The organism is Pseudomonas sp. Fl5BN2 (assembly GCF_009908205.1).
Classification (GTDB): domain Bacteria; phylum Pseudomonadota; class Gammaproteobacteria; order Pseudomonadales; family Pseudomonadaceae; genus Aquipseudomonas.
The window spans coordinates 1-57,671 of sequence record NZ_JAAARL010000003.1 but is presented as its reverse complement, the minus strand read 5'-3'; the positions used below and the strand labels follow the sequence as shown (position 1 = coordinate 57,671).

The following is a 57,671-nucleotide window of genomic DNA, read 5'->3' as shown; positions in this document are numbered from 1 at the left end:
ATGGGCCTGTCGGTATGGATCGGTCAGGCGCTGGCGGCACACAGCACCGGGCTCTGGCTGAGCAGCGGCCTGGGCCTGTTCGTGATCGGTTGGGTGATCCAGTTCATCGGCCATTACTACGAGGGTCGCAAGCCGGCCTTCGTCGACGACCTGTCGGGCTTGATCATCGGCCCGTTGTTCGTGGTAGCCGAGCTGGCGTTCCTGCTGGGGCTGCGCCAGGACTTGAAACAGGCCATCGAGCAGCGCTCCGACCCCGTCGCCCTGCGCCACAAGAAAGCCCTGGTCTGAAACTCCGCCCGGGAGCGCCAGGTACGCTCCCGGGCGGATCATTCACAAGGTGCCGAACTCCACTCGCACTGTCAGCGCACCCTGGTTGTCCTGCAGGCCGACACCGTAACGGCCCTCAAGATCGTCGTTGATGCACAGTTGCAGCTCGCCTTTGCGGCCAGCCGGGATCGCAGCCAGATCGCCGATCAGGAAGGGGTCCCCGTCCACCCCGACCCGCCCGATCAACGCCCCTTCATTGGCTCCCGGCAAGGTGTAGCCAGGCTTGGCGACAAAGGCCGGATTGCCCAGGCCATCGACCATGCCCCCCGCCGGGCTGGCCGACCAGCGCCCACTGACACAGCGCACCAGGCGCGGGCTGATGCCATTGAACTGCACTCCGGTGCCCTGCCACGGTTGGTTGGCCTGGACCGTCGCCGTGCTGGCCCGGAGTTCATTGGCCAGCACATCTGCGGCCTGGAACGACAAGGCGGCGATGGTCAGGCTCGGGTTGGCAGTGCCATTGGAGGGGAACACCCCATCCCCCACCAGGAACAGGTTGTGGTGGTCCCAACTGCGCTGGTGCTTGTCGACCACCGAAGTGTTGCGATTGTCGCCCATGCGGTAGGTGCCCATCAGGTGCCCCGCGCCCTGGAAGCTGTAGGGTTCGCCGTCGTAGACGAAGTACCCCGGATTGAATGCCGGATCCGGCTTGAGGTCGGTGAGCTCGGTGGCCCCCAGCAGCTCGGTGATGATGTAGGTGGCCGCCTGCCGGGCCTGCTTGAAGCCCTCCTTGGTGTAGTTCGACAGGTTGTAATGAATCTCCGGCCGAGGGATGCCCAGGCGGTCCGTGTATTCGCTGGAGGGCACGATGTAGCAATCGGCCTGGTCCGGATTGTCCTCCACCTGCTCCACCAGGAAACCGATACGGAACTGGCGGATCAGGCGGTCGTTGAGGGCCTGGATCAAATCGCGTCCGTAGAGTGCGCTGGGCGGCTGCTGGACTCCAGGCAAGGGATTGGTCCGACTGATGTTCTCGCCATCGATCAGGTCGCACACCGTGGTGTAGGGATCGCCAATGGGCCAGTTCAGGCCCTCGTTGCCAATCTCGATGCGCCAGGCCGCACGCTGGCTGCGGAAGGCCCCGTCGCGCAGGCTTTCAATTCCCGCGGTGGACACCGGCCCGCGGTATGGAAACACCGACTGACCTTCCGGCATCAGGCCCCAGGCCAGGTAGATCGGGTGGTCCGAGAGGCTGCGGCCGACCTGGCCACTGCTGTTGGCGACGCCCTGGGGCGCCTCGGGGCAGGCCGAGTTGAGCAGCAGTTTTGGAGTCTCGATGGCGTGGGCGGCAATCACATAGTGCTTGCCCTGGGCCACGCCATTGGCGGTGGGCGGACCGTCACCCAGTTGGTATTGGATGAACTCGATGCCGATGATGCTGGAATCCGTGGCAACCCGGACCTTGCTCGCCACGGTCTTGTACAGCACCCGTACATTGCCGGTTTCCAGGGCCTTGTTCAGGGTCACCGTGGCGTCGTACTTGGCCTGGATCGGGCAGATCGGCGTGCAGTTGGTATTGCCCGCACAGACCCGGCGCCCGGCATATGGCTCGGAGTTGCGCCCGGCCGGAGTCGGGCTCACCAGCAGCGGCATGCCGGCGAACGAGCGGCCTTTCACCGCCTTGACGAAACTGTCGTCCACCAGGGACAGCGGAATGCTGTGCATGGGGAATTGATAGTCCTCGGGAAAGGTCATGCCCAGGTAGCCCTGGTCGGCGACATCCGCCGCCACGCCAATCTCCACCTCGGCGCGGCAATAGGCGCTTTGCAAGTCCTCGTAACCGATGGGCCAGTCGACCCCGACGCCATACTGCGATTTGAGGCGAAAATCATTCGGCAGCATGCGCAGGCAGGTGGCAACCCAGTGCCAGGTGGTGCCACCACCGACGCGCTCATAGGTGCTGGTGAAGGCCAGCGGGCCTTTCTGCACCAGGTAGCTGGTCTGCGGGTTCTGCCAGCCATTGATCAGGTCGGCAATGGTGGGCCGCGGCGCGTTCTGCTGGGCCGGCTGCAGTTCCGGGTACAGCTGCGGCTGCAGAGTGCTGGCCGGCGGGTACGGCGACTCCGGTGTTTTCAGGGTAGCGTTGTAGAAACGCTCCATGTATTGAGTGCGATTGGCCGGAATGCTCGGCCCGGATTCCAGCACCAGGACACTGACCCCGGCCAGGCCCAGCTGATAGGCAATAATGCTGCCCGCCAAACCGGCACCGACGATCACCACATCCGCTTGTTCCACGCTCATGACGAAGCTCCTTGCTGAACCTTGGAAGGCACGCCGGTAAAGGCTTCCAGGCTGGGCGGCGTCTCGCCCCAGTAGCCGAAATGAAACTGGCTATAGCCCATGGGATGGGCCTGCGCGGCCCTCCAGGCCCAACTCTGCTGATAGGCCAGGTCGGACACTACCGACTGCTGCTTTTCCTGGTAGCGGCCGGCTTCATAAGGCTGGTACCAGACCCCCAGCAGCCACAGTTTCATGATCGAGCGGCAGGCCTGGGTTGCCTGATGTTTGGGATCTGCGAGCAGCACTTTGGCGATTTCGTCCGATGGCAGATGATCGGCGGCCAGAGTCGCGTACTGGCTCAGCAAGGCATCGAGCACTGCATCGGTGAGTCGTGGACGGATGTAGGCCAGGAACTTCGTGGGCAGGTCGATGGGGTCTATCAGCGGCGCCAGAAAATCAATACCGATCCCCAGCAGTGCCGAGGACAGGCCGACAAAGTTCGCACGATCAGTACTCATGGTTTACTCCCTGCGGCGCCAGTGGATTGGGCACGCTCCAGCAGATAGGTGAAGTCGGCAAAGGTGGTGCGCGGGTTCTGGGTGACCCGGGTGGTGGCGTTGTTGTGGCAGTCCATGCAGCTGGAAGAGGCCTGGGGCACCGTGCCCTGGATAAAGGTTTCCAAGGTCGCGTTGGCGAGGAAGGTCGGTGCCGGGCTGCCCAGGGGATTGGTCGGCGAGGGGGCGCCACAGTCTTTGGCCCGATCGGCGGGCCACTGGGTGTTGATCAGTTGATAGTTGGCCCACACGCTCTGGGGGTTGGCCGTGCGCAGCAACGCCTGAAAGGTGCCGTTCAGCGCCTTGGTCTCGGCGGTCAGGGGGATTTCGCGCACGATCTGCGACGGCGTGGCCTTCACCGACGGGTTCCAGGGCCGCGGTGGCGGCTGGTTGATCTCGGCCTGGCTGGCGGCGTTGTAGAACAGGTACGGCCCTTTGCGCTGGTCCGGCGGGGTGGTTTTTTCCGGCACGTTGTCCACATGTTCGAAGGTCGACCACACCCACTGCGGCGCCTCCTTGGTCTTGTGCACGATGTGCAGGCCCACCAGGCCCACCGGTTCGGCCTTGCACGACTCTTCGACGATCGGGCCATGAGCCGGATCGATATTGCCGGGGGTGTAGACCAGGGCGTCGACCGTATGGAAACGGCTGCGCTGGTCATTGCCGTCGAGCACCTTCCATGACGCCTTGACCATGATCGCGCCGACCTGCTTGTCCTCGGTGGAGCCACAACTGAAGGCCACGAGGTTTTTGTCGCTGGCGGCAAAATACGCTTTCTGCCCCTCGATGCTGTACAGCCCCTTGTTGAGGATGTCGTCGAACATCGGCCGGTTGACCACGATTTCGTTGCGGGTGTAGGTGCCGCTCTGGTCCACCAGCGGGCCGCTCTGGAACGGCTGGATGAACTCGTCCAGGACACCTGCGACCTTGCCCATCTGCTGCAGCAGGCGCCCGGGCTTGAGCCCTTCACAGACCTTGGGAATGCTCGCGGGGGCATCCCAGGGCGCAGGCTTCTCGCCCTTGGGCCGGAAGATCTGGTAGCTCTCTTTCCAGCTCTCCCAGACGGTGGGGCCATCTTCCTGGCCGATCAGTCCGGGGGCCGGGCTGCCGTCGTCCTGGGCCGGCCAGTTGAGGGCAATGAAGGTTTGCCAGGACAGCACGTCGAAATCGCGCTGCAGGCTTTCCAAGGTCGGAGGTAGGGTGACCTTGACGTCGAAAGGGATCTGCGGGGACAGGGTGGGGGGTGTAACGGCGAGGGCTAGCGGGCTGAGCAGTGCACCCAATAGCGCACAACCGAACCTCGGACAGGGCCGATGGACTTCCTTTTTCATGCTTGTCTCCTTGGCATCAGGCTGGCCAGGAGACAAAGCGCCGGTCCGTCATGGACTCTTCAATCGCGCCCTCCTGGCACAATTTCCAGCGTAGATAAGGAATGTTGCGGCCAGTACACCGGCCATAGATCGAATCGAGCTAGCGGTAATAGCCAGAAGCCATCGCCCACCACACCATCCCCGTAGGAGCCGGCTTGCCGGCGAAAGGGCCCCCGAGCCGTGTGCAAACCTGGAGGACGCTTTCGCTGGCAAGCCAGCTCCTACGGAGGGGCCAGTTGGAGTCAGAGGCTGGCGAGTTTCTGCCAGACCTTGGGCTTGAAGAACAGGGTCTCGCCCTTGGCCAGGCCGATCAGGCTGTCGTGATCCTTCACCACTTCGGCTTCGATCAGCTCGCTCTGCCCTTCGACCTTGAGGGTCACCCGGGTGGTGGCGCCCAGCGGACGGATGTCGCGCACTTCGGCGGCGTGGTGGTCTTCCAGTTCCGAGCGCGACAGCGACACTTCGTGGGGACGGAACAGCACGTGCTGGTCCTCACCCAGGTGCAAGCGGTTGGAGTCGCCGAGGAAGTGGTAGACGAAGTCGCTGGCCGGGTTCTCGTAGACCTCGCCCGGGGAGCCGATCTGCTCGATCACGCCCTTGTTCATCACCACGATGCGGTCGGCCACTTCCATCGCCTCTTCCTGGTCGTGGGTGACGAACACCGAGGTCAGGTTGATGTCTTCGTGCAACCGCGCCAGCCAGCGCCGCAGTTCCTTGCGGACCTTGGCGTCAAGGGCACCGAAGGGCTCGTCCAGCAACAGCACCTTGGGTTCTACCGCCAAGGCACGGGCCAGGGCGATACGCTGGCGCTGGCCGCCGGACAGCTGCTCCGGGTAACGGTCGGAGAGCCAGTCCAGTTGCACCATGTTCAGCAGCTCGTGGACCTTCTCGGCGATCTTGCTCTCGCTGGGACGCTGGTTCTTCGGCTTCATGCGCAGGCCGAAGGCAACGTTGTCGAACACGCTCATGTGACGGAACAGGGCGTAGTGCTGGAACACGAAACCGACGTTGCGATCACGCACGTCGTGGCCGGAGACGTCCTCGCCATGGAACACGATGCTGCCGTCGTCGGGGGTTTCCAGGCCGGCGATGATCCGCAGCAGGGTGGTCTTGCCGCAGCCGGACGGACCCAGCAGGGCCACCAGCTCGCCGCTGTGGATATCCAGGTTGATGCTGTTCAGAGCCTTGAAGGCGTTGAAGTTCTTGCTGACGTTACGGACTTCGATCGACATGTCTTATTCCTCCGCGGCGCTAGCGCGCAGGCGGTTGATTCGGGATTCGCTCCACTGCTTGAGCAGCAGGATGAACAACGCAAGGATCAGCAACAGGCTGGCCACGGCAAAGGCGGCAACGTGGTTGTACTCGTTGTAGAGGATCTCCACGTGCAGCGGCAGGGTGTTGGTCACCCCGCGGATGTGCCCGGAAACCACCGACACCGCGCCGAACTCGCCCATGGCCCGGGCGGTACAGAGCACCACGCCATAGATCAGGCCCCATTTGATGTTCGGCACCGTGACGTGCCAGAACATCTGCCAGCCATTGGCCCCCAGCAGCCTCGCAGCTTCCTCTTCCTGGGTGCCCTGCTCCTGCATCAGCGGGATCAGTTCACGGGCGACGAAGGGCACGGTGACGAAGATGGTGGCCAGGACAATGCCCGGCAGGGCGAAGACGATCTGGATGTCGTGATCCTGCAGCCACGGGCCGAACAGGCCCTGGGCACCGAACATCAGCACATAGACCAGGCCCGCGATCACCGGGGAAACCGAGAACGGCAAGTCGATCAGGGTCACCAGGATGCTCTTGCCACGAAACGAGTACTTGCTCACGCACCAGGCGGCGCACACCCCGAAGACCAGGTTCAGCGGCACCGAGATCAGCACCGCGAACACCGTGAGCTTCAGTGCCGACAGCGCGTCGGGTTCGAAGATCGCCTCGAAGAACGCCCCCAGCCCGAGCTTCAGGCCCTGGGACACGACGATGAACAAGGGCAGCAGCAGGAACAGTGCGAAGACCAGCCAGCCAAGACCGATCAGGATACGCCGCGAGCCTGCACTGCCGCGCCTTGCGGCGTTGGCCGAAGAGGCTGCGGAAATAGACGATTGGGACATGTTCGCGCCTCCTTAAGGTCGTTCGATGCGCCGCTGCAACAGGTTGATCAGCAGCAACAGGACAAAGGAAACCACCAGCATCAGCACGCCGATGGCGGTAGCGCCGGTGTAATCGTACTGGTCGAGCTTGACCATGATCAGCAGCGGCAGGATCTCGGTTTTCATCGGCATGTTGCCGGCGATAAAGATCACCGAGCCGTACTCACCAACGCCCCGGGCAAAGGCCAGGGCAAAACCGGTGAGCCAGGCTGGCAGCAACGCCGGCACCAGGATGTAACGGAACACCTGCAACGGTTTGGCGCCGAGGCAGGCGGCGGCTTCTTCCACTTCACGGGGAATGTCCGCCAGCACCGGCTGCACCGTGCGCACCACGAACGGCAGGGTGACGAAGGTCAGGGCCAGGGTGATGCCCAGGGGCGTGTAGGCGATCTTGAACCCCAGGTCGGTGGCGAACTGGCCCACCAGCCCGGTGGGCGCATACAACGCGGTCAGGGCGATGCCGGCCACCGCAGTGGGCAGGGCAAACGGCAGGTCGATCATCGCGTCGATGATCTTGCGTCCGGGGAAGGTATAACGCACCAGGACCCAGGCCAGCAGCGTGCCGATAATGCCATTGATGATCGCCGCGCACAGCGCGGTGCCGAAACTCAGCTTGAGGGCGGCGAGCACCCGTGGCGCCGAGACGATGGCCCAGAACTGGTCCCAAGTGAGTTGCGCGGCATGCACGAACATCGCCGCCAGGGGGATGAGCACAATCAGGCTGAGGTACACCAAGGTGTAGCCCAGCGTCAGCCCGAAGCCGGGTATGACGGGGGAGATACGACGCGACATAAAAGTCCTTGGTTAACGAAACGGATACGCAAAACCCGCAACTCAATGCGGGCTCTACCTGGTAGGAGTCGGCTTGCCGGCGAAAGGGCCCGCAAGTCGTGCATTGCCCTCAGGGGCGCCTTCGCTGGCAAGCCAGCTCCTACGGGGTTACTGCGCCGTGTAGATCTGGTCGAACACACCACCGTCATTGAAGAATTTCGGTTGCGCAGTTTTCCAGCCGCCGAAGTCCTTGTCGATAGTCACCAGGTCCAGTTTGGGGAACTGTTGGGCATATTTGGCGGCTACGTCCTTGTCCCGCGGGCGGTAGAAGTTCTTCGCGGCGATTTCCTGGCCAGCCGGGCTGTACAAGTGTTTGAGGTAGGCCTCGGCAATCTCGGTGTTGCCCTTTTTCTCGGCGTTCTTGTCCACCACCGCCACGGGCGGCTCGGCGAGGATCGACAGTGAAGGCACGACGATGTCGAATTTGTCGGCGCCGCCATCTTCCTTGAGGGCCAGGAAGGCTTCGTTTTCCCAGGCCAGCAGCACGTCGCCCTGCCCGTTGTTGACGAAGGTGATGGTCGAGCCGCGCGCACCGGTGTCGAGGATCGGTACGTGCTTGAACAGCTCCTTCACGTATTCCTGAGCCTTGGCTTCGCTACCGCCGGCTTTCAGGCCGTAGGCCCAGGCGGCCAGGAAGTTCCAGCGCGCACCGCCGGAGGTTTTCGGGTTCGGGGTGATCACCGAGACGTCTTTCTTGATCAGGTCGCCCCAGTCCTTGATGCCCTTGGGGTTGCCCTTGCGCACCAGGAACACGATGGTCGAGGTGTAGGGGGTGCTGGCGTCCGGCAGGCGCTTCTGCCAGTCCGCCGGCAGGGTCTTGCCGAGCTTGGCGATTTCGTCGATGTCGCCGGCCAGGGCCAGGGTCACCACATCAGCGCGCAAGCCATCGATCACTGCCCGGCCTTGCTTGCCGGAACCGCCGTGGGATTGCTGGATCTTCACGTTATCGCCGGGATGCGACTGCTTCCAGAAGCTTGTGAACTCGGCGTTGTAGTCCTGGTACAGCTCGCGGGTCGGGTCGTAGGAGACGTTGAGCAGCTCGTAATCCTTGGCAACGGCGGAACCGGCAAAAACGGCGCTGGCGAGTGCGGCCAGGGCATAACGGCGAATCGATGACATGGTGAAGCTCCTGAAATTTTTTAAGGTGCTGGCTTTTTCTTATGGCGATTCAGGCCCGCATTCGTGGGTGAACGCTGGGGTTCATGCTGGGGGTCATGGATCACGCCCTCCGGTTGACCAGTCGGGCCTCTCGGTCGAGAGGGTGACGCGGGATTCGGCTAGACGACGATTAACTGGGTTTGTTGCCGGGCTGTTGCAGGCGGAATTTTTCCTTGCGTTCGATCTGCACCACCTGGGCGTTGTGCACGGTGATTTCCACCGCGCCGAAACGCAGGTCGCGCAGCGCGCTCTGGATTTCACGCAAGATGGTTGCTTCGTCCTGGCCGTCAACGCTGCGTAGAGATGCGCTCATGGTGCTGCTCCTTGGGTGAGAGGTGCCTGGCAGTGGCGGCACTGCGTGTGGCGTGGGAGCAATAGTAGATAGGCGCGGATATTCTTAAAAATACTATTTAAGAATGTTTATATAACCAGAAAAATTATCTGTCGGGACGGGGGCTTAGCGGTTTCCTGTGGCCGCCGCCACAGCTTGCAATGAGGCTGGAAGGGCCTTGATAGGCCCTCAAGAGCAATATCCGCGGAGTAATGGGGGCGCACCCCTGCAGTAGCGGCTACAGGGGCATGCATCCATTCCGGCGATCAGCAGATCGGCGGCGCGTTGCTCCAGTCCAGTTGCTGCGCCGGCACCGGCCGGCCGAACCAGTAGCCCTGGCCCAGGTCGCAGCCATGCTCGAGAAGAAACCGCGCCTGCTCCACCTGCTCGATGCCTTCGGCGTGAACCTGCATGCCCATGCTCTGGGCCAGGGCGATGATGACCCGGGAAATCGCCGCGTCGTCTTCGTCCCCCGGCAGGCCGGCGACAAATCCCTGGTCGATCTTGAGTTTTTGTACCGGAAGGCGCTTGAGCCGCAACAACGATGAGTAGCCGGTGCCGAAGTCGTCGATGGCCAAGCGAATGCCCAACTCGCGCAAGCGGTGCATCTGCTCCAGGGCCACCTCAGGATCATCCATCACCGCGCTTTCAGTCACTTCAAGTTCCAGGTAGGCCGGGTCCAGCCCGGTGTCGTGCAGCACCTGGGCCACCTGTTGATACAACTCGCTGCGGGCGAATAGCCGGGTCGAGACGTTCACCGCGATAAACGACAGCACCACGCCTTCGGCCTGCCATTGGCACATCTGCCGGCAAGCCTGCTGCATGACCCAGGCATCGATCTCGGCAATCATCCCGGTGCGTTCGGCAATCGGAATGAACTCCGCCGGCGACACCAGGCCACGCAGGGGGTGCTCCCAGCGCACCAGGGCCTCGACGCCGATCAACCGGCTGTTCTTGAGGTCGTGCACCGGCTGGTAGTAGACCCGCAGTTCTTGCTGGTCCAGGGCCCGGCGCAGTTCGAAAGCGGTCTCCACCCGCTGCTGGGCATGGGCGGTGAGCTCTTCGGTATACAAGGCATAACCATTGCGCCCGGTGCTCTTGGCCTTGAACAGCGCCGCATCGGCATTGCGCAGCAGTTGGCTGGCGCTCAGGGCATCGCTGGGAAACAGACTGATACCAATGCTGACATTGGTCACCAGTTGCTGTTCGCCCAACTGGAAGGGCTCCTTGAGGCCATCAATGATGCGCTGGGCCAGCGCTGCCGCCTGCACCAGTTGCGGGCAACTCTCGGCCAGCACGGCGAACTCGTCACCCCCCAGGCGCGCCAGGGTGATGCCCGGACCGAACATGCTCGCCAAGCGCTCGGCCACGGCCTTGAGCAGTTGGTCGCCAACGTTGTGGCCGAAGCTGTCGTTGATCATCTTGAAGTGATCCAGGTCGATCATCAGCATGGCGCAGCCGCGCTTGTGGATCTGCGCCGAAGCCAGGGCCTGCTCGGCACGATCGGTGAACAGCAGGCGATTGGGCAGGTCGGTCAGCGGGTCGTGGTGGGCCAGGTGAGCCAGTTCGTGCTCGGAATCCTTGATCGCGCTGATGTCGGAGAACACCGCGACGTAATGGGAAAGTTCACCCTGGTCATCGTGGATCGCGCGAATGGTTTGCCACTGCGGGTAGATTTCACCGCTCTTGCGGCGATTCCAGATTTCGCCGCTCCACTCGCCGGTTTGCTGCAAGGTATCGAACATCGCCTTGTAGAAGTCCACCGAATGATGCCCGGACTTGAACATGCTCGGCTGATGACCCAGCACTTCTTCGCGCTGGTAGCCGGTGATCTCGATGAAGGCGCGGTTGACGTGGACGATCTGTCCCCGGGTGTCGCTCACCAGCACCCCTTCGCGGGTACAGTCGAACACCGCCGCAGCCTGGCGCAGACGCTCGCGATCCTTTTGCTGATGACGCAACCAGCGATCGGCCCCCATCAGCCGCAACAGCCGGGCACGGGCAAAGAAGATCAGCACCGCGCTGAACACCGCCCAGATATAGGCACCCACCGACTGCCAGTGAGCCCGATCGGCTAACTCATCGAAGAAACTGCTTAATAAATAACCACTGAACTGCAGCCAGACCAGCGATAGCAGCAGATAGAGCAGCGCGGCACGCAAACCATTGCGATAAGAAACCGACATAAGTCCGTCTATTTCCACACGAAAAGTTTGGGATTATAGAGGAAGAAACATTCCGCCACTCTTATCTGAAAGCGCGACTGGTTTTCTGAGTGCGCTTGGTGATAATGCCTGAGCTATTTTTTTCTTTTTCGAGGGCCTTATCGCCTATGTGGTATGAAGGTTTACTTGGCTTGTCCGCCTGGCAACTGGTGGCAGTCACCCTGTTGATGACCCACGTGACCATTGTCGCGGTCACGGTCTATCTGCATCGCTATTCCGCCCACCGCGCCCTGGAACTCAACGCCGGGCTGAAGCATTTCTTCCGTTTCTGGTTGTGGTTGACCACGGCGCAGAACACCCGCGAGTGGACCGCCATCCACCGCAAGCACCACGCCAAGTGCGAGACCGTCGACGATCCCCACAGCCCGGTGATCAAGGGCTTGTCCACCGTGCTGCGCAAGGGCGCCGAACTGTACCGCGAAGAGGCGCAGAACCCGGAAACCCTGCGCATCTACGGCAAGAACTGCCCGGAAGACTGGATCGAGCGCAACCTCTACAGCCGCTACAAGATGGGCGGCATCGCGCTGATGGCGGTCATCGACCTGCTGCTGTTCGGCACCATCGGCATCACCATCTGGGCCATCCAGATGATGTGGATTCCGTTCTGGGCCGCGGGCGTCATCAACGGCCTGGGCCACGCCGTCGGCTACCGCAACTTCGAATGCCGCGACGCCGCCACCAACCTGGTGCCCTGGGGCATCATCGTCGGCGGCGAAGAACTGCATAACAACCACCATACCTACCCCAACTCGGCCAAGCTCTCGGTGAAGAAGTGGGAGTTCGACATGGGCTGGGCCTGGATCAAGCTCTTCAGCTTCCTGCGCCTGGCCAAGGTCCAGCGGGTGGCGCCGATCGCCCACCGGGTCGAAGGCAAGGGGCACCTGGACATGGACACCGCCATGGCCATCCTCAACAACCGGTTCCAGATCATGGCCCAGTACCGCAAGCTGGTGATCGGCCCGCTGGTCAAGCAGGAACTGGCCAAGGTCGATCATTCGGTGCGTCATCAGTTCCACCGGGCCAAGCGCCTGCTGTCCCGGGAAACCAGCCTGCTGGAAGACCGTCACCACCTGCGTATCCAGAACATCCTGGAGCACAGCCAGGCGTTGAAAGTGATCTACGAGAAGCGCCTGGCCCTGCAACAGATCTGGGTCAAGACCAGCTCCAACGGCCACGACATGCTGGCGGCGATCAAGGATTGGGTACATGAAGCCGAAGCCAGCGGCATCCAGTCCCTGCGGGACTTCGCCCATCAGTTGAAGACCTACTCCCTGCGTCCCACGCTCTGAGTCCAGCCCCTCACCACCCTGTGGTGAGGGCGCTTGGCGGCGATCCGGCACCGACAAAAAGGCGCCCTCCGGACTCGATCGACCGTCTGGCGGGCGCTTCTGGTATCGCGAGCACAGCCGGGAACTTAGCGCCCGATCCCCTATCTCAAACAACACTTCGCCACCCAGGCGGGCTTGGTTGTAGCCGCCGTCGAACTTCGCGCGGCACGCCCTTTGAGATCTGTGCCGATGGTCAACAAGAACCTACACACTCCATCTTCGCTGCCCCTGTGGCCCGAGGCCGCACAAACCCTGATGGCCCTGATGCACGCCCAGGGCGAGGTCGCTCGCCTGACCGAGCGCGAGCAGTTGTTCAGTTCCTTGCTGGTCAGCGTCAACGCGGTGCTCTGGGCCTTCGACTGGGAGAAACGCCAGGTGCTGTACGTCAGCCCGGCCTACGAACGGATTTTCGGCCGCGCTGCCGGGCTGTTGCTGGCGGACTGCAACCAGTGGCGCGACAGCATTTACCCTGATGACCTGGAATATGCCGAGCGCAGCCTGGCCCAGGTCCTGGATAAAGGCGCGGTGGAAGATCGCGAGTACCGCATCATCGACGCCGAGGGCCAGGTACGCTGGCTCAGCGACAAGTGTTTCATCAATCGCAACCCCGAGCCCGGGCAGCCGGTCATCGTGGTCGGTATCGCCGAAGACATCACCGAGAAGAAACACCTGGAAGCCGAGCTGCATCGCCTGGCGACCACCGATGTGCTGACCCAGAGCAGCAACCGCCGACACTTCTTCGAATGCGCCAATCGCGAGTTCGAACACTCTCGCCTGCACGGTTTGCCCCTGGCCTTCCTGCTGCTGGACATCGACGACTTCAAGGTGGTCAACGACACCTACGGCCATCCCGAAGGTGACATCGTGCTGCAACGCATTGCTGAAAGCGGGCGCGCGGCACTGCGCCGCGGCGACCTGTTCGGGCGCATAGGCGGCGAGGAGTTCGCCGCGGTGTTTCCCGGTTGCACTGCGGAAATGGCACAGCAGGTCGCCGAGCGCCTGCAGCGGGAGATCCAGCGCCAGAACTTCAGCCACCTCGGCCAGGCCTTCAACATCACCATCAGCCAGGGCCTGACCGGCCTGCTAGCGGAAGATGAAAACCTCGACAGCCTGTTCGCCCGCGCCGACGCCGCCATGTACGAGGCCAAGCGCCAGGGCAAGAACCGTATCGTCACGGGGTAAATTGAGGACTGGCCAGCGCTAGACTGCGGCGTTTCGCCGGCAGGCCGGCTCCTGCCATCAGCCTTTGCGCAGGCGGGTCAGCTCCGGCAAGCCAATCTTCAGCAGGCGCGCAGTCTTGCTACGGGCTACCGCTTCCACGCCCTCGGTGGGTGTCAGCCGCGCCAATTGCGCCGCCAGGTTCATCACCAGGGCTTCGCGGGAGTAGACACCACCACCCAATTGGTAGATCGAGGCGATCAGTTCACGCAGCTCCAGAGGCATGCGCCAGCGGGTGCGCAGGGCTGAGCCGTAGGCGGCGCCAAAGCGCTCCAGGGCGTCACCGATCTCTTCCTGGTCGTCCAGCTCGCCCCCGGCTTGCTTCCACTCTTGCAGGCAACGCAGCAAGGCCAGGTCACCGAGTCGGTGCAAGAGGCCGGCGCAGTAACAGCGTTCCTGGTCCAGATCCAGCAGGCGGGCCAGGGTCCGGCCGTATTCAGCGGTGTGCAGTGACAAGCCCCAGTAACGTTCGGCGTAGTCGGCCAAGGCTGGATCGCTGAGACGGGCGCTGCGCTTGAGGACCAGGCCGAGAATCAGGTTCATGCTCTGCCCGGTGCCCAACTGATGCAGGGCCTGGGACAAGGTTTGCACGCCATCGCCATTGTGTTGCGCGGCGCTGTTGGCAGCAGCAATCAGCACTGCGGTGACCTGGGGGTCGGTGTGCAGTTCGTCTTGCAGCAGCTTGAGGTCCAGGTCATTGGGACTGAGGCTGCGCTTGACCGCCAGTTGCACGTCGGTCAGCAGCGGGGCACCGTCGGCGGTCTCACGCCGGCGTTCGAGAAAATCCCACAAGGTCATGCCCGGAGCCAGCGCCGGCACCTCGCAGGAAACCTCTTGGCCGTCGGCCAGCAACAGCCCCTGCAGGCGCTGGGTCAGGCCTTCCAAGTTCAAGGGTTTGGTCAGGTAGGCAGTGGGCGCCAAAGGCAGCGCCTCGCGCACACTGGCGCTGTCGTTGCGCGCACTGAGCAGAATGAACGGCTGCAACGGATTGCGCTTGCGCTGGCGCACCGCGCGCAGTACCGAGAGGCCATCAACGCCCGGCAGCTCCCAGTCGGCAATGATCAGGTCGTAGGGTATGGCGCTCAGCAGGTCCATGGCCTCCTGACCGTCGGCACACAGGTCCAGGCGTGCGTCACAGCGCACGTTCAACAGAACTTGCTTGAGCAGATCACGGGACCAGGGGTCGGCCTCGGCAATCAGCACGCGAGGTACAGCAGGTAAATCAACAGCGGTCATGCAGCACGCTCCGGTAACTATGGGTGCACCTTAGTCAAAGCAGCAGGATTCATACAGGCCAAAACGCCGATGGCTCCGCAAAAATTCAACAAACTCCGTTGAAAAAAATCCTCCAGGCGCCGAGCGACCCACCGACAAGGGACAGCATAGTGCAGCGTTGCGCCAAAAAACAAAACGTTATAATGTATCCATTGATAACGGTTCTCATGCTGAGAGCTGACGCCAGCAGTGCCTTCGGCCTCAGTACCAGAGCCATGCTCATCGGCTAGCCACAGCGGTTGCAGGTTGGAACAGCGGCGCAATTGCACACTCCGTTGAGTTAAGGGACTACAGATGAACGAGTTGTACGGATCACCGGCACGCTGTGCCTTCACGGTTTTTGCCAGCGTTGTTTCAGCTTTCTCCGGCCTGCCTGCCGCCCAAGCACAAGAGACCGAAGACGAGCGCAAGGCGCCGGTCCTGGGCCTCGATGCAACCCGGGTCATTGCCCCACCGCTGAACGATGCCTTTGAAGTCAATGCCGGGGCATTCGGTGCCAAGAACACCCTGGAAATACCCTTGGTGATCCAGAGCTACGGAGCCAAGACCATCGCCGATTCGTCTGCGCGAACCGCAGTCGATGTACTGAGCCTGGACCCGTCGATCCTCAGTGCATCGGCCGGCAGTGGCTTCGACAACTTCCGCTTGCGCGGCTTCGCCATGGACAACTTCAACACCCTGCGCCGCGACGGCCTGACGCTGGCACCGCACCATGACGTGCCACTGGAAAACGTCGAGCGCATAGACGTACTCAAGGGCCCCTCGGGCTTTCTGTACGGCGTCAACTCACCCGGCGGCACGATCAACTACATCCTCAAGCGCCCGACCCGCGACCCGCTGCTCAATCTCACCCTGCAAGGTTCGTCGCTGACCGGCCGCTACGTGGCCATCGACAACAGCAACTCGATCGACGACGGCACGTTCGGCTACCGCTTGAATGCCGGCTACGAGAAAAACGGCGACTACGATCACGCCCGGGACCTGGAGCGCAAATTCATCGGCCTGGCCACCGACTTTCGCCTGAGCGACCGGGCGCTGCTGCAGCTCAATACCGACTGGTCGTGGAAATCCACGGTGGCCGACCCCTTGCTGCGAGCCGACCAGAGCCACCGCGCCAACCCGCTGGATGCTTCGAGCTATGTACGGCCACCCAGGGTCAACCGCCGCGACCTGCTCACCGGCTCCTGGTTCCGGCACCAGACCGAAGGCAAGAATATTGATGCCAAGTTCGAGTACAGCCTCGACGACAACTGGACCTCGATCACCCAGGCCAACTACTCGCGGGTCGAGCGCCACGGAGGCTACAACGACCTGTTCGACATCCAGCCCAACGGCGATATCGGCCGGGCCGACTTCTACGTCTCGCGCGGCGAGGTGTTCAGCACCTGGTCGTTGCAGTCCTACCTGGCCGGCAAATTCAACACCGGCACGCTCTACCACGATGTGTTCCTGGGTACCGGCTACAAGCAGTTCAAGGACCGCAGCCCGGCCTGGGACGACATCAACAGCGCTACACCGGGGATCAGCGTCGGTGATGTTTCAGTGGGCAATATCCTGCATCCGGTGCAACCGCCCAAACATCATTTCGGCCCGGAAAACGACATCGAATTCGTCTCCCGAATCAAGGAAAGCTCGGTATTCGCCAGCGACCTGATCTCCCTCAACGAGCAGTTCCAAGTGCTGCTCGGCGGTCGCTACATCTGGTACCGCGCCGATCATCTGTCGGCCAATGCCCAGCCCCAGAGCCACGACGTGTTTATCCCCAGCGGGGCACTGATCTATCGCCCGCTGGAAAACTTGATGACCTACGTGAGCTATTCCCGCGGCCTGGAAAAAGGCGACTACGCGCCCTGGAACGCCACCAACAAGAACCAGCCCACCGACGCCATCGAGTCCGAGCAATACGAGATCGGCCTCAAGGCCGAGATCGACTCGCGCATCAACCTGGGCCTGGCACTGTTCGAGATCCGCCGTAACGCCAGCTACCTGGATACCAGCAACACCTTCGTCAGCAAGGGCGAATATCGCCATCGCGGTATCGAACTCACGCTCAACGACCGCCTCACCGACTCACTGACCCTCAACGCCAACCTCGCCTACCTGGCGACCCGCCTCGAAGCCGTGGACGACATCAGCGTGGCCGGCAAGCGCACCGAGGGCGTGCCGAAATGGAAAGGCGCCCTGGGGGCCGAGTACCAGGTGCAAAGCCTGCCCGGCCTGTCTGTGGACAGCAGCCTGAGTATGGTCGGCAGCCGCCCGGTGGATCCGCAGAACAGCGGCTACATCCCCGGCTACGCCTTGCTCGACGCCGGTGCCAGCTACAAGACCCGCCTGGGCGGGACGCCGGTGACCTATCGGGTGCACGGCAAGAACCTGACCAACACCTATTACTACGCCAGCACCTACTACCAGGGCGGGCTGGAGGTGGGCCGCGAGCGTGAGGTGTTCTTCTCGGCCCGCTTCGAATTCTGACCTGAGCACCAGGCACGGCCCCAGACTCAACCAAGGATGAACATGTCAGTCATGCAGCAGCCCTCCTGCGATCACCCCATCGCCGCCGACCCTGGCAGCGTCTCACTGAGCAGCCTGCGGCACCCGCTGGTGGAACGACTTTTGCGCCACTACCCGGAAGAACTGCAGCGCCTGGTGGCAGGCCTGGGGTCGCCCCTGCACGTGATGTTGCCCCAGGTGTTCACGGAAAACCTTCGACGCTTCCAGCAGGCCTTCGCACAGAGCCCGGCCAGCGGCTCGCTGCTGTTCGCGAAGAAAGCCAATAAGGCCGACTGCCTGGTACAGGCCTGCGCAGCGCAACGAATCGGCGTCGACGTGGCCAGTGTCGGTGAGCTGGAAAAGGCCCTGGCCGGAGGGGTTGCGGGGCAACACATCGGGGTCTCAGGGCCGGAGAAAAGCGACCGTCTGTTGGCCCTGTGCATCAGTCATCAGTGCTTGCTGGCCATCGACTCCCTGGCAGAGTTGCAGCGCGTGCAACAGATGGCCCAACAACGCCAGCAGCCCGTCAACATCCTCTTGCGCTGGCAGCCCGACAGCCAGCCCGACAGCCGCTTCGGCCTCCAGGAACAAGAGTGCCAGGCGGCTATCGCCTACTGCTACGCGCAGCGTCAATGGCTGAAGCTGTTGGGGTTTTCCTTCCACCTCGGCGGTTACTCCGTGGCAGAGCGCGCCAGCACCGCCAACCAATTGCTCGAGCAATGCATCGCCGCCCGCAAAGCCGGCCTGGAACACTGCAGCAAGGTCAACCTGGGCGGTGGCCTGGCCGTGCGCTATGTCGACCCGCAGGCCTGGAAAGCCTTCTGCGAAAACAATCGCCCGGCCCATTACCACGCGGCTCGGGCCTTCGCCGGGTTCTATCCCTACGGCTCGCCCCGGGCCGGTGCCGAGGCCTTGGCGGACCTCCTCGCCAGCGCCGTTGGCGACGGCCTGAACCTGGGACAGAAGGCCGCCCGGCAGGCGATCGAACTGCTCATCGAGCCAGGGCGCGCGCTGCTGGACCAAGCCGGCCTCAGCGCGTTCCGGGTCCAGGCGGTCAAGGACCGCAGCACCAGCCACGGCTACGCCATGGTCACGGTCGAGGGCAGCAGCTTCAGCCTCTCGGAACAGTGGTTCAACAGCGAGTACCTGCCAGAGCCTGTGCTGCTCACCGCCAGCCCCCGCGAACCCGCGCCCTTTGTTGCCTGCATCGGCGGTTCGAGCTGCCTGGAGGCCGACATGCTGACCTGGCGCAAGATCCGCTTCGAGCACCCGGTGCGCCCCGGCGACCTGCTGCTCTACCTGAATACCGCCGGCTACCAGATGGACTCCAACGAGTCGCCCTTTCATGAGGCCCGGCTGCCCCACAAGGTGGTCGTCGAGCTCGACGGTCACGCCCTGCGCTGGAAGCTCGACGGGCTGGCGTGAGTTTTTGTTTGCCAAGAGGAATCAGGATGAACCGCTCAACGCAATACGCTGCCTCCGGCGAGCTCTGGGTGCTGCCGCAAACCGCCCTGGAAGACCTGGGTATACGTTATGTCGATGTGCTCAAAGTGGTGGAGCAGGCCTATATCGCCCTGCGCCAAGGCGATTCGCAAAACCCACTGAAGACCATCGTCGAACCTGCCGACCAGCGCTCCATCAGCTACTCCATGGTCGGCCGCGACGGCGCCAGCCAGACCTTGGGGTTCAAGGTGGTGTACGAACACGACCCGCAACGCCAGCGCGACGCCTACGGTTTTCACTCCTTCATCTTTCTCTGCGATGACCACAGCGGCCAACCCATCGCCTTGATGGACGTGGCCCAGCTGGGGCCGATGCGCACCTCCGCCACCTCGGCGCTGATGGCCCGGGCCGCCTGCCCCGAAGCGCGTACCGCGCTGGTGGTGGGCACGGGCGTGCAAGGACAGATGGCCTTGCCGATGCTGGTCGCCGCCCTGCCCGGCCTGGAGCGACTGCAGGTCTACGGCCATTACGCCGAAGGCCTCAAAGCCGTGCGCGAGCAACTGCAACGGCACTGCCCGGGGCGCGACGTCGAGGTGGTCAGCAACCTGCCTGAAGCCGCGGCGAACGCCGATATCATTCTTGGGGTCGCCGGCCTGACTGCCCGCCAGCAGGTCCGCCGTGCCTGGCTCAAGCCCGGTGCCGTGGCGGTGCTGGTGGGCTACGGGATCGATGCCGATGTGCTGCATGGCGCCGACTACCGCATTGCTACCGACAGCGCCCAGATGCGCGTCACCAGCGCCGACCTCGCCGCCGCCGACGGCAGCCTGCCGGCGGTGGATGCCGAGCTGCCGGACATCCTCCTTGGCCACGCACCGGCACGACGCCACGAGCAGGATGTGGTCTTCGCCTACAACAGCGGCATGGTGGTCACCGACGTCGCCCTGGGACGCTACCTGGCCGATCTGGCCCTGGCCGCCAACCGTGGACAGAGGGTCAAGCTATGGTGAACGCAAACCTGCGCGGCTGGCCGCTGTGGAAACTTGAATTCCTGCCCCTGCTGCTGCTCGCCGGGCCCTTGATCCTGACCAACCTGGCCCACGTCGCGCTGACCACCATCGATATCCTGGTGTTAGGCACCCTCGGCACCCGGGAGATCGCGGCCGGCGGTCTGGCTATCGCCCTGTTCAATCAACTGCGTACCACTGGCACCGGCCTGGTCACTGGCGTCAGCAATCTGGTGGCCCAGGCCAATGCGCGCCAGGACCCGCAGCAGATCAGCCACCTGCTGGTAGCCGGGCTGTTCTGGGCCACCCTCAGCGGCCTGCTGTTCATTGGCGTGCTGCTGCTTCTGGAGCGACCGCTGATCTGGCTCGGCCAGGACCCGCTGGTGGCCGCCGACACTGTGCGCTTCCTGAGCATCCTCGCCCCGGGCCTGCTGCCGTGCTTGTGGTTCCAGACCCTGCGGCACTTCACCGTCGGCCTCAAGCAACCCGGCCCCTTGCTGGCCATCACCCTGGTTTCCATCGGGCTCACCGTGGCCCTCAACTATGGGCTGGTGTACGGCAAGCTCGGCTTGCCGGCCCTGGGTTTCGAGGGCGTGGCCCTGACCAGCAGCCTGGTGTTCCTGCTGTCATGCCTGATGTTCCTCGCGGTGGTACTGAGCAACCGCACGCTGGCGCAGTACCTCGCCCCCAGGCAACTGCGCTGCTCCTGGGCGACCCTGCACGCGGTGTGGAAACTCGGCCTGCCCATCGCCGGGACCTACGCTTCGGAAGCGGGCTTCTTCAGCGTGCTGACCCTGCTGATCGGCACCTTGGGCATGGAGGCACTGGCCGCACAGACCGTGCTCAACCAGATCATCTACATCGTCTTCATGTTCTCTGCGGGGATTTCCCACGCGGCCTCGATCCACATCAGCGAAGCCTATGCCGCAGGCCACTATCCACGCGCCCGGCAACTGGGGCACATGGGGCTGGCGGCGGGCGGCCTGCTGATGCTGCTGTTCGCGGTGCTCTACCTGTTGTTTGCGCAGCAGATCGTCGGGCTGTTCATTTCCGCCGAGCAGGCCACCAACCAGGAGGTGCTGGCCCTGGCCGCCACTGGCCTGCTGATTGCCGCAGTGCTGCAATTCTTCGATGCCAGCCAGAACATCGGCAACGGCATCCTGCGGGGCATCGGCGACACCGCCGGGCCTTTTCGCATTTCCCTGTGCGGCTATTGGCTGGTAGGCCTGCCCGCCGCCTATGTGCTGGGGATACTCAATCCCAATGGCATCTATGGCATCTGGATCGGCCTGGCCATCGGCCTCGCGGTCACCGCCAGCCTGCTGCTGATCTCATTCGAGAAGCAGCTCAAGGCCCTGCTCGCCCAACCTCGACCGACCCCTCTCACAGCCGCTGGCGCCCAGACCACCAAGGAGCCGTCATGACCCCCTCGCCCTCGACAGCGGTGCTCAATCTGTTGCGCAGCAGCGTCAAGGCGCTGCCGGTGTATGACCCGGGGGCCGATCCGCAGCAGGTGGCACTGCGCTGCCCCGACAAGCCCCTGCTCAAGCTGTCCAACAACGAAAACCCCCTGGGCATTGCCCCTGCGGCCCTCACGGCCCTTGAGCAGCTCCCCGCCGACGCCTACAGCCGCTACCCGGACCCCGCGAGCCAGCGCCTGCGTCGGGCCCTGGGGGAGCAACTGGACAGCGATCCCGAACGCCTGATCATTGGCAACGGCTCGGAGAACCTGCTGGAGCTGTTGTGCCTGGCCTTCCTCGATCCCGCTGATCGGGTCGTCACCCAGTCGCCGTGCTTCGGCCTGCACGAGATTTTTCCGCTGATGATGGCGGCGCAGGTGATCAAGGTCGCAGCCAACCCGGACTTCTCCTGCAACCTCGCCGCCTGGCAAAGCGCATTGGCGCTGCCGACCAAGATGCTCCTGGTGAGCAACCCGTCGAACCCGCTGGGCACGATTTTCGATCAGCAGGCATTCGCCCAACTGATCGACTCGGCTCCCAACGACAGCTTGCTGGTGATCGACGAGGCCTACTACGAGTTCGCCTGCGCCGCTCCGGACTTCCCCGATGCCCTGCGGCTGCTGCGCGCCCAGCCACGGCCGTGGATCATCCTCCGGACTTTCTCCAAGGCCTATGGCCTGGCGGGGCTGCGGGTGGGCTACGGAATCGCCAGCGACCCCAGCCTGGTGCAGGCGCTGGACCGGGTTCGTACGCCCTACAACATCAACCTGGCGGCCCAGCATGCCGCGCTCGCGGCCCTGGGCGACCAGCAGCATGTGCAGCGCAGCAGGGCCTTTGCCGAACAGGCCCGAGAGCCATTGATAGCGCAACTCACCGCAGCAGGATTCAAGGTGGCGCCATCACGTACCAACTTCCTGTTCATCGACACCGGGGTCGATGCCCAGGAGGTCAACCGGCGCCTGCTGGACCAGGCAATCATCATCAAGGCATGGCGAGAGCCGGGCTACGAACGCTGCATCCGCATGTCCCTGGGGCTGCCCGAGGACAACGCACGGTTCTTTGCAGGCTTGCTGGCTGCCGTAGCAGCACGGCGTTGAACAGCCATGCCAGCCACTTCGCGACAACGCCGTCACTGCCTGACCCGAGCCCCTTTTACTGCCCGCTCAATACTCCGAGGTCATCATGCTTTCGCAACCCGCCACCTGCGGCATCAAGCACCGTGTTTCCGATCTGATCGGCGCTTCACCGCTGCTCCAGTTGTGTGCAACCGCCAACGGCAGCCAACTACTGCTCAAGCTGGAACAGTTCAACCCCACCGGCACCGCGAAGATTCGCATGGCCCGGCAAATGATCGATGAAGCTGAAGCCCAGGGCTTGCTGCAGCCCGGCGGCTGGATCGTCGAATCCACCTCGGGCAATACCGGCCTGGGCCTGGCACTGCTCGCGGCGGAACGCGGCTATCGCTTTACCGCGGTGGTCGATCATCACTCCTCGGCGGAAAAGCTGCGGGGCATGCAGGCCTTCGGCGCGCAACTGGTGCGGGTCGGCAGCGCCGACGGTGGCCTGGCCACCGCCGACCGCGATGCCACCGCCGAGCGGATCGCCCGGGAACAGGGTGCCTACTGGACCCAGCAGCACAACAACCCGGCCAACGCCAACGGTTATCAGGCCCTGGCCGAGGAGTTGCGCAACGTCCTGGGTGAACGGCTGCACTGCCTGTTTGGGGCAGTGGGCACCGGCGGTTCGCTGTGCGGCACTGCCCGCGCCCTGAAAGTCCATAACCCCGAGGTGCGCGTCATGGGGGTGGAACCCAGCGGCTCGGTGATTTTCGGCGGCCCCGGCGCCTGTTATCACCAGTCCGGGACGGGCACGCCGGAAGGCGCCGAGATCGGTGCGTTGATCGACTACCCACTGATCGATGCGGGGTTGAAAGTCTCCGACGCCCAAGCCTTCGAAACCGCCCGCTACCTGGCGCGCGAGCATGGCTTGCTGTTGGGCGGCTCGGCCGGCGGCGTGGTGTATCAGGCACTCAAGTACCTCCAGGACGCAGCACCGGGCAGCGTCATCGTCGCGCTGGTCTGTGATGGCGGCGAGAAGTACCTGGACACGGTGTTCAACGATGAGTGGATGGACCGTCATCAACTCTTCGATCCACGGGTCCAGCAGCAACTGGCGGGCTGGCTGGCCAGCGCCTGAATCACCAGCAAGAAAAAGCCGCTGGGCCAAAGGCGCCAGCGGCTTTTTTACAGCGGGCCTTCAGGCCCGGACATCACGCCAGCTCAGCGAAACACTCTTCGATGATTGCCAGGCCTTTGTCCAGTTGCTCGTCCGGCGAAGTCAGCGGAACCAGAACCCGCAGCACGTTGCCGTAGGTGCCGCAGGACAGCAGGATCAGGCCCTTGTCGCGGGCCTTGGCCACAACCTGTGCCACCGCGGCGGCGTTCGGCTTGTGGCTGTCGCCGTTCTCGAACAGCTCGACCGCGATCATCGCACCCAGGGCGCGCACTTCACCGATCACCGGGTACTTGGCCTGGATGGCCTTGAGGCCGGTGACCAAGCGCTCGCCGACAGCCTTGCAGCGGTCCAGCAGGTGCTCTTCCTCGAACACTTCCATCACCGCCAGGGCGGCGGCACAAGCGATCGGGCTACCGGCGTAAGTGCCACCCAGGCCGCCTGGAGCGATGGCGTCCATGTACTCGGCCTTGCCGCAGACACCGGCCAGCGGGAAGCCGCCAGCGATGGATTTGGCGAAGGTGGTCAGGTCGGCGGCAACGCCCATCTGTTCCATGGCGAAGAAGGTGCCGGTACGGCCAGCGCCAGTCTGCACTTCGTCAGCGATCAGCAGGATGCCGTGCTGGTCGCACAGGGCACGCAGGCGCTTCATGAACTCTTTGGGCGCAACGTAGAAACCGCCTTCGCCCTGCACCGGCTCGATGATGATCGCGGCGATGTCACGTGGCTCGGCATCGTTCTTGAAGATACGTTCGATGCTGGCGATCGAGTCGTCGATGCTCACGCCGTGCAGTTCGTTCGGGTACAGCGCGCGGAAAATGCCGCCTGGCATCAGGCCCATGCCGGCCGAGTAAGGCACGACTTTACCGGTCAGGCCCAGGGTCATCATGGTGCGACCGTGATAGGCGCCGGTGAAGGCGATCACACCAGCGCGGCCAGTGGCGGCACGGGCGATTTTCACGGCGTTTTCCACGGCTTCGGAACCGGTGGTCACCAGCAGGGTTTTCTTGGCGAAATCACCCGGGACCTTGGCGTTGATTTTCTCGCACAGTTCCACGTAAGGCTCGTAGGCCAGAACCTGGAAGCAGGTGTGGGTCAGCTTGTTCAGCTGCTCGGTCACTGCGGCAATGATTTTCGGGTGCAGGTGACCGGTGTTGAGCACCGCGATGCCGCCGGCGAAGTCGATGAACTCGCGGCCTTCAACGTCGGTGACGGTGGCGTTCTTCGCGCTGTCGGCGAAGATCGGGTGAATCTGGCCAACACCGCGAGGGACAGCGGCTTCACGGCGTTTCATCAGGGATGCGTTGGTCTTGCTCATAAAATCCTCATTCACCGCTCCTGGAGCGGCGTGATTCAAGGGTTGCGGGGCGGGGAAGAGACTGCGACAGCATGCGTTGATCGACTGTCGGAGCCTTCCCGGGCCACCTTGAAAAGTGCGTTTTTACAGCGGCGCAAAGGGACAGCGCTCTCGTGCCCCCCCGCGCTTGAAGCGAAATCAGATGCCCAGGCAGAGGTACTTGATTTCCAGGTAGTCCTCGATGCCGTACTTGGAACCTTCACGGCCCAGGCCCGAGGCCTTGATGCCGCCGAACGGCGCCACTTCGTTGGAGATCAGACCGGTGTTGACCCCGACCATGCCGTATTCCAGGGCTTCGGCCACGCGGAACACCCGACCCAGGTCACGGGCATAGAAGTACGAAGCCAGGCCGAACTCGGTGTCGTTGGACATGGCGATGACTTCGGCTTCGTCTTTGAAGCGGAACAGCGGCGCCAATGGACCGAAGGTTTCTTCCTTGGCCACCGCGGCATTTTTCGGCACGTTGGTCAGGATGGTCGGCTCGAAGAAGTTGCCTTCCATCGACTTGCCGCCCGCCAGCAGGGTCGCGCCTTTGCTCAGGGCATCGTTGATGTGCTCCTGGACCTTGGCCACGGCCTTTTCATCGATCAAGGGACCGGTGGTGGTGCCTTCTTCCAGACCGTTGCCGATCTTCAGCTTGGCCACGGCCACTTTCAGCTTCTCGGCGAACGCGTCGTAGACCGAATCCTGGATGTACAGGCGGTTGGCGCAGACGCAGGTCTGGCCGTTGTTGCGGTACTTGGAGATGATCGCGCCTTCGACGGCCTTATCCAGGTCGGCGTCGTCGAACACGATGAATGGCGCGTTACCGCCCAGCTCCAGGGAGACTTTCTTGATGTCCTTGGCGCATTCGGCCATCAGCTGGCGACCGATTTCGGTGGAGCCGGTGAAGGACAATTTACGCACGATCGGGTTGCTGGTCAGCTCGCCGCCGATGTCGCCGGCGCTGCCGGTCACCACGCTCAGCACGCCTTTGGGGATGCCGGCACGATGGGCCAGTTCAACCAGGGCCAGGGCCGAGAACGGGGTTTGCGAAGCAGGCTTGATCACCATGGTGCAACCGGCGGCCAGGGCCGGGCCGGCTTTACGGGTTATCATCGCCGCCGGGAAGTTCCACGGGGTGATGGCTGCGGTCACGCCGATCGGCTGCTTGATCACGATCAGGCGCTTGTCGGGTTGATGGCCGGGAATCACGTCACCGTAGATGCGTTTGGCTTCTTCGGCGAACCACTCGATGAACGAGGCGGCGTAGGCGATTTCGCCCTTGGCTTCGGCCAGTGGCTTGCCCTGCTCCAGGGTCATCAGGCGACCGAGGTCGTCCTGATTTTCGATCAGCAATTCGTACCAGCGGCGCAGCTTGTTGGCGCGCTCTTTGGCGGTCAGGGCACGCCAGGCCGGCAGGGCCTTGTCGGCGGCTTCGATGGCGCGGCGGGTTTCGGCGGCGCCCATCTTTGGCACGGTACCGAGGATCTCACCGGTAGCGGGGTTGTTGACCTTGATCGTCTGACCATTGTCCGCGTCGACCCAAGCCCCATCGATGAAGGCTTGTTGGCGGAACAACTGGGCGTCTTTGAGCTGCATGTCGGCTTCCTTAACAGCACCGCGCATACGCGGGGCGAATTGTGATTGTAGAAAGGCACCTGGTCAGAGGAGTGAGCGCTGTCGCGCGGTCACCGGCCAGTGACAAGGCTGCCGTCAGGAAAATCGTTCACTGGGTTGAAGCACGAAAATATCGCACACAAGGATAGACGTGCAGTTGGGCACCCAGGCAAGAGCGTTTGAAATCTCAAACGAATCCTAGGGTCAACGGGGGTAAAGGACAATAGGCTGTTCGAAAAAAAGAACGTAAAGGCGCTTGGCGGTAAAAAACCCGGATCAGCAGCCCAAGTCGCCGGGCAAACGACAGCGCCCCCGCAGCCTGCAATAGGCGGCGGGGGCGCTGGCGTGACGCCTTGGTGACGGTCAGCTGTTGAACGACTTGAGCACCGTCAACAGGCTGGTGAGGTTGTCGGTCACACCGCCCTGGGCGACTTTCTCGGTGGCCGCCGCACCGGCGGTGGTATCGACGCTGTAGATCTGCATCACGCCCTGGTTGGTAGCCGCCTGGGCCAGGGTGTTTTGCTGCTGCTGCGCCGAAACCGAGTTCTGGAACAGGATGGCCACGGACTGGCCCATGGATTGGTAGATGGTGCCCATCGACATGGCCGGCGCTTCGGCGACGACCTTGACGTTGGTCTGGGTGACGGCATCGGTGATTTGCGGACTGACTGTGCTCATAAAAACTCCATTTTTTAGCAGGAACAACTTAGGTGGTGATCACGCTTTCAGCGACTCAGCCCTGGAAGGACTTGAGCACCGTCAGCAGGCTGGTGAGGTTGTCGGAAACCCCGCCTTGGGCAACCTTCTCGGTGGCCGCAGCGCCAGCGGTGGTGTCGACGCTGTAGATCTGCATCACCCCCTGGTTGGTCGCGGCCTGGGCCAGGGTGTTTTGCTGCTGCTGCGCCGAGACCGAGTTCTGGAACAGGATCGCGGTGGCCTGGGCCATCGATTGGTAGATGGTGCCCATCGCCATGGCCGGCGCTTCAGCGACGACCTTGACGTTGGTCTGGGTGACGGCATCGGTGATTTGTTCGTTTACAAGTGGCATGGCTCAACTTCCTTTGTTAGAACACGGAGCATTCCGTGTCATTGAGTGAACGTGGCAAGCCTTTTCCTGTGAACCCGGGCCCCTGGCGCCAGTGGCTTATTTCAGCGGGGGGTTATTGCCCACTGCCCGCAATCACCTGCTGGAGGGTGTCTTCGACTTTCTGCGCCAGCTCGGCCAGGCGGACCTCGACCGCAGCCTTCACTTCTTGCTGCACCAGGTCTGTGATCATCCCCTTGAGTGCGGGGTCATCCACCGCAGGCGGCGGTGGCGCAGCCGGGGCCTGGGCCAGGGAGCCGGCAGCCGCCAGCAGTTGCTGCAACACCAGTTCCCGGGCCTGGGGATTGTTCTGGCTGGCGGCTTCGGGGCCGGCCACCTGATCGATCACCTGCCGGGTGCGCTGCTCGTCGTTGCGGATCAGTTCCATGGCTCGCTGGCGCGCCTGGTCGACGCTTTGTTGCGAGGCCTGGGAAAGGTCCAGCGGCTTGTTCTGCACAAAGGCCTCCAGCACCTGGCGTTCGACCACGGTCAACGGGCGCTTCAAATAGGCTTCGGCAAAACTGAGGATCGTCGCGATCGCATTGGGGGCTTCATTCGCCATCTCATGCTCCTTATTGATGAATGGCGTTGAAGCGCTGGGCACCGGGTCCGTCGAACTTCAACGCCAGGGGGACAAGGGACACGCACCAGCGCGAGCCCTCGGGCACAAGCTCCCCAGGCGCCTTGCGCGCCCGAGGGCCGTGGGTTTCAGGAGGACGCCGCTCGATTGGCCAGGGTGGCGCTGTACTTGGCGATGCTGGCGTCGATCTTGTCGATAGCCACACTCGCCGCTTCGGCTTCCATGGCCCCGGCGGCAGCCGCTACCGCCGCCGCGGCCCCCACCAGCAGGTCCGTGGCCAAGGCGCCCAGGGCATCCTCGGCCGCGCCCTTGATGTTCTCTTTGACGATGTTTTCGGTCATCTGCTTGAGCAGCACCGCCTGGGCCGCCAGCGCCAGCTTGCTGACCCCATCGAAGTACCCCGCCGCCGACTGCGCCACCAGGCCCGCGGCCTGGCTGATCATCATGTCCGGCGCGATCGCGATCTGTGCCGGGGCATAGCTGAAGGTCTGGGCATTGGTGAACTGCACCGCCTGGACGATCTGGCTGTTCAGGGCCGCGGTGCTGTCCGTGCTGGGAGTAGCGGCCTGTTTCAGCATCTGCTCGTTCATGGTCTCCATCACCGAAGAGCGCGCAGTGCCCGCGGGCGACTTCGACAGCGGAGGACCCGCCGCCGAGTCGGCGCCTGCAGGCTCGGGCGCCGGAGTGGCAGCACTCACCGAGGCCGCAGCCGGATCGGTGGCCGGAACAGCGGTACTCGGGTCGCCAGCGGCCGTCACGGTTTCATCGGCCGCAGCTGCAGGTGGAGTTTTCTTCTTGAACCACGCCATGACGATTCTCCCGGGCCATCAGCCCTACTCGCCGATCGCCATGATCAGCGCCACGGCCTTGGACACCACCGCATTGGAAATCTGGTTCAGCGCCTGCTGGCTGTTGACCGCGTTCTGCAACGACAACCCCGTCGAATGACTTGCCACCTGATACAGCGAGGCGATGGCCTGGGCCGGGGCCTCGGCCACCACTTTGACGTTGGTCTGGGTGACGGCATCGGTGATCTGCGAGTTGACCATTGGATCTGGCATACATCTCTCCTTAGATGGAATGGCCCACCGCAGGGGCGGCGGCGCCGGCTACAGCGTCGAAAAACAGGCTCACTGAAGGAGAACGCCTCAGCGGGCCGGCTGTGAATCTTCGCGGTGGATCAGCGCAACTGCGCCCGCAACAGCTGTACATGCTTGCGCGCCAGGGGCTGGTTCATCCCCAGCTCGGCGGCAATGTGCGGATAAGGCAGGTCATCGACAAACTTGAGTTCAAACAACCTGCGCTTCTTCAGCGGCAGTTGCGCCACCCGTCGACTGAGCAGGGCCAGGGCTTCCAGCAACTCCACTTGCTCCAGCACCGATAACTGCGGAGCCTCCAGCTGCTGCAGAGGATCCTGTTCGAAATCGGCGAAATCCACGAACAGGCGCTGCTCCCGGGCTCGCCGGCGGCAACTGTCGAGAAACACATGATCAAGCACCAGGAACATGAAGCCCTGGGGGTCACGGATCCGCTCCGGCGACCGGCGAAAGAACAACAGCGCCTTGATCGCCGTGGCCGCCAGCCACTCCTGGGCGCCATCGGCATTGCCTCGCGCCAACTGTCGGGCACGCCGCTGCAACCCGGGCAACACCGCCTTCCAGCTCGCCTCGAACAGTTGGTCCGCCAGCGCTGCCTGCAGGCCGTCTTGCATCGAACAGTTCATTTCCCGCACCTCCCTGTGCCCCGTGATTGCACGGATGTGGCTGCAGGGTGCGCGGGGCCGCACGGCCGGTTCAGCGGGAAAAACTGCCGCTATGGCCCGGGTTTCCGGGGATTGCCGACGGCTGGAGAAGCTCGATGAAAACCGGCGTGGACGCCCCGAGTCGACATAGGTATGATGTCGCCCGCACTGCATCCGTAGCTCAGCTGGATAGAGTACTGCCCTCCGAAGGCAGGGGTCGTGGGTTCGAATCCCGCCGGGTGCACCAGCTTTAACGAGAAAGCCCCAGGTCTGATGACCTGGGGCTTTTTTGTTTTTTGTCTTGTACCGTAACCTCGTTGCGGTGACCTCCTCGCGTCTCCTACCAATCTTCTGAAACGCCCTCCCCGATACTGGCAATCCAAAAAAAGACTGCTAGGGTCTTTGCGACAGAAAAAAGTAACAAGGATCGCTACTGATATAGCGAACATCGTCAAGGAGCCAGACCATGAGCAACAAAACCTTCAGAGTGACTTACACGCGTACTGGTAGCTCATCAGTTTCAACTACAAGTGTTCAAGCCAGCAGCGCCAGTCAGGCCAAAGAGAAGATCAAAGAGAGAGAACGAGGTAATGCCAAAATCATCTCCGCGGTGGAGGTTTAACGGGCAACAGTCAATGTTCTTCTAGCAAAAGCCCGTAGTTAAACGGGCTTTTGTCTTTATCTTCAAGCAAGGACAACACCATGGATTGGAAGAGCTTGCTAAACACCGCCATCGACAAGGGCAAGGAAGCGGTCAAGACGACAGTCACCAAAGAAAATATCATCAAGGCCACCAAGTATGTCGCCCAAGAGGGTATGCGCGCACTCAAGGAGCAAAGCGAAAAACTTCAGGATGCCAAGGAGCAATTCAGCACCTGCAATGACGAAGAGTTAGTGAAGATTTCGCGAACCGACGCGTCTACTCACAATCGCACCGCTGCAAACAGGCTTTTACACGACCGCCATGCATATCTGGATGAACAATCTAGAGAACAGCTAATGGCCATTGCCAAGGGCGAAACCGGGGCAAGTATAGGAGAGCGTTACGCCGCTGCAAACGCCATAAAAATGGGTAAAACGGACTAAAGCCGACCTCAGCGCACATTTCTCACTGACCGTTGAGGCCTAGTAACAAATACTCATTTGTGAACACTTCAGACCTCTTATACCCACCCTGCTTCGACGATACCGCTCATTCTCGAAGGCACACCCTAATCAGTCCCGCCGTCATATGAGCACTTCCCAACTCCCGCCTTTGGTTGGCCCCACATGCCGGACCACTCCGGCTGCTCGCAACTTGTCCATGTGATATTTGACCCCATCAGGGCTCAGGCCAAGCTGTTTTGCCAGATCGCGCCGAGTGGCCAGCGGCTGCTGACGCAACAGGGCGACGATCTGCCCGCGAACCGTTTCCGAGCTGATTTCTTGGGTAGTTTCTTGGGTAGTTTCTTGGGTAGTTTCTTGGGTAGTCATCTCCACCACCGTCAGGGCCGCCTCACCCAAGGCCTCAACCAGCTGTGCCGGATCAGCACGAAAAGTGAGCATCAGACCGGACAAGCTGATATCGAACAGCGGCGAGCCAATACCGTGCTTGCGGCACTCGCTGAAAATCTTCTCAATGCCCCGCCCCCAGGACTCCACATAACCGGCACGGAAAAATGCCGAAGCCAGCAGCGGGTTGAAAGGATGGGACGGATGCTTGGCCAGCAGCTGCTCCCGGGTCCAGTGCTCAGGCAACTGCCCTGGGTTCCAGAGCACGATCTGGTGGTCATAGACACTGACCTGGATCGGGATGCCGCTGGCGTAATCCTTGTGGATCACTGCATTGAGCAGCGCCTCGCGCAGGGCCTGCAAGGGGAACAGATAGCGTTCCACACGCTGAATGCCCTCGTAGCGGATGTACGCCTTGAGGTATTTGCTGTGCAACAGCTCCAGCACCTTTTCCACCTGGGAGAACAGGTCTCCATGGATTTCATCCTGATAACGCAGATCGTCATCGGTGATGAAAAAACCAAGCTTGATATAGGCGCCGGGGACAAACCGTTCGGGTTGGTTGCCAAACAACAGGGCCGTGGCTCGCTTGAGGTACTGCCCCTCTTCCAGTTGCAGACTGGCCAGCAGGGCGGTGTCGCTGTCTTCCAGTACGGCTTCGTCCACCCGCCCACTTTTCGCCGCACGGGTGCGAAACCCCTGCAGCGCGGCGGGCAGGCAATCATCCAGGCCGAGGCCGGGCAAAGGCACGCCATCCCAGTGCAGGCCCTGCTTGCGCAACAGAAAGCGTGACAGCGCCGCGCCCTTCAGCTCCTGCTTGGTACTGCCACTGCGGTAGTGGTACTCCCCCTTGTAGCTGACCGGGCTAGGATAGGCAGGCACCACAATCTGCAACAGCGTCTTGCCAGCTTCCTGATGCAGATTCACCGCCACCATGATGCCCAGCACATCGCGCACCTTATTGGGAATCTCCTCCAAAAGACGTGCTGCATTGACCACGTCTACCGGCGCCCCGGCATCGTTACGCCCGATCTCCAGGACACCACCCGCGGCATTGGCAAAGCCGCATATCCATTTCAGGTACTCATCGCGCCAAGTTGCCTTCCATTCCTTTTGCTGGTGTTCGCTCATACCCATCGGATCCTTCCAGAGGAGAGCCATTGCCCCGTGCATCGTTTAAAGCAGCGTCACCGCCGACATGCAAAACCACTTAGTAACCAAAGCTTTCATTCTCGGCGCTATGCCCTCTCGCGCAACATCTTCAAGAAAATCTCCAGCTCGCGGCTCTGCGGCTCATCCTTCCTCAGCATCACCCCGAACGGGCTCAATTGCTCTTCGATCTCCAGGCCCAGCGCCGCGAGCAAGCCGGTGTGCACGTGATCACGAACCACAGTATCGGTGAGCATCAGGATCGCGTCGGTGATTTGCACCAGCTGCAACATGGCGAACACCGAGGTGCATTCGATCACGTCGCAGGGCGAGGCCACGTCGAGCGGGGCGAAAGCGTGAGCTCCATGGATAATGCGCTCTACTTGCCGGAGCAGAAACGCGAGTACAGCGTCGAGATCAACTACGGCTACCAGGCGACCAAATGGCTGATGGTGCGGCCTCACCTGCAATACGTGAAATACCCAGGCGGGCTGACCCAGACCGATTCAGCGGTGGTGGGCGGGGTGCAGCTCATCGCCGACTTCTGAGGCTCTGCGCCGCGCCTGTACCTCGCCGGCCGGGGCTGTCCTGGCGGGGCGCAACTTGCTACATTCACGGCCCCGGACAGGAGGTCTCGATGCTGCACCATCCCTTGCTCAATCAGCCGTACCAGCCAGACCTGCGTTGCTGGATCGGCTGTTTCATCGGCTATGACATGCCCCCGGCCCTGGACGCCGAGCTGAGCCGCTACGACCCCAACGACCTTAATGACCGTGAATACCTGATCCGCCACTACTGCCTGGCACGCCGCAATGCTCGGGAGAATTTCCGTCATCGGCAACGGCTGGTGGAGGTGCTGCAAGCAGCCCTGGACGACCCGGACTTCGACTTCGAAGACGTCTGGGAACCCATTGAAGACGACTACCAAGACGATCAGTGGCCCGCAGGTTGGCCTGCGTTTATCGACGATAGCCGGGGCTTCTTTCAACAGCTGCTACTGGCGGCCCGAGAACGCTGGCACGACGATCTGCTCCGGGCCCAGTTGCCATCGTTGGCGCAGTGCCGGGCAATCCCGGCGCGTGATCGCGGCTCCTGCGACTGGCTGTTCAGCATCGACAACTGCGAAGCCTGGAAAGCCGTATTCGGGCTGGCCGCGACGCCCCATGACCTGGAAACTCCCGGACCGCAGTTTCAAGACGAACAGTTGAGTGTGCGCTTGGCTGGCGAACTGCCGCGCCAGGCCCTGCCCTCCACCTGGCCGGTCAGCCAGGCCCTGACCCACTGCAATTTCGAACTGCACGTCCGGGGCATCAGTGAACTGGCGCTCAGCGGCACGCGTTTCGACGGGCACATGCGTACCCAGTTGACCCGCTTTAACCCTGGTTATTACCTGCGCCTGGAAATCGGTTTCGACTGCGTCATCGAGTGTGTGGCGCTGTCTGTCAGCATTACGGATGTGCAAGGTTCACGAGCGGAAAACCAATCATGAAAAGCAACTTTGAAGAGGCCCTGGAACGTCAGGAAATTCCCCAGTTCTTTCGCGGCCAGGGCCAGTATCTGACCCGGGATGGCGATTGGGATGAACATCTGTTCTGCATCAACTGGCCGGGGATCTTCGCTTACCTGCGAGACCACGCGGACGGCGAGCAACAGTTGAGCGCCAGCTTCGAGCTCTATGTTTACAGCGTCGAGGAAACCTTCGAGGATTGCTTCGGCCTGCGGGAAAACCTGTTCGGCTACTACTCCACCCGAACCCGCTGGGCCCCTGATAGCACCGACCTGCTAGCGCAGTTGCCGCAGCGTTGTCGGCGGCGGATCGTCGCGCGTCTGAGCTGGTATCGCTGGCAGGTGGAAAACCATGTCCGGCTGCTACCGGAGCGAGCGCGGCGCATGGCCGCGGACGGCGCTGGCGCCGAATTCACCGACCTGCCTGCCTCGCCCTACGCCTGAACGTAGCGGCCGCCGGGATTATGAATCCTCGGCACCTGCAACCTGAGCCAAACCGATTAGGTGGTGGCGGATAGAGTGCCGTTTATCGCTGATTTCCAAAGCGATTTACCGGATCCGACACCTCTTGAACAAAAAAGGGTGGCCAATGTGGCCACCCCTTCAACAGTCCTGGAAGACTAAATTCAAGCAATCGCTTTAGGGTTGGGACCAAAGCGGTTGTCACCCGGCTGACCGTCTTTGACCAGGAAGTACAAGTTGACGAACGGCAGCAAAATCCACCACCCGCTGTGATCAGTATCATGCATCCGGCGTACCGCCACAGCCAGACTCGGCAAGAACACTGCAAGGCTATACAGATTCGAGAGCAAACCCTTGCCCCCAAAAAAGCCTTCGATAAAGCCAATCCCCAAAGCAATCAGAAAGTTGATCAGAAAAAACATCCAGTATTCTTTTCTGCGAGCACGCCCCGTGAACACTGCATATTTTTTGAGTACTTCGACATACCAGTTGCCCGTCACAGCAGGCGTACTGGGTGCGATATTTTGAATCGCCTGCTGAGCACCACATTGTGGACACGACAATGCCGAGCTATGAATTTCTTTTGCACAACCACGGCAAAAAACCATATTCATTTACTTCTCCTTTTGTAATTCACTAATCTAGCGATAAACCCAAAGACACCATTAGCGCGATCGCGGAAAGCACAACACCCGTAATCGCCATACCATTGCCCGGCTTTTTCTTGTTGATGCTGATGATGCCCGACACAAGGCCCGCGAAGGAGAAGATGCCCAATCCCAATATCTCCTCATGACCCCACTCGGAGTCATCAAACAACATCAGTGCACTGGCAATACCCAGCACCAATGAAACAATCGCCACCCAGGGCGAACCTCGCGAGTCGGGCTGTGCCGCCAGCGCGACCACCGCCTGAGCAGCTCCACACCCAGGGCAAGTCAGTGCGCTTTCATGTATTTGCTTGGCACACCCACGACAAAACACCATTCCCATAATTGCTCCTTTTCCCTTTCAAACCAGTTCTGTCAATGCCGAACATTCAACGGTATGCACTTGCTCCCATGCTCACCCCGAGTATGGAATCCATCGTTATCTACCGACCCCATGTCCCGTCTGTTTATCGGCAAGACCCAAGACGACTTAACCTGTTATCCGCTTGATCCCGCCTGAAGTTATCCGCTCCAGCGACAGCCGGGTTAACGCTCGGCAATTTTTGCTCGTGCGCAGGCTCGCATAGAGGCTGTCGCTCTATTAGCGCTTGATGTAGAACGAATTTTTATCGGAACACGTAATGGCGCTTAGCCATTCTCGGCAGAAGGCTAGCAGATACCGGGCACAGACCCAAACCCGACTTCACCGGAACACACTCAAGCCATCGAAGTGAGCGGCAATCAAGCCTGGCCGTCGCAGACGGTCACAGGGCCTCTTGCTCCTCACTGTCGTCCTCTGAATCCTCTGAATCCTCTGAATCGTCCTCCAACTCCTCTGAGTCCTCTGAGTCCTTGCGACTCTCCTTGATGGCCTGACGGATATCAGCGCCCTTGATCGGGCAGTTCAACATTGCAGCAATACGGTCGATGCGGGGTGCCATGACCGGCCTCTCACTTTCTGGAAACTGGCCTGATAGTGCGCGTTTTCTGCAACGACAGCCAACCCCTGCGCGTTATGGACGACGCATGGCTTCCAGGCGCTTGCCCAGATCCTCCTGTGGATAAGTCTGGTGCAGGCGAACCAGCAGCTCATCCGCCTCCTGGGTCTTGTCTTGTTGCCATAGGCGCAGTACTTCCTCAAGTTGCTCATCCAGGTTCTCGGTTACCGACGCCTTGGCCGAGACGCGCTTGGCCAGCCTGGACGTCTCTGCCCGGAACTTGATCGCCTCGGATGGCGCTTGGTCACTGAGCATGTCCATGGGCGGCGCCATGGCAAAACCTGCTGCAGGTGCGGCTGGAGCAACAGGCGCTGGGGCGCTCAAGGCCCCCGCCAACTCGGCGGAACGTGGTGGCGCCTGGCGGGCCATGGGTTTGCCGGGAGCCGGGGAAAAAGCCTGTTGCGGATACTGTTCCGGCGAGTGTTGCAGCACGCCGATGACCAGCGCTACGCCAAACAGGCTGGCGAAGGCCAACTGATAACGCGGTCGCTGGCAGGCCAGTAGCCAGCGCTGCCAAAGACCAGGCCTGGGCGCAGGTGCTTCACGGCGCGCAGTCGCCAGGATCAAGGCATCGAGATGGGCCGGCGGTTCGACGCGACTGTGTTCGCGGACGTGAGCAAGCAACTGCTCTTCAGGGGAGGGTGTCTGTCGGGCGTCAGTCATGTGAGTACCTCCTCGGCCAGGAGCCGACGCAATTTTTTCAACGCATAACGGAAACGGCTCTTCACGGTTTCCAGCGGGGCCTGAGTCAGGCTGGCAATCTGCGGCAACTCCAACTCGCCGTTAGCTCGCAGCAGGAACACTTCGCGCTGGTCGGCGGGCAGGTCCAGCAACGCCGCTTCAATGCGCTGCTGATCGCGGCTCAGGCTCAGTTGCTGCTCGGGACCGGCAGCCTGGTCCACTTCACCATGCAGCTGTTCGTCGTAGCTATCGTGCAGCGGGTTGCGCATACCGTGCTTGCGCCAGTGGTCGATCAAGCGATTGCGCGCAATCTGGTACAGCCACGTGCGAAAGCTGGCTCGTCCCCGAGGCTGACTGCTGCTGCGGATCAGGCTCATCCAGGTTTCCTGGTAGACCTCTTCCGCCACTTCAGGCTGGCCGCACAAGCGCACCAGAAACCCGTAGAGACCCTGACGATGGCGCTGGTACAGCACCTCGAAGGCCGCGGGCTCTCCGGCGCGATAACGCGCCAGCAACGCTTCATCGCTGCTGGCGGTGCTGGACAGTGGGGCAGCAGACATCGGGCTGAAGAGCTCCTGTTCACTGCTCGTCATGGGTCTATTCAAAACGGCTCTGCACTTGGCTCATGTCCACGGGTTGAGTCGCAGTCTGGGCATTTGGCGCCTGAGTTTGCAGACTTTGCGCCAGCTCCACCAGCTGCACGAACTCGCCTCGCAGGCCATAGGGATCTTCACCCCTGGCACCGCGCGCCAGCTTGGCGGTATCGGCCAGGCTGAAGTTGCCGGTGTAGCGGCCGTCCTTGAGTTGCTGAGAGAACGCAGCCACCGCGGCGGCAAAGCGCAGGTCGGTGCTGGCCTCGGCCAGTTTAGCCGGCTGTTGCGCCGTGATTGGTCGCTCGATCAGGCGACTGCTGCCGCCCTCGGGCGCTTTGTAACGCAGCCGCAGCATCGCCAGTTCGCCATTCCTGGCGCTCGGTTCGGCAGCCTTGGCCTGGCCAAAACGCAGCGGCTCCAGCCAACCCTTCTCGCCCGCGGGGACAATTTCATACAACGCAGTGACCGTATGCCCAGCACCAATCTCGCCGGCGTCGACCTTGTCATTGCTGAAGTCTTCACGCTTTAGTGCACGGTTCTCATAACCCAGCAGGCGATATTCACTGACCTGGGCCGGGTTGAACTCCACTTGCAGCTTCACGTCCTTGGCCACCACCGCCAGGGTCGAGCTGAGTTGGTCCACCAGCACCTTGCGCGCTTCACGCAGGTTGTCGATATAGGCGTAGTTGCCGTCGCCAGCGTCCGCCAATTGCTCCATCAGATGTTCGTTGTAGTTATCCACACCAAAACCCAGGGTGGTCAGGGACACGCCACTTTTACGCTTCTCGGCAACCATTTGCTTGAGGCTGTCAAAGTCGCTGGTGCCGACGTTGAAGTCACCGTCGGTGGCCAGCAGGATGCGATTGATGCCCTTGTCGATGAAGCCCTGCTGGGCCATCTGGTAGGCCAGCTGAATGCCCGAGGCGCCGGCAGTGGAACCGCCTGCCGTGAGTTGGTCGATAGCGCTGCGGATCTTCGCCTTGTCGCGACCGGAGGTGGGTTGCAGTACCACCCGCGAGTCACCGGCGTAGACCACCAGCGAGACTCGGTCCTGATCGCGCAATTGGTCCACCAACAGCTTGAGGGTGCTCTTCACCAGGGGCAGGCCTTCGCGACGGTCCATGGAACCCGATACGTCCACCAGGAATACCAGGTTGGCTGGAGCCAGGTCCGCTACTGCACGGTCCGAAGCCTTGATGCCGATGCGCAGCAAACGGGTATGGGGATTCCACGGTGACGGTGCCAGTTCAGTGGTCACACCGAAGGGCGAACCGTCACTGGGCAGGGCGTAATCGTAGGAAAAATAGTTGACCAGTTCTTCCAGGCGTACCGCGCCTTCCGGCGGCAGGCTGCCCTGGTTGAGCAAGCGGCGGACGTTGGCATAAGCGCCGGTATCGACGTCGGCACTGAAGGTCGACACCGGCGCCTCGGCGACACTGTGGATCGAATTGTCCGGCAGCTTCTGGTACTGCTCCCGAGGCTCGTCACGGTAGCCGGCCAGCATTGAATCCCGAGCAGGCATGGGCGCAGACAGCGCGACGGTGTGCACACTGCGCTTGAGCATTGCAGCATCTACACGCGTCACCTCGTAGTGCACCGGCGGCGAGGCCTGCAGTGCGCCCTGGGCCGAGGCGCCAGCGGCGGGTTCGGGTTTTGACGACACACCACAGCCGGCAACGGCCAACAGCAAGCCAGTGGCAAAACCCTGGGCGGCCGGGCGAAGGAAATGCAGAGGAAGGGACATGGGGGGCTGACCTCGGGAAAAATGATCCATTCCCTCCTTCAGACGAAACGCCTTGGCGGTTCGGGTTAAGCCCCCTGAAATATTTTTTTAACGGGAGTAGCGGCGCACCACGCTGCTATTGCGCAACACATGGCCATTGATCTTTTCCAGCAACTGGGCCCGGGTCAGCCCGGCGGGCAGCACTTCGGGGGCCAGGTCCAGGGCGAAGATCTGGATGATGTAGTGGTGCGCACTGTCGCCAATCGGCGGGCACGGCCCCATATAAGTGGTGCTGTTGCGGCTGTTGATGCCGGCCAGGCCTTCCAGGTTCGGCTTGGTGCCGGCACCGGCCGGGATCTGCCGGGTGGTGGGCTTGATACCGTAATGCACCCAATGGTCCACACCCTGGCCTTTGGCGCCGTCCGGATCGTGCATGACGATGGCGTAGCTCAAGGTCCCGGCGGGGCCTGCGGTCCAGCTCAAGGCCGGGGAATTGTTGTGCCCGCCGCAGCCCTTGGCATCACTGGCATTGCCGGTGGTGAACAGCCGGTCATCCGACACCCCGGGGATGTTCAAGGTGAAACGCTCCTGGGCCTGCACCGGAAACTGCAGGCACAGCAGCACGGCACCAGCGGCCAGCCAAGTATTGCGGGAGGCAAAGCGAGACATACGAAAGCACCTTTTTGCGGATGAGGTCATTGGAGGCCTGAAGACTATAGCCTGCACGCACGAGCATGACGGTTCGAAGGGTTCAGGGGGGCTGATTGAGCTTGAGGACAGGGGTGCTTGTAAATGGGAAAGAACGGTTTTTCACGCAGTTGATAACGGGTAGCGGTTTGTGAGGTTCATCAAGGCCGGTCTTCAGCCAAATGCAGGACGGGTGGGTTCCATGAAACGACCCTGACGCCTGCTGTGCGATGGGAGCAATCTGCTGGGTCTGGCTGCTGACGCAAATGGCCCTCTAAATGAAAACGGGCAACTGCACCGTCGCCCGTTTCCTTGAAGCGTGCGCAGCAAGCCTTCAGCCTTGGTGAGCCTGCATGTACTGGCGCAGTAGCTGGTTGATCCGCGTCTGGTAACCTGCGCCCTGCCCCTTGAACCACTCCAGCACATCGGCATCCAGGCGGATAGTCACGGCTTTCTTGCCTGGCAGGTGCACCTCGGCCCGGCGAAAGAAATCGTCATCCAGCTCGGGGATATCCGAGGTATCGATGCCCTGGTCATCGGTTTTCGCCAGGCGATCCCAATCAGTTTTCGATCCGTTGGACATAATATTTGGCCTCCCGCTTAGTGGCTTTTCGCGCCGAGATGATGCGCACCGCATGACCCCGCCGCTCGGTATGGACCACCACGCCCACCAGGGTCCTGATCCAGCCGAGGCTGACCCAGCGCTCCTCGCCACAGTCCAGGCGCTCATCGCGCAAGGACAGGACCGGGCGCTGGAACATCAGCACCGCATCGTTGAAATCGATGCCGTGCTTGAGGATGTTGGCGTGGTTCTTGGCCTCGTCCCATTCAACGTACATGAGCAATTCCGTATTTACAAATGTACATACAGGCTAGCCGACCGGTAGCTAAAATCGCCTTGGATAAACACCTGGAAATACAGTCGATAAGGGATCGGTGCGGTGCAGGAAGAGCCCTACAGCGCTCTCGGAAAAGACGCCATCACGCTTGCCTTGCACCGCAGGAAGTCAGCGGCTTATAGTCCGGCCGTCGCCCAAATGGCGACCTGGTTTGGCGACCGGAATAACGAATGCGAAAGCTGTTTGCTTGTTTGCAGGCTCTTTTGCACCCGCAACGCTGCTTCATGGTAGCTGTGCGCGGGAGACCTTCGGGTCTGCCGGTTACTCGTTTCCGGCTCGCCAACCTGCGTACAGCTGCCACCCATTCGTTTGGCGACGATTGAACGGTAGCTTTCTACCAATCAAACGAGGTGTGCCAATGAACCGCTACATGCCGATAACCGGCCACGACTGCCTGATTCCTTCCCTGCTGATCGACACCCAGGCGCCCATCGATGTACTGCACGACGCCGCAGCCTTTCGCATCCGCGCCGCGACCCAACTGCTGGAGAACTTCGCCGCCGAGACCCTGCGCAGCGAACCGGTGGTACTGCAGGAACTGACCCTGGTGTGCAGCATCCTGCTGCGCGATGGCTGTGATCTGCTGGATGTAACATCACGGCGCCTGCAACCGCAGGCCGAACTCTAAACACCCCAGGGCGGCTTCCCGGCCGCCCATTCTTCATAAGGAAATGCCATGCATAAACCCGCAACAGAAATCCCCCAGCGCCAGATCCGCGCGCTCTACGACGCCGACACCATCCGCGTCTACCAGGCCTATTCCGACAGCATTGCCGACGCCGCCCTGGCCCACGGCACCTTCGTTTCCCCACCCTTCAAGATGGAGCGCATGACCTGGATAAAGCCGTCCTTCCTTTGGATGATGTACCGCGCCGGCTGGGGTTTTAAGGACGCCGGACAAGCGCGCATCCTGGCCATCGACATCAGCCGCGAAGGCTTCGAATGGGCCCTGGCCAACGGCTGCCTGAGCCATGCCGACGAGTCCGTGAGCAAGGAAGAATGGTTGCAGTTGAAAGACCAGTCGCCGGTACGGATCCAGTGGGACCCCGAGCGCGATCTGTACTTGCGGCCACAGGAACACCGCGCGATCCAGATCGGCCTGAGCAAGGAGGCCGTGGCGTTGTATGTGAACCAGTGGATCAAGCGCATTACTGATGTCACGCCCCTGGCGCACTCGATTCATCGACTGATTGAGGAAGGGGATCTGGAAAAGGCTTACAGCCTGCTTCCCCAGGAGCGGGAGTATCCAGCCGTAGGCTGATCAAACTCGTTGATCAGATGCCCCACCAGCACCCAAGGCGCAGCACAGGTACACACCCCTTGTTCTCTGTGCCCTCTCCCGGCTCAAATCGCCAACAGATCGCCAACAACCGCTTTGGTATCGCCGTCGTTTTCATGTGCCAGCATTCTCAAGAAACCACACAGGTCCCACTCGGTTTTTACAACACACTCTACGTTTGAGTCGTAATGATAAATCGCATCATCAGCGAGCGAAGTCTGAACAAAATAGTATTGAGTCTCTGAAATCCAGGCCAAGACAAAGGGCTTGTTCAGGAACTCATAGTGCCCGGTTTCTTGCATCTGATTAAAGAAGTCGACTTGAAAGAGTAAATGCGCCCGTACTCGCCAAGAAGGGCGATAAAGCTGGATGAATGAGTCTCCGATCAATCCGCCATCACTTCGTCCCATTTCAAGCAGGAATGACTTTAGCTGGCCGCTGATACGAATGTCATACAACCTCTCAATCTGGTCTAACTCTTCGTTGGCATAGCCCTGCATCTCAATAACCTCATTGCTGGGCAAGCGACCCTGCTTGCCCGTGCAAGCATAGGCCTGCGCCATCTCAAATGGATCACCCGTAGGAGTCAAAACACCCTCAAAGGAAAACTCGCTCACTGCATAACGGGGGGGGGGGGGTAAGTGCTTGAAGAAGGGTCTTGACCAACAAACCAAAGCCATCATAAAGCGAAATCAAATACTCGCCGAAGACCCAAACTAAAATCAAAACCTAACCAGTACTTAATCAACCCCATTTAAACTGAGGACTAACAGCAAAATAAACCCCAACAGAAACAAGAACACCCTTAACTCGTAACACGTCCACAGCTTGTCCGACAAACACTAGAGAGAGATCTTTCTTTAGAATCTCTCTAGACATTATAAAATTACAGCCCATCACCTCAGACACTGCTTTTATGTGATCTTTATTCTTATAGTCACCACCACACCTAACCTCATATTTTGTTTCATCAACCTTAATACCTGAAATGTTTTTCGTCACTACAGACCAACCGCACTCAGGGCATCTTAGCCCTTGAGTGCCATTCTCACTGAGAATTTCCAGCCCCTCTCCACATCGTTCACACAACATAGAATCGAACTTCTTAATTATGGCTTATCAGGAGTAAATATTTTATATATGCAACTCGCAAATTTAGCAAAACAACACACAATCTTATTCAAAATTCACAGCTGGACAAAGCACATAACCTCATATCCATAAATCTTATGTGTGCTTACCAACTCCGCCCATCTGGTAGTGACCGCGAACCTCCTTCACGCATAATTTTCTCGTAGCCCAAATTAGCAGCCCTGAGTTTTTCTTCATATCGCCCAGGATTAGCCTCACTCAATTTGATCAAAACCGCTCTCAAATTGACGTAATTCACTAGCTCTTTTTCCTCCAATCGCAGCGCATCCTCATAACATTGTAAAGCTCCTTCATAGTCTCCAACCTTTACTAACAAAGCACCTAACTCTACATAGGCATCAACAAAACCAGGATCGAAGTCAATTGCTGCCTGATAATATTTAAATGCATCAACAAAGTTTCCAGCCCTTTCATTTTGGACGCCTGCTATATAGTAATAACGAGGTATCACGTGATCAGGCGACAACGATATTGCGGCTTCGTAAAACTTAGCAGCCTCAACAAAATCCCGGCGATAAAAACTTATATCCCCTGAACACTCAAGACGAACAACCTCAGAAATCTCTTTCGATTTCTTTTTAAACAACTCAACACCCTCATCCATCTTACCGAGCGAGAGTAGTTTTACTACGGCGTCTCTCACCGCCTTACCTTCATGCTTATCCATAATCATCTACCAGCCGGTCTAATACTTTTAATAATATCGTTAAACAACTCAATCTGACTAGGCGGAACCCCTATATTCCTGAAGTTTGTAAGTGGGTCAATCCCCTCAAAATTAATCTTTATTGCATCGACACCTTTCGACCCAGCCTGATTAACTGCAGAGCGCATTAATAAATTATATGCCGATCTATCAAGCATAAATTCCAAGGTGGTTTGCGCCATATCTTTTACCCCATTATTCTGAAACTCCCCTACTTTCTCAATTGACTCGGAAAGATACTTGCTAGAGTTTGCTCCAGGAATTGAAGGCTGTAATTTTCCCGTACTCAGCGTTGCCTCAGCTTCAACTGTAGACATTTTACGATATACAGAAATCGTATCCTTTGTAGTCTCCGTAGCCTCCTTTGCAGCCTGAGCATGTCGCGCAGCCGCAGCCGCTTCAGCTGCAGCCGCCATCTCCTTAGCCGCAACACTACCAAACCCGCCCACACCCAACGCCGCACCACCAGCCGTCGCTGCGCCAAAGGGCAGCTCAGCCCCAACCAAACTAAGCTCGGTGCAAAGAGCGGGGTTGAATACACAGGCAGCCAGAATTTCAGGACCAAGCGTTACTGCGGCGCCGACGCCTCCCACAACCGCCAAGCCACCTACGACAAGATTACCGCCCTCGGCCATCAGCTTCTGACTGTAGTTCGAGCGGCACACATCCGCTGGAAGCCCATCACAGCTCTGCTTGGAAAAGTCGTTGTACTTCTTTTCTGCTAGCAGGCGACTGCCCAGTTCGTTGTTCTCTGTGGCATTTCTGCCCGATTGGGCGCCAGTCACTGCCCCGGCAAAATCACCGCCGACAGCACCGCCCACAAACCCTGCAGCCAATGACGAGAGCGCCGAGATCGTCTGCTTCTCTGCTTCGGTCAGTTGATCGCGACTTCGATTCGGATACAACTGCGCCGCAATCAGCTCACCGGTGGCGGCACCCGCCGCGCCGGCAGCAGCCGAGTTGCCTTGAACCTGTGCAACTACTGCCCCCAGTACCGCTTGCGCCATGATCCGAGCAGCGTCGTTATCACCTGCTGTGCGCTTGATGATGTTCGCCAGGTAGGGCGCCGAGGCGCCGGCCAGAGCCGAGCCAATGTCACCACCCGCCAAGCCTTGCAAGGCAGCAGTCACCGCTTGAGCGGCACGCTGATAGTCACCACCCGTACCGTACTTGCCCATGACTTGTTGGTACGCGTCAGTGGCAATCAGCTGCTTCTGGTAGTTATCAACATCCTCTTTGCTGGCATTGTTTCCTGGTCGATAGATACCTTTCTTTTCAAGTTCATCGCTGGCTGCTTTATCGGCCTTCAACTGCCCGTCGGTCCGAACAATGTCCGTCACTTGGGTGCCAATCTCGCCGATAAGCTGCACCTCCCGCAGGCGCTTCTGCTCCTTCTCCTTGTCGAAGATCGGGCTGATGCTGCCGTTGGCGTGTTCGACGTCGCGGCTCAGGGTGGCAACATCCTGCTTCTGCTGGCCTGGGTCACGGATGTCCAAGGTGCCGTTGGAGATTGCCGATGAGGTGGTGCCGCTGGCGCTGCCGCCGTGGTTGTAGGCGATCAACATGCCGCTGGGCATGTTGCTGGTGAAGCCATCGGCACCGCCATTGCCACTGCTGACGCTGGCGCTCTGCATCTGGCTTTTGTATTCGGCCTCGTTCTTGAGATCGCTCCAGCCCAGGGTGCCGGTGCTCAGGCGGTTTTTGTCGGCTTCTGCGGTGCTGGCGATGACGCTGCCATCAAGCTGGGTGTGCTTGCCCACTTCAACCTGATAGCCGCCCTTGCCGGCGAACAACCCGGTTTGCTCTTGCACGCTTTGGTATTTGGAGTCGATCTTGCTCTGGCTGACGCTGACCGAAGCGCTACCCGTCATCGTGCCGAACGTGAAGCTGGCACCGCCGCTGACATTGCTCTGCTTGGACTTGTAGTCGTCGGTGTCCTGCAGGCTTTGCAGCGTGAGGTCGCGCCCGACTTTGGCCGTGATCTTGTCCGCATTGACCTGCGCGCCTCTGAGCGCGGCGTCCCGCCCACTGATCAGGCTCGCTTGGTTACCGGCGTCCAGGGTGGTCTCGGTCCAGGTGGTACCGGTGCCCTTTTCCTTGCCGACGCCCTTGTTGCCATTGGCGAAGATACTAAGGCCGGCGCCGTTGGGGCCCACACCCAGGCTGACGCCAATTGCGCCGCCGCCGCTACTGTTCTTGCCATCAAGCTTTTGCCGGTTGGCCGCGGCTTCAAGGTGGATGTCACGCTCAGCGGCGAGCAGTACGTTATTGCCCGCCTTGAGTTGGCTGCCTTGCACGCGGATATCGCCATCCGCCCCAGCGGTACCACTGCCGGCAGCCACGATGGAGAGGTTGTTGCCGCTGGTCAGGCTACTGCCCTGATTAACCGTCTGCTCCTGAGTCTGCTTGGAACTGGACTTCTGTGAGCCCAGAGAAATGCTGATACCGACGAACTGGCCGATGTTATCGCCGTTCATCCCGCCGCCCTGTTGGGCCGCTTGCCAGGCCTGAACACCGGTCAGGCCAGCCTTGATGCCTTGCAGGGCAGAGAGGCGGCTATCGTCCTCCTCCTTGGCTTGCTTGGTGGTCTGGTACGCAGCATCGACGGCACTGCCGACGGTTCCGGATAGGGCCAGGGTCAGGCCGCTGGTCTTGGTCTTGGAGGTTTGCTCGCTCCTGTTGTGATTTTCCGCCGCGAGGATGCTGACGTTTTGCCCGACGAGGCTGATGTCCTTGCCCGCAATGACGTCGGAACCTTTCAGGGTCAGGTCCTTGCCGGCCTGGATATCGACGTTGCCGAGCACACTGCCAATGGTGCTGGCCCTGGCGTTTTCGGTGGTGCTGGAAGAGGTGTTCTTGGCGCTGGTGGAACCCAGGGTGAAACCAATCCCGCCACTGCTCAACAGGCCGGACTTTTTCTTCGATGTCGAATGGCTTTCTTCGCTGGTTTCGGTCGCGCTGTCGATCTCGATATTGCGCCCCGCGACCAGGCTCGTGGAGTGGGTGGAGACAATATCGCTGGCGGTCGCGCCAATATCCTGCCCGGCGCGGATGGCCACCGTATCACCACTGACGGAGGAGCCCTGCTGGGTGGTGGAGCTGCTGCTGTCGATCCGCGTTTTCTGGCTGCTGGACAGCCCGGAGCTGCTGGTCTTGGTCTTGCGGTAATAGCTGTAGTCGCTGTTTTGCCCAGCGCTCAGGTTCACATCACCGCCCGCATAGAGATAAGCCTCATCCCCCGCCGTCACCCGGCTGGCCGTCAGCGCAAGATCCGCACCGGCCTTGAGCGCCACATTGCCGCCAGCGACCACGGTGGTAGCCACCTGCTGAACATGATCCTCCTGGCTGGTGACCTTCTTGCTCTTGCTATACGAATGCTGCTCGTTGGCCGCCGAGGACAGGTTGAGGTTGTCCGTGGCGGTCATCGCCACATCGCGCTTGGCCTCGATCTGGCTGGCAATCACATTGATGTCGCGTCCGGCGCTGATGGCCAGGTCGCGGCCGGCCTGCAGGCTGGAGCCGCTCTGGGTCACGCTGAGGTCGTTGTTGCGCACGCCACGGTCATTGCTGACCACCTGTTCCACCGAGGTCAGGTTGACGTCGCGCCCGGCCTTGAGGCTGGTGTCGGCACCGCTTGTGAGCACGCCGCCGTTGTTGTTCACGTCGCGCCCGGCCTTGATAAGCAGGTTGTTGGCCGCTTCCACCCGGGCGACGTTGTCGACGAAGTCGCGCTGCTGGGCGTAGCTGCCATTGCTGCTTTGGTGGCTGGTCAGGGTGCGCTCGTTGATCACGTCGCCACGGGTTGCGGTGAGGGTCACATCACGCCCGGCGATGATCCCACCGGCCTTGTTCACCAGGTTGTTGCCGGCCAGCAGGTCGAGGCGGTTGCCGGCTTCCACCAGGCCGCTGTTGACCAGGTTCTGCCCGGCCTGGGCCGAGAGGTTGTTGGTGGCGCGCAGGGTGCCGACGTTGTTCAGGTCTTGCCCGGCAATCAGGTTGACGTCGTTACCGGCGATCAAGGCGCCGTTAGGCGCCAGGCGGCCCTTGGCCTGGGCCAAGTAGAGCACTGGCACCAGCACTTGTTCGCCGTTCACTTCGGCGTTTTCCAGCCAGACGATGTCGTGGGTCAGGGCCGCCACCTGCTCCGAGGTCAGGCTCACGCCCACCGCCAGGTTGAGCTGTTGCCGACTCTGGATGGCGTTGTCCATCAGGTACTTGAACAGTTTCTCGTCGCTGTCCTGCCCATTGATGTAGCGCTGGCCGGTACGGGCCTGCACGGCTTGCTGGATCAGTTTCTGCTCGTAAAAACCGTCTCCCAGGCGCTTGGCGCTGTCGTCCGGGTTGTAGCCCAGGTTGGACAGCAGGTAGTCCGAGCTCATGAATTGCTTGAGGTCGGTGAGCACCGGGTTGGTTTCGATCAGGTACTTGTGCGGATTGCTGCGCACGCTGCTGTCCGGCAGGCCGGTGACCCGGTCGATGCTGATCGGCGCCGGCGCCTGGGCGTTGAGGGCCGCGGTCTGGCTGATGCCGTCACTCACCACCGAAGGCCCGGGCAATGCCGGGCCCGAAACAGCACCGGCACCGGGCAGGGTCGCATTGATCGCGCTGGCATCGGTGCCGACTTGCGCCGCCGTGCGGTTGGCGGTGCTCAAGTCCGCCGAACGGGCCGCGATCTGGGCGGCGTCAGCGATGTTGATGTCTCGCGCCTGAACCGCGGGCAGCCCTTGTTGACGTTGCGCGGTGCTCAAGGTGGCGCCGCCCATGGTCCAGCTCTGTGGACCACTGGCCGCAGGCGTGCTCGCGCCCTGGCCGCTGAGGCGGAACAGGCCGTTCTGCCCGCTGGGCAGGCTGAAGCCGGGCAGCGCCAGCGGGTTGACCTGTTGCTGGGCCAGGTTCGGCGGCAATTGCTGGTTGAGGGTGACGCGGGTGGCGAAGGCCGTGCCCGCCGCATCGGTATTGGTGCGCGCACCGCTGCCGACGTAAGTGAAGCCCGGGCGCACCACGCTGTTATCGATGCCATTGCGGGCGTTGATGCTGACCGCACCGCCCGCCTGCATGACTGCGGCGTAACTCTGGTCACCGCCGGAGAGCTTTCGCGTCGAGCCGAGGTTTGCATACTCTTTTTCGGTCGTGCCGATAAAGCGGCTCATCGCCGCTTGCAAACCAGCGAGGTCGTTGGGGGTGTAGCCGCCGCTCTGGAACCAGTACTTGCTGGTGAAGGCGCTGGCAGCGCTGGACCAGGAGCCGGCATTCTTGGTCCGCCGAGTCCTGAACACCCGAGTGGTTTCGGTTTCACCGGTCTCCACACCGCTGTTAGTCAGGTTGTTGACCGAGGCTACAAGATTGCCGGCCGCTGCGATGGTGCTGCTCTGGTTCAGCAGGTCGCCACCCTTGATATTCAGGTGAGCACCGGAGGTGATGCTCGACGCCGCACTGGCTTCGGTGACCTCGAACTTGTCGCGCTGGACGATTTCCCAGACGTGGTTGCGCTTGCCGCTGCAGTCTCCGGCGTTGACCCCCTTGATACAGGCGATCTCGCCGATGCGCGCGGTGTAGATGCCCTGGTTGTCGGTTTTCAGCACCGCACGCACGTTCTGAATGGTGCTGGCCGCCAGGCTCATGGAGCCATCGCTCTGCAATGAACCGGAGCTGTTGACGATACGGCTGGCCAGAGTGCCCTGGCCGTCACGGTCGACTGTCAGGTTGCCGAGGCTGTACACATCGGCATAGCTGTTGGTCAGGCTATCGACCCGCAGGCCCATGTCACCGCCACTGAACACCAGCCCGTGGTCGTTGAGCAGGGCGCCGGTGGTCAGGGTCAGGCCCTGGGCCGCCCCGAGAGTGCCCTGGTTGTTCACAGCGCCAGCGCTCAGGTTCAGTTGGGCGCCAGAGGTCAGGCGCCCGGCGTTGTTCAACTGACCGGCGACGTTGATGCGGGTGTCGCCGCCACCGGCAATGCTGGACGGGGCATTGAGGTTGATCTGGGCCGCACCGAGGGCCAAGGTGCCGCGGCTGCTGAGACGCCCATTGCCCGAGTAGGTACCGCCCAGGCTCAGGCCCAGGCTGCCATCACTGGCGATCAGTCCCTCGTTGCTCCAGTTGCCACCGCTGCCGGTAAGGCTGTCGGTCGCCAGCAGTTGGCCGCTGGCGGTCTGGCTGAAATTATTGACGTTGATCGTCAGGCGCCCGGCCTGGATCACGTTGCTGTTGTTCCAGCTGTCGGCATTCAAGGCCAGACCGCCACGAGTGACGATACTGCCACCGGCGCCTGTGACATTGGCGGTGGAAATGTCGAAAGTGCCACGGCCCACATGCAGCAGGTTGCCGCCACCGTTGAGGAAGTTGCCAACCCCCAGGCTCAGGTCACTGTTGGCGCTTTCCAGGGTGCCGTTGCGGTTGTCGAACTGCCCGCCGATCTCGAAGCGGGTGCTGCCGCTGCTGCCCAGGGCGCGCAGTTGGCCAGTCTGGTTATCGAGGCTGGCAGCCTTGATCGCCAGTGTGCTGTCGCTTTCGATAATGCCCAGGCGGTTGTTCAGGGCGCCGCTCAGGTCGAGGTCGATGCGCTGACCAGCGATCTGTCCGTCGTTGTCACCGCTGTTATCGAAGTTACCGCCGCTGACCTTGACCAGGCCCTTGGCGTACAGACCACCGTTACGGTTGTCGAAGTCGCCGCTGATGATCAGCGCGTCGCCGCTTTGCGCGGAAATCCGTCCACCGTAATTGTCGATGCCGGCCAGGGCCTTGAGGTTCAAGCGCTGGGCCTGGGTCACGCCGCCCTGGCGATTGTTGTTCAGGTCATAGCCGTTTTTCAGCACGCCACGAAGGTCGGCGGTCATCGCACCTTGCAGGCTAGAGAGCACGCCGCCACGGTTGTCCAGGGTGCCGGCGCCGATATTCAGGTCGCCGTTCTTGGCCAGGATACGCCCGCTCTGGTTGTCGATATCGCCAGTGGTAAGGCTCAGGTTGCCCTGACTTTGCAAAGTACCGTTAGCGTTGACGAGGCTGGCGGCCTGGACTCGCAGGTCGCCGCGCTGGCTGTAGATCAGGCCGTCGCCGCTGTTTTTCAGGACGCCGTCGAGCTGTAGGTCGAGCTGTTCGTTGGCCGCGACGGTACCGCGCTGACGGTTGTCCAGGGTACCGGCCAACAGGTTCAGCAGGCCCTGGCTGGCGATCTGCCCGCCCTGGTTGTCAATCGCGGTGGCATGTTCGATGCGCAGTGGGCCGCCACTGGCCAGCTTGCCGTTGCTATTGTTCAGGGCGCCCAGCAGGTTCAGGGTCAGCGCGGCATTGCCCACCAGGCTGCCGCCGCGGTTGTCCAGGCTCGCGGCGCGAAGCTCCAGGAGCTGTTGCGCGCTGATCGTGCCAGCGGCGTTGCCCAGGGTCATAGCTTGCAGGGTCAAGGCCGCGCCGCTGTCGATCAGGCCACCTTGGGCGTTGTTCAGCAGGCCGCTGACGCTGAGGGTCTGTTCAGCAGCACTGGAGAGGATGCCGCCGCTGCTGTTATCCAGGTTGGCAGCGGCCACGGTCAGTGCCTGCTGGCTGACCAGAGCACCGGCACCGCTGTTGAGCAGGTCACCGCTGACCTGCACATTGACCCCACCACTGCGGCTGGACAACGTACCCAGGTTGCGGTTGTCCAGGCTGCCCAGGTTGGTACTCAGGCCTTGCCAGCCCGAGACCAGGCCGCCCTGGTTAAACAGGCTCTGGGCCTTGAGGCGCAGTTGCTGATTGCTGATCAGCTTGCCGGCGCTGTTGTCCAGGGCGCGTGCCACCAGGTCCAGGCTCTGGCCGCTGGAGATTTCACCGCCGCGGTTACTCAGGTCACGCAGGTGAGCAATGGTCAGTGGGCCGTCGGTACTGATCAAGCCACCGTTGTTATTCAGGTCGCCAGTGGCGCTCCCCAGATCCACGGCGATGGCGCCGCCCTGCAGCGAGCCGCCCTGGTTATCCACGGCGCTGCTGCCGATGTTCAGTGTGTTGACGGCACTGATCAGGCCTTGCTGGCTGTTGTTCAGTGCTCCGGTCAATTGCAAGTCGAGGCCCGCGCGGCTGGTCAGGGTGCCGCCCGTGTTGTCCAGGCTGGTCGCCTGCACGTCGAGGGCCGAAGCCGCGATCAGGCCCTTGAGGTTGCTCAAGGCCTGGTCGATCCGCAGGGTCAGGACCTGATTGCTCAGGACCTTGCCACGGCTGTTGTCGAGGCTTTCAGCGACCATGGCGAAGGCTTGGGCCGAGGAGATTTCACCGCCCTGGTTGTTCACGCCCTTGAGGTTCTTGAGCATCAGCAGCGGGGTGTTGATCAGCCCCTGTTGATTGTTCAGTTGCCCCTGGTTGAGGTCCAGGGTCAGGGAGGTGTTGCTGAACAGTTGGCCGCCCTGCTGGTCAAGGCCGCTGACACTGGCGGTCAAGGCACCATCGCTGGCGATCCGGCCGCCGTCCTGGTTGGTCAATTGGGCGCTACTGAGGTTCAGGCTATCGCCACTGCTCAGTCGGCCTTGGTGGCTGTTGTCCAAGGCCCCGGTGTGGACACTGGCGGCGGCCTTGGCGCTGATGTTGCCCAGGTTGCGGTTATCCAGGCGGGCGCTGTTGAGCAGCAGCGCGCCATCGGTGACGACCTCCCCACCCTGGTTGAGCAGCGCGCCGCGGTACTCCAGGGTCATGGCGCCGGCACTGGAAACACTGCCGCCGCTGTTGTCCAGCTCTGCGCCCTTGAGCCCGAGCTTGCCTTCGGCGCTGAGCAGGCCCTGGCGGTTATCCAGGTTACCCTGCAACTGGGCCTTGAGGTCTTGCTGGGTCAACAGCGTTCCGCCGTTGTTGTCCAGGCTGTTGCCAACGAGGGTCAGGCCGGCCTTGCCCGAGAGCAGGCCTTTGCTACGGTTGATCACCTGGGCCACGCCAACGTCCAGGCGGCCTTCGGCCAATACCTTGCCGCCGACGCTGTTATCCAGGCTCATGCCGTCCAAGCTCACATTGCTCTTGCTCGACAGTTCGCCGCCGCGGTTATCGATCGCCGCAACGTTGAGCTGCAGCCCCTGGCTGGCGCCGACCAGGCCGCCCTGGCGGTTATCAAGGCTGTCGGCGACCAGCTCCAGGCGCTGGGCAGCAATGAGCTGTCCGCCCTGGTTGTCCAAGACAGCCACCTTGGCCTGGACATCGGTCTTGCCGGAAATCTGCCCTTGGCTGTTGTCCAAGGCGCCCACCGTCAGGCTCAGTTGTTCATCAGCTGTCACTGTGCCTTGCTGGTTGGCCAACTGGCCGTCGACACGCAGGGTCTGGGCACCCAGGCTGCTGATCAGCCCCTCACTGTTGTCCAGGCGATTGCTGTGCAGATCCAGAGTCCTGGCCGAAACCAGACCCTTGAGGTTGTTCAGCGCCTGATCGATACGCAGAGTCAGGCCCTGCTGACTGATCAGCTTGCCGCTGCGGTTGTCCAGGTTGCGAGCGGCCAGGGTGAAAGCCTGGGCACTGGAGATTTCACCGCTCTGGTTGTTGACCTCGGCCAGGTTGTTCAGCACCAGCAGCGGCGCATTGATCAGGCCGTTATGGTTCGTCAGCTGCCCCTGGTTCAGATCCAGGGTCAGGGCGCTCTTGCTGAACAGCTCGCCACCTTGTTGGTCGAGGCCGTCGACGCTGGCGGTCAGGGCCTTTTCACTGGCGATCCGGCTGCCCTGGCCATTGTTGACCTGGGCCGCTTTGAGATCGAGGCTATCGCCGCTGATCAGCCGCGCACTCTGGGTGTTGTCGAAAGCCCCGGTGCTGACCCGGGCCGCCCCCTTGCTGCTGAGCAAGCCACCCTGGCTGTTGTCCAGGCTGTGGCTGGTGATACTGAGTTCACCGTCGGTGGTGATAGAAGCATTGCGGTTGAGCAACGCGCCAGCGCTGGTCAGGGTCAAGGCAGCGGCGCTGGAGAGTTTACCGCCGCGGTTGTCCAGGCTGCCGACTTGGGCCGCCAACAGGCCTTCGCTGCTGATCAGCCCCTGCTGGTTGCTCAGGGCATTGTCCAGGCGAATATCCAGCCCCTGTTGGGCCACCAGGCGGCCCTGACGGTTGTCCAGGCTTTGGCCAGTGAGCGCAACCCTGCCTTTGCCAAACAGCAGGCCTTGATTCTGGTTGATGACCTGCGCCACCTTCAGGCCCAGGTCGGTACCGGCAAGCATCTTGCCGTTGTCGCTGTTGTCCAGGCGTGTGCCCTGAAGGGTCAGTCCTTCGGCGCTGGAGATTTCCCCACCGCGGTTGTCGACGTCGGCCACCTCGAGTGTCAGCGTTTTTGTGCTGCCTACCAGGCCGCCATCACGGTTATCCAACTGGGCACCGCCCAGGTTCAGGTCACCTTGAGCCACCAGCTCGCCGCGCTGGTTAGTCAGTTGGCTCACCTGGGCAATCAAGCCGCTCTTGCTGGAGATGCGCCCGCCACTGTTATCCAGGCTGGCGGCGTCCAGGCGCACGGGGCCTGCGGCGCTCAGCAAGCCGCCACGATTATCCAGGTGCGAGCCATTGAAGTTGAGCGCCGCCAGGCCGCTGAGCAGGCCCTGTTGACGGTTGTCGAGCCGACCGACCTCGAGTTGCAGCGCCTGGTCTGCGCGCACTTTGCCGGCGCGGTTGTCCAGGGAGTCGGCGCGCAGGGTCAACAGGTCCTTGCCGGTCAGGCTGCCGTTGCGGTTGTCCACGCTACCGGCTTGCAGATCGATCACCCCCTTGGCGCTGATTTCGCCCTGCTGCTGGTTATCCAGCAGCCCGTCGATGCGGGCTGTCAGTCGGTCATCGCTGACCAGGCTGCCTTGGTGACTGTTGTCCAGACTGGCGGCCTTGAGGTGCAGGTTCTTGCCGGAGCCCAGCACACCATTCTGGTTGTTCAGTGCTGCGCTCAGCTCGATGTGCAACGCCTGGTCACCACTGACCTGACCGTCGCGGTTGTCCAGGCTCGCGCCCTTGAGCGTGGTGGCGCCGAAGCTGGAAAGTTCGCCGCCATGGTTGTTCGCCAAGCCGCTCAGGCTCAAGGCCAAGTCACCGCGGCTAGTAACGATGCCGTCGCGGTTATCCAGGGTTGCCGCGCCGAGATCCAGGCCTCTGGCGGAAATCAGGCCGCCGATATTGCTCAGCGCCTGATCCAGGCGCAGAGTCAGGGCCTGGTTGCCGAGCAGTTTGCCGTGGCTGTTTTCCAGGCTTCGAGCCATCAAGGTGAAAGCCTGGACGCTGGAGATTTCGCCCCGCTGGTTGTCCACGCTATCGAGGTTTTTCAGCGTCAGTTGAGGCCCGTTGATCAAGCCGCCCTGGTTGTTCAGATGGCCCTGGTTCAGGTCCAAAGCCAACTCGGTAACACTGGTCAGGCGCCCGCCGTTGCGCTGGTCCAGGCCGGTGACGCTGGCCGTCAGTGCCTGGTTGCTGGCGATGCGGCCAGCGTTGCTGTTGTCTACCTGCCCAGCCTTGAGGTCCAGGGTTTGCAAACTGATGAGCTGGCCACCACGGTTATTGATCGCGCCGGTGGCAGTCAGGCTCAGGTGCTTGCCAGCGGATGCCAGACCGGCCACGTTGTCCAGGGTGGCCACTTGCAGGGTCAGGTTGCCGAGACTGGAAAGCTCGCCACCCTGGTTGTTCAACTGGCCCACCTGGGCTGTGAGATTGGCGCTGCTGTTGATCAGCCCACCCTGAGCATTGATCAGTTGGCTGGCCGTGAGATCGGTGCTACCGCTGCTCAGCACCCGGCCCTTGTTCTGGTTATCCAGGGTCCCGGCGCTGACCGTCACCTGGCGTTGCCCGCTCAGGGTGCCGCCCTGGTTGTTCAGGGTCTGCTTGGCCGTAACCGTCAGATCACGGCTGGCCACCACGCTCTTGCCGCTGTTGTTGAGGCTCTTCGCGCTCAGCGTGACATCGCCATTGGGGTTGCGGCTGTTGTCGAAGTTGACCCCGGCCTCGATGATCCCGTGGTTGTTCAGTTGCCCGCCGCTGCTGAGGTTGACGCTGTTGGCCGCTGCCAGGGTGCTGTGGTTGTTCAGGTCGCCCTGGGTCTGCACCTTGAGATCGGTCCCGGCGAATACCGCGCCCTGGGCGTCGAGGCTTTGGGCCTTGATCGCCACCGCGCCTTTCTCGGCGCTCGCCTCGGCCATGCGCAACTGGCCATTGGCATCGAGTTGGATATCACCACCGCTGGCAATCATCTTGCCGTCGAGTTTCACCCCGACCCCAGCTTCGGTGCCCACCAACTTGATAGCCCCAGCGTACATGCCGCCCAGGGCCGAGGAATCGATGGCCAGCTGCGGCGCATCCGCCGGGTTTGCTGTCCGCGCCGTGGCCTTGAGGGTCTGGGCGTCGACATCGTTGGCCCCTGCGATCACCGCCAGGTGCTTGGCCTGGATCTCGGCATTGATCCTGGCGCTGCGGGTGATGATTTCGAACTGGTCGATATTGTTCGCGTTCAGCCCCGCACCTTCGATGGCGACGCTGCCCTGGTCCACCTGATAACGCTGGAGCTGGCCATTCTCGATCACCGGCTTGCCGGTAGTCAGGGTGGCCTTCGGGGTGTTGATAAAGCCGCAGCCGTTGCAGGTCACGCCATAGGGGTTGGCAACGATCACATGGGCCGACTGCCCGGCCACCTCGGTGTAGCCCTTGAGCTGGCTGGGGCTGCCGCCGTTGACCTCGTTGAGGATTATGTTGGCCGCCCGACCGCCCAGGTTGGGGTTGCCGAGGATGATCCCGCCGAGCTGGGTTTGCTGGGTACGGTTGGTGGCGTTGTTGAGGATTACGCCCTGCTGGCCAACGTTGTAGTCGCTGAACTGGTTGTGCGACAGGCCACTGCCATTGGGCGTGGCGATGTTGACGATGGGCACGCCATTGCCGGCCTGGCCGAGGGTGGTGCCGCCACCGTTGACCACGATGCCGTCGGCCATGGCCACCACCGGCTGCCAGAACATCACGTTGGCCAGGATGAACGCCAAGCCGCGTTTTGACAGGCCCCAGAACGAGTCTCGCGCTTGCAGAGTGGCGGAGGGCTGGTGGGCCAGGAAGGCGAGTTGTCGAACGTCCATGTCGAAAGCCTCAATAAAAACTACGAAATCAGAGAAGGAGATCCAAACGGAAGTAGATCGGTGCTTCGCGTTCACTCAGGGCATCCGGCCGCTCGAGGGAATGGGCAAAGGTCACGCTGGCGGCGAGATTCTTGCCGCGGGCAAACAATTCGATGGAGTCGCTGGAGACCCGGCCGTGCTGCTCGACGTTGTAGCGGTCGTGACGGATCGCCCCGACGTCGTAGCCAAGGCCGGTGCCATATTCGGCGAACACCGGCCGCAGCCAGTTCCAGGTCACCGGGCGGCTCCAGCGCAGGTCGTTGCGCCAGTAGTAGCCGCTGTCGCCATTCAGGCTCTGGTCCTTGTAGCCTCGGATCGAGGACTGGCTGCCCAGGCTCATGCGTTGCGAGCTGAACAGCACATCCTCGCTGCGCTGGGCGGTGACCAGGCTGCTGAACACCAGGGACTCGTCCCACAGCTTGAACGGCTGCATGTAGCTGGCAGTGGCGGTGTACTTGCGGTAGCGCGCGTTGGCCTGGCGATTGCCGTATTTGTCGCGCTCGTTCTGGCGCTGGGCATCGAAGGCGCCGATGCCGTCCTGCAGCCCCAGGTCGAAGTTGACGAAGGCACCGCCAATGCGCCGGCCGTGGTTGATGCCGAACTGCGCTTCGCTGAGGCGGTTGCTGCTGTTACTCAGCTTGCTGTCTTCGATGTAGTTGT

At 61.6% G+C, this 57,671-nt stretch carries 50 protein-coding genes and 1 tRNA gene (1 of these 51 running past the window's edge); 17 read left to right on the top strand and 34 right to left on the bottom strand.

The genetic code is table 11. The features are described from left to right. Positions 1-288, top strand: partial view of a DUF962 domain-containing protein gene (locus GV819_RS04755; RefSeq protein WP_161753987.1) — the 3' portion only. 237 nt of this gene lie to the left of the window's left edge; 288 of the gene's 525 nt are visible here — the last part of the coding sequence; its start codon lies off the left edge, out of view; it ends in the stop codon at positions 286-288. 42 nt (positions 289-330) lie between these two features. Here GV819_RS04755 and GV819_RS04750 read toward each other — a convergent pair whose 3' ends face one another. The 9 genes from GV819_RS04750 to dibA form a co-directional block, all read right to left on the bottom strand. Next, entirely contained in the window at positions 331-2,568 is a 2,238-nt protein-coding gene (locus GV819_RS04750) for a GMC family oxidoreductase (protein WP_161753985.1), read from the bottom strand. After that, positions 2,565-3,065, bottom strand: coding sequence for a sorbitol dehydrogenase (locus GV819_RS04745; protein ID WP_161753983.1), 501 nt, complete (start codon positions 3,063-3,065; stop codon positions 2,565-2,567). Before GV819_RS04745 ends, GV819_RS04750 begins: the two co-directional genes overlap by 4 nt. Then, the gene (locus GV819_RS04740) at positions 3,062-4,432 is read right to left on the bottom strand and encodes a cytochrome C (RefSeq protein ID WP_256667357.1); all 1,371 of its coding nucleotides are present in this window, start codon (positions 4,430-4,432) and stop codon (positions 3,062-3,064) included. Before GV819_RS04740 ends, GV819_RS04745 begins: the two co-directional genes overlap by 4 nt. A gap of 281 nt (positions 4,433-4,713) precedes the next feature. Next, entirely contained in the window at positions 4,714-5,703 is a 990-nt protein-coding gene (locus GV819_RS04735; protein ID WP_161753981.1) for a sulfate/molybdate ABC transporter ATP-binding protein, read from the bottom strand. A 3-nt stretch (positions 5,704-5,706) separates the two neighbouring features. Then, on the bottom strand, positions 5,707-6,579 hold the full coding sequence (gene cysW, locus GV819_RS04730) for a sulfate ABC transporter permease subunit CysW (RefSeq protein ID WP_161753979.1): 873 nt from the start codon (positions 6,577-6,579) through the stop codon (positions 5,707-5,709). Between the two features lie 12 nt (positions 6,580-6,591). Then, complete coding sequence (gene cysT, locus GV819_RS04725) at positions 6,592-7,410, bottom strand: sulfate ABC transporter permease subunit CysT (RefSeq protein WP_161753977.1); 819 nt, start codon at positions 7,408-7,410, stop codon at positions 6,592-6,594. Between the two features lie 147 nt (positions 7,411-7,557). Continuing rightward, positions 7,558-8,568: a sulfate ABC transporter substrate-binding protein gene (locus GV819_RS04720; protein WP_161753975.1), complete on the bottom strand. Its 1,011-nt coding sequence runs from the start codon at positions 8,566-8,568 to the stop codon at positions 7,558-7,560. A 169-nt stretch (positions 8,569-8,737) separates the two neighbouring features. Further along, positions 8,738-8,920 carry a sulfur starvation response protein OscA gene (gene oscA / locus GV819_RS04715; protein WP_022643503.1) on the bottom strand — a complete coding sequence of 61 codons (183 nt, stop codon included), beginning with the start codon at positions 8,918-8,920 and terminating at the stop codon, positions 8,738-8,740. A gap of 284 nt (positions 8,921-9,204) precedes the next feature. After that, positions 9,205-11,124, bottom strand: coding sequence for a phosphodiesterase DibA (gene dibA / locus GV819_RS04710; protein ID WP_161753973.1), 1,920 nt, complete (start codon positions 11,122-11,124; stop codon positions 9,205-9,207). 146 nt (positions 11,125-11,270) lie between these two features. Here dibA and desA point away from each other — a divergent pair, with 146 nt between their 5' ends. Beyond that, positions 11,271-12,452, top strand: a complete 1,182-nt coding sequence (gene desA / locus GV819_RS04705; RefSeq protein WP_161753971.1) for a delta-9 fatty acid desaturase DesA — start codon at positions 11,271-11,273, stop codon at positions 12,450-12,452. A gap of 228 nt (positions 12,453-12,680) precedes the next feature. Then, positions 12,681-13,673: a GGDEF domain-containing protein gene (locus GV819_RS04700; protein WP_161753969.1), complete on the top strand. Its 993-nt coding sequence runs from the start codon at positions 12,681-12,683 to the stop codon at positions 13,671-13,673. 57 nt (positions 13,674-13,730) lie between these two features. Here the strand turns inward: GV819_RS04700 and GV819_RS04695 are convergent, their stop codons facing one another. Continuing rightward, on the bottom strand, positions 13,731-14,945 hold the full coding sequence (locus GV819_RS04695) for an HDOD domain-containing protein (protein WP_161753967.1): 1,215 nt from the start codon (positions 14,943-14,945) through the stop codon (positions 13,731-13,733). Between the two features lie 333 nt (positions 14,946-15,278). Between GV819_RS04695 and GV819_RS04690 the strand changes: the two genes are divergently transcribed. The 6 genes from GV819_RS04690 (at position 15,279) to GV819_RS04665 (ending at position 23,577) form a co-directional block, all read left to right on the top strand. Further along, a complete protein-coding gene (locus tag GV819_RS04690; RefSeq protein WP_161753965.1) occupies positions 15,279-17,456 on the top strand; it encodes a TonB-dependent siderophore receptor in 2,178 nt (725 codons plus the stop codon). Positions 17,457-17,498: 42 nt separating this feature from the next. Beyond that, the gene (locus tag GV819_RS04685) at positions 17,499-18,899 is read left to right on the top strand and encodes an alanine racemase (protein WP_218579748.1); all 1,401 of its coding nucleotides are present in this window, start codon (positions 17,499-17,501) and stop codon (positions 18,897-18,899) included. 26 nt (positions 18,900-18,925) lie between these two features. Then, positions 18,926-19,924 carry an ornithine cyclodeaminase gene (locus GV819_RS04680; RefSeq protein ID WP_161753963.1) on the top strand — a complete coding sequence of 333 codons (999 nt, stop codon included), beginning with the start codon at positions 18,926-18,928 and terminating at the stop codon, positions 19,922-19,924. Continuing rightward, complete coding sequence (locus GV819_RS04675; RefSeq protein WP_161753961.1) at positions 19,918-21,345, top strand: MATE family efflux transporter; 1,428 nt, start codon at positions 19,918-19,920, stop codon at positions 21,343-21,345. Before GV819_RS04680 ends, GV819_RS04675 begins: the two co-directional genes overlap by 7 nt. Next, positions 21,342-22,478 carry an aminotransferase class I/II-fold pyridoxal phosphate-dependent enzyme gene (locus tag GV819_RS04670; protein ID WP_161753959.1) on the top strand — a complete coding sequence of 379 codons (1,137 nt, stop codon included), beginning with the start codon at positions 21,342-21,344 and terminating at the stop codon, positions 22,476-22,478. Before GV819_RS04675 ends, GV819_RS04670 begins: the two co-directional genes overlap by 4 nt. A gap of 85 nt (positions 22,479-22,563) precedes the next feature. Next, entirely contained in the window at positions 22,564-23,577 is a 1,014-nt protein-coding gene (locus GV819_RS04665) for a PLP-dependent cysteine synthase family protein (protein ID WP_161753957.1), read from the top strand. Positions 23,578-23,650: 73 nt separating this feature from the next. Here GV819_RS04665 and gabT read toward each other — a convergent pair whose 3' ends face one another. From gabT to GV819_RS04625, 8 genes are all read right to left on the bottom strand, one after another. Next, positions 23,651-24,931 carry a 4-aminobutyrate--2-oxoglutarate transaminase gene (gabT, locus tag GV819_RS04660; RefSeq protein WP_161753955.1) on the bottom strand — a complete coding sequence of 427 codons (1,281 nt, stop codon included), beginning with the start codon at positions 24,929-24,931 and terminating at the stop codon, positions 23,651-23,653. A 177-nt stretch (positions 24,932-25,108) separates the two neighbouring features. After that, the gene (gabD, locus tag GV819_RS04655; RefSeq protein ID WP_161753953.1) at positions 25,109-26,551 is read right to left on the bottom strand and encodes an NADP-dependent succinate-semialdehyde dehydrogenase; all 1,443 of its coding nucleotides are present in this window, start codon (positions 26,549-26,551) and stop codon (positions 25,109-25,111) included. A gap of 381 nt (positions 26,552-26,932) precedes the next feature. Continuing rightward, positions 26,933-27,247: a RebB family R body protein gene (locus GV819_RS04650; protein ID WP_161753951.1), complete on the bottom strand. Its 315-nt coding sequence runs from the start codon at positions 27,245-27,247 to the stop codon at positions 26,933-26,935. A gap of 55 nt (positions 27,248-27,302) precedes the next feature. Next, complete coding sequence (locus GV819_RS04645) at positions 27,303-27,617, bottom strand: RebB family R body protein (RefSeq protein WP_025128569.1); 315 nt, start codon at positions 27,615-27,617, stop codon at positions 27,303-27,305. Positions 27,618-27,729: 112 nt separating this feature from the next. Then, entirely contained in the window at positions 27,730-28,215 is a 486-nt protein-coding gene (locus GV819_RS04640) for a hypothetical protein (protein ID WP_161753949.1), read from the bottom strand. Positions 28,216-28,361: 146 nt separating this feature from the next. Then, positions 28,362-29,042 (bottom strand): hypothetical protein, encoded by a 681-nt coding sequence (locus GV819_RS04635; protein ID WP_161753948.1) that lies wholly within the window; start codon positions 29,040-29,042, stop codon positions 28,362-28,364. 24 nt (positions 29,043-29,066) lie between these two features. Continuing rightward, positions 29,067-29,294, bottom strand: a complete 228-nt coding sequence (locus GV819_RS04630; protein ID WP_092318452.1) for a RebB family R body protein — start codon at positions 29,292-29,294, stop codon at positions 29,067-29,069. Between the two features lie 119 nt (positions 29,295-29,413). Beyond that, complete coding sequence (locus GV819_RS04625; RefSeq protein ID WP_161753946.1) at positions 29,414-29,956, bottom strand: RNA polymerase sigma factor; 543 nt, start codon at positions 29,954-29,956, stop codon at positions 29,414-29,416. Positions 29,957-30,144: 188 nt separating this feature from the next. Here GV819_RS04625 and GV819_RS04620 point away from each other — a divergent pair. The 3 genes from GV819_RS04620 to GV819_RS04615 all read left to right on the top strand — a co-directional run bounded on the left by GV819_RS04620 (position 30,145) and on the right by GV819_RS04615 (position 31,060). Next, a tRNA-Arg gene (locus GV819_RS04620) sits at positions 30,145-30,221 on the top strand. Positions 30,222-30,440: 219 nt separating this feature from the next. Beyond that, positions 30,441-30,596, top strand: coding sequence for a hypothetical protein (locus GV819_RS32920; protein WP_178124653.1), 156 nt, complete (start codon positions 30,441-30,443; stop codon positions 30,594-30,596). An 80-nt stretch (positions 30,597-30,676) separates the two neighbouring features. After that, positions 30,677-31,060 carry a hypothetical protein gene (locus GV819_RS04615; protein ID WP_161753944.1) on the top strand — a complete coding sequence of 128 codons (384 nt, stop codon included), beginning with the start codon at positions 30,677-30,679 and terminating at the stop codon, positions 31,058-31,060. A gap of 141 nt (positions 31,061-31,201) precedes the next feature. On the opposite strand, the gene GV819_RS04610 is transcribed toward GV819_RS04615, so the two are convergent. Beyond that, positions 31,202-32,596 (bottom strand): ATP-binding protein, encoded by a 1,395-nt coding sequence (locus tag GV819_RS04610; RefSeq protein ID WP_161753942.1) that lies wholly within the window; start codon positions 32,594-32,596, stop codon positions 31,202-31,204. Positions 32,597-32,703: 107 nt separating this feature from the next. Beyond that, positions 32,704-32,952 (bottom strand): LysR substrate-binding domain-containing protein, encoded by a 249-nt coding sequence (locus tag GV819_RS04605; RefSeq protein ID WP_368668870.1) that lies wholly within the window; start codon positions 32,950-32,952, stop codon positions 32,704-32,706. Positions 32,953-32,979: 27 nt separating this feature from the next. Here GV819_RS04605 and GV819_RS04600 point away from each other — a divergent pair, with 27 nt between their 5' ends. From GV819_RS04600 to GV819_RS04590, 3 genes are all read left to right on the top strand, one after another. Beyond that, a complete protein-coding gene (locus GV819_RS04600; protein ID WP_161753940.1) occupies positions 32,980-33,162 on the top strand; it encodes a carbohydrate porin in 183 nt (60 codons plus the stop codon). Positions 33,163-33,251: 89 nt separating this feature from the next. Next, on the top strand, positions 33,252-34,103 hold the full coding sequence (locus GV819_RS04595) for a hypothetical protein (protein WP_161753938.1): 852 nt from the start codon (positions 33,252-33,254) through the stop codon (positions 34,101-34,103). Then, positions 34,100-34,564 (top strand): hypothetical protein, encoded by a 465-nt coding sequence (locus GV819_RS04590; protein ID WP_161753936.1) that lies wholly within the window; start codon positions 34,100-34,102, stop codon positions 34,562-34,564. Before GV819_RS04595 ends, GV819_RS04590 begins: the two co-directional genes overlap by 4 nt. A 182-nt stretch (positions 34,565-34,746) precedes the next feature. Here the strand turns inward: GV819_RS04590 and GV819_RS04585 are convergent, their stop codons facing one another. The 9 genes from GV819_RS04585 to GV819_RS04550 all read right to left on the bottom strand — a co-directional run bounded on the left by GV819_RS04585 (position 34,747) and on the right by GV819_RS04550 (position 40,753). Further along, the gene (locus GV819_RS04585; protein WP_161754613.1) at positions 34,747-35,190 is read right to left on the bottom strand and encodes a DUF805 domain-containing protein; all 444 of its coding nucleotides are present in this window, start codon (positions 35,188-35,190) and stop codon (positions 34,747-34,749) included. Between the two features lie 28 nt (positions 35,191-35,218). Beyond that, a complete protein-coding gene (locus GV819_RS04580; RefSeq protein WP_161753934.1) occupies positions 35,219-35,575 on the bottom strand; it encodes a DUF4190 domain-containing protein in 357 nt (118 codons plus the stop codon). A gap of 421 nt (positions 35,576-35,996) precedes the next feature. Continuing rightward, positions 35,997-36,173 carry a hypothetical protein gene (locus GV819_RS32915; protein ID WP_178124652.1) on the bottom strand — a complete coding sequence of 59 codons (177 nt, stop codon included), beginning with the start codon at positions 36,171-36,173 and terminating at the stop codon, positions 35,997-35,999. A 72-nt stretch (positions 36,174-36,245) separates the two neighbouring features. Continuing rightward, positions 36,246-36,893, bottom strand: coding sequence for a hypothetical protein (locus tag GV819_RS04575; RefSeq protein ID WP_161753932.1), 648 nt, complete (start codon positions 36,891-36,893; stop codon positions 36,246-36,248). Beyond that, positions 36,890-37,471, bottom strand: coding sequence for an RNA polymerase sigma factor (locus GV819_RS04570; RefSeq protein ID WP_161753930.1), 582 nt, complete (start codon positions 37,469-37,471; stop codon positions 36,890-36,892). The genes GV819_RS04575 and GV819_RS04570 overlap by 4 nt, the downstream gene beginning before the upstream one ends. 37 nt (positions 37,472-37,508) lie before the next feature. Further along, complete coding sequence (locus tag GV819_RS04565; RefSeq protein ID WP_161753929.1) at positions 37,509-39,248, bottom strand: vWA domain-containing protein; 1,740 nt, start codon at positions 39,246-39,248, stop codon at positions 37,509-37,511. 87 nt (positions 39,249-39,335) lie between these two features. Beyond that, entirely contained in the window at positions 39,336-39,896 is a 561-nt protein-coding gene (locus GV819_RS04560; protein ID WP_161753927.1) for a YbhB/YbcL family Raf kinase inhibitor-like protein, read from the bottom strand. 352 nt (positions 39,897-40,248) lie between these two features. Further along, a complete protein-coding gene (locus tag GV819_RS04555; protein ID WP_161753925.1) occupies positions 40,249-40,497 on the bottom strand; it encodes a BrnA antitoxin family protein in 249 nt (82 codons plus the stop codon). Then, positions 40,475-40,753: a BrnT family toxin gene (locus tag GV819_RS04550; protein WP_161753923.1), complete on the bottom strand. Its 279-nt coding sequence runs from the start codon at positions 40,751-40,753 to the stop codon at positions 40,475-40,477. Before GV819_RS04550 ends, GV819_RS04555 begins: the two co-directional genes overlap by 23 nt. A gap of 418 nt (positions 40,754-41,171) precedes the next feature. On the opposite strand from GV819_RS04550, the gene GV819_RS04545 reads away from it, so the two are divergent. Further along, entirely contained in the window at positions 41,172-41,441 is a 270-nt protein-coding gene (locus tag GV819_RS04545) for a hypothetical protein (RefSeq protein WP_161753921.1), read from the top strand. 48 nt (positions 41,442-41,489) lie between these two features. Then, positions 41,490-42,074, top strand: a complete 585-nt coding sequence (locus GV819_RS04540) for a DUF4291 domain-containing protein (RefSeq protein WP_161753919.1) — start codon at positions 41,490-41,492, stop codon at positions 42,072-42,074. Between the two features lie 83 nt (positions 42,075-42,157). Here the strand turns inward: GV819_RS04540 and GV819_RS04535 are convergent, their stop codons facing one another. From GV819_RS04535 to GV819_RS04515, 5 genes are all read right to left on the bottom strand, one after another. Next, positions 42,158-42,709: an SMI1/KNR4 family protein gene (locus GV819_RS04535; protein WP_218579747.1), complete on the bottom strand. Its 552-nt coding sequence runs from the start codon at positions 42,707-42,709 to the stop codon at positions 42,158-42,160. Between the two features lie 127 nt (positions 42,710-42,836). Beyond that, positions 42,837-43,094, bottom strand: coding sequence for a hypothetical protein (locus GV819_RS04530; RefSeq protein WP_161753917.1), 258 nt, complete (start codon positions 43,092-43,094; stop codon positions 42,837-42,839). 235 nt (positions 43,095-43,329) lie between these two features. Beyond that, complete coding sequence (locus GV819_RS04525) at positions 43,330-43,911, bottom strand: tetratricopeptide repeat protein (RefSeq protein ID WP_161753915.1); 582 nt, start codon at positions 43,909-43,911, stop codon at positions 43,330-43,332. A gap of 2 nt (positions 43,912-43,913) precedes the next feature. Further along, a complete protein-coding gene (locus tag GV819_RS04520; RefSeq protein ID WP_161753913.1) occupies positions 43,914-56,972 on the bottom strand; it encodes a hemagglutinin repeat-containing protein in 13,059 nt (4,352 codons plus the stop codon). A gap of 28 nt (positions 56,973-57,000) precedes the next feature. Next, a partial coding sequence (locus GV819_RS04515) for a ShlB/FhaC/HecB family hemolysin secretion/activation protein (RefSeq protein ID WP_161753911.1) occupies positions 57,001-57,671 on the bottom strand: 671 nt, incomplete at its 5' end.

Bases quoted from the DNA above. Each gene is read 5' to 3' on its own strand.
- GV819_RS04650 (WP_161753951.1), bottom strand. From the start codon at position 27,247: ATGAGCACAGTCAGTCCGCAAATCACCGATGCCGTCACCCAGACCAAC.
- GV819_RS04590 (WP_161753936.1), top strand. From the start codon at position 34,100: ATGAAAAGCAACTTTGAAGAGGCCCTGGAACGTCAGGAAATTCCCCAG.
- GV819_RS04630 (WP_092318452.1), bottom strand. From the start codon at position 29,294: ATGCCAGATCCAATGGTCAACTCGCAGATCACCGATGCCGTCACCCAG.
- gabT (WP_161753955.1), bottom strand. From the start codon at position 24,931: ATGAGCAAGACCAACGCATCCCTGATGAAACGCCGTGAAGCCGCTGTC.
- GV819_RS04665 (WP_161753957.1), top strand. From the start codon at position 22,564: ATGCTTTCGCAACCCGCCACCTGCGGCATCAAGCACCGTGTTTCCGAT.
- GV819_RS04565 (WP_161753929.1), bottom strand. From the start codon at position 39,248: ATGTCCCTTCCTCTGCATTTCCTTCGCCCGGCCGCCCAGGGTTTTGCC.
- GV819_RS04645 (WP_025128569.1), bottom strand. From the start codon at position 27,617: ATGCCACTTGTAAACGAACAAATCACCGATGCCGTCACCCAGACCAAC.
- GV819_RS04575 (WP_161753932.1), bottom strand. From the start codon at position 36,893: ATGACTGACGCCCGACAGACACCCTCCCCTGAAGAGCAGTTGCTTGCT.
- GV819_RS04640 (WP_161753949.1), bottom strand. From the start codon at position 28,215: ATGGCGAATGAAGCCCCCAATGCGATCGCGACGATCCTCAGTTTTGCC.
- GV819_RS04570 (WP_161753930.1), bottom strand. From the start codon at position 37,471: ATGTCTGCTGCCCCACTGTCCAGCACCGCCAGCAGCGATGAAGCGTTG.
- GV819_RS04580 (WP_161753934.1), bottom strand. From the start codon at position 35,575: ATGGGAATGGTGTTTTGTCGTGGGTGTGCCAAGCAAATACATGAAAGC.
- GV819_RS04625 (WP_161753946.1), bottom strand. From the start codon at position 29,956: ATGAACTGTTCGATGCAAGACGGCCTGCAGGCAGCGCTGGCGGACCAA.
- GV819_RS04635 (WP_161753948.1), bottom strand. From the start codon at position 29,042: ATGGCGTGGTTCAAGAAGAAAACTCCACCTGCAGCTGCGGCCGATGAA.
- GV819_RS04670 (WP_161753959.1), top strand. From the start codon at position 21,342: ATGACCCCCTCGCCCTCGACAGCGGTGCTCAATCTGTTGCGCAGCAGC.
- GV819_RS04595 (WP_161753938.1), top strand. From the start codon at position 33,252: ATGCTGCACCATCCCTTGCTCAATCAGCCGTACCAGCCAGACCTGCGT.
- GV819_RS04735 (WP_161753981.1), bottom strand. From the start codon at position 5,703: ATGTCGATCGAAGTCCGTAACGTCAGCAAGAACTTCAACGCCTTCAAG.
- oscA (WP_022643503.1), bottom strand. From the start codon at position 8,920: ATGAGCGCATCTCTACGCAGCGTTGACGGCCAGGACGAAGCAACCATC.
- GV819_RS04680 (WP_161753963.1), top strand. From the start codon at position 18,926: ATGAACCGCTCAACGCAATACGCTGCCTCCGGCGAGCTCTGGGTGCTG.
- GV819_RS04745 (WP_161753983.1), bottom strand. From the start codon at position 3,065: ATGAGTACTGATCGTGCGAACTTTGTCGGCCTGTCCTCGGCACTGCTG.
- GV819_RS04585 (WP_161754613.1), bottom strand. From the start codon at position 35,190: ATGGTTTTTTGCCGTGGTTGTGCAAAAGAAATTCATAGCTCGGCATTG.
- GV819_RS04520 (WP_161753913.1), bottom strand. From the start codon at position 56,972: ATGGACGTTCGACAACTCGCCTTCCTGGCCCACCAGCCCTCCGCCACT.
- GV819_RS04550 (WP_161753923.1), bottom strand. From the start codon at position 40,753: ATGTACGTTGAATGGGACGAGGCCAAGAACCACGCCAACATCCTCAAG.
- GV819_RS04540 (WP_161753919.1), top strand. From the start codon at position 41,490: ATGCATAAACCCGCAACAGAAATCCCCCAGCGCCAGATCCGCGCGCTC.
- GV819_RS04695 (WP_161753967.1), bottom strand. From the start codon at position 14,945: ATGACCGCTGTTGATTTACCTGCTGTACCTCGCGTGCTGATTGCCGAG.
- GV819_RS32915 (WP_178124652.1), bottom strand. From the start codon at position 36,173: ATGGCACCCCGCATCGACCGTATTGCTGCAATGTTGAACTGCCCGATC.
- GV819_RS32920 (WP_178124653.1), top strand. From the start codon at position 30,441: ATGAGCAACAAAACCTTCAGAGTGACTTACACGCGTACTGGTAGCTCA.
- GV819_RS04720 (WP_161753975.1), bottom strand. From the start codon at position 8,568: ATGTCATCGATTCGCCGTTATGCCCTGGCCGCACTCGCCAGCGCCGTT.
- GV819_RS04545 (WP_161753921.1), top strand. From the start codon at position 41,172: ATGAACCGCTACATGCCGATAACCGGCCACGACTGCCTGATTCCTTCC.
- GV819_RS04600 (WP_161753940.1), top strand. From the start codon at position 32,980: ATGGATAATGCGCTCTACTTGCCGGAGCAGAAACGCGAGTACAGCGTC.
- GV819_RS04700 (WP_161753969.1), top strand. From the start codon at position 12,681: ATGGTCAACAAGAACCTACACACTCCATCTTCGCTGCCCCTGTGGCCC.
- GV819_RS04690 (WP_161753965.1), top strand. From the start codon at position 15,279: ATGAACGAGTTGTACGGATCACCGGCACGCTGTGCCTTCACGGTTTTT.
- desA (WP_161753971.1), top strand. From the start codon at position 11,271: ATGTGGTATGAAGGTTTACTTGGCTTGTCCGCCTGGCAACTGGTGGCA.
- GV819_RS04615 (WP_161753944.1), top strand. From the start codon at position 30,677: ATGGATTGGAAGAGCTTGCTAAACACCGCCATCGACAAGGGCAAGGAA.
- GV819_RS04525 (WP_161753915.1), bottom strand. From the start codon at position 43,911: ATGGATAAGCATGAAGGTAAGGCGGTGAGAGACGCCGTAGTAAAACTA.
- dibA (WP_161753973.1), bottom strand. From the start codon at position 11,124: ATGTCGGTTTCTTATCGCAATGGTTTGCGTGCCGCGCTGCTCTATCTG.
- cysT (WP_161753977.1), bottom strand. From the start codon at position 7,410: ATGTCGCGTCGTATCTCCCCCGTCATACCCGGCTTCGGGCTGACGCTG.
- GV819_RS04740 (WP_256667357.1), bottom strand. From the start codon at position 4,432: ATGAAAAAGGAAGTCCATCGGCCCTGTCCGAGGTTCGGTTGTGCGCTA.
- GV819_RS04685 (WP_218579748.1), top strand. From the start codon at position 17,499: ATGTCAGTCATGCAGCAGCCCTCCTGCGATCACCCCATCGCCGCCGAC.
- GV819_RS04675 (WP_161753961.1), top strand. From the start codon at position 19,918: ATGGTGAACGCAAACCTGCGCGGCTGGCCGCTGTGGAAACTTGAATTC.
- GV819_RS04555 (WP_161753925.1), bottom strand. From the start codon at position 40,497: ATGTCCAACGGATCGAAAACTGATTGGGATCGCCTGGCGAAAACCGAT.
- GV819_RS04560 (WP_161753927.1), bottom strand. From the start codon at position 39,896: ATGTCTCGCTTTGCCTCCCGCAATACTTGGCTGGCCGCTGGTGCCGTG.
- cysW (WP_161753979.1), bottom strand. From the start codon at position 6,579: ATGTCCCAATCGTCTATTTCCGCAGCCTCTTCGGCCAACGCCGCAAGG.
- GV819_RS04610 (WP_161753942.1), bottom strand. From the start codon at position 32,596: ATGAGCGAACACCAGCAAAAGGAATGGAAGGCAACTTGGCGCGATGAG.
- GV819_RS04750 (WP_161753985.1), bottom strand. From the start codon at position 2,568: ATGAGCGTGGAACAAGCGGATGTGGTGATCGTCGGTGCCGGTTTGGCG.
- gabD (WP_161753953.1), bottom strand. From the start codon at position 26,551: ATGCAGCTCAAAGACGCCCAGTTGTTCCGCCAACAAGCCTTCATCGAT.